The sequence below is a fragment of the Marinospirillum alkalitolerans genome, from assembly GCF_045055655.1.
Classification (GTDB): Bacteria; Pseudomonadota; Gammaproteobacteria; order Pseudomonadales; family Halomonadaceae; genus Marinospirillum; species Marinospirillum alkalitolerans.
On sequence record NZ_JBANFI010000007.1, the window covers coordinates 1 to 55,088 of the forward strand.

General features: G+C 51.3%; 63 protein-coding genes and 4 tRNA genes (1 of these 67 running past the window's edge). 57 read left to right on the plus strand and 10 right to left on the minus strand.

What is annotated here, in order from left to right; all coding sequences use genetic code 11:
- The first annotated feature begins 267 nt into the window (after nt 1-267).
- The 46 genes from V6U78_RS10895 (at nt 268) to rplQ (ending at nt 32,699) form a co-directional block, all read left to right on the plus strand.
- Complete coding sequence (locus tag V6U78_RS10895) at nt 268-1,257, plus strand: biotin--[acetyl-CoA-carboxylase] ligase (protein ID WP_405340569.1); 990 nt, start codon at nt 268-270, stop codon at nt 1,255-1,257.
- A complete protein-coding gene (locus V6U78_RS10900) occupies nt 1,241-2,053 on the plus strand; it encodes a type III pantothenate kinase (RefSeq protein WP_405340572.1) in 813 nt (270 codons plus the stop codon). The genes V6U78_RS10895 and V6U78_RS10900 overlap by 17 nt, the downstream gene beginning before the upstream one ends.
- 108 nt (nt 2,054-2,161) lie before the next feature.
- A tRNA-Tyr gene (locus V6U78_RS10905) sits at nt 2,162-2,245 on the plus strand.
- Nucleotides 2,246-2,261: 16 nt separating this feature from the next.
- Nucleotides 2,262-2,335: transfer RNA gene (locus V6U78_RS10910), tRNA-Gly, on the plus strand.
- 6 nt (nt 2,336-2,341) lie between these two features.
- Nucleotides 2,342-2,416, plus strand: a tRNA-Thr gene (locus V6U78_RS10915).
- A 6-nt stretch (nt 2,417-2,422) separates the two neighbouring features.
- A tRNA-Trp gene (locus tag V6U78_RS10920) sits at nt 2,423-2,498 on the plus strand.
- 64 nt (nt 2,499-2,562) lie between these two features.
- A complete protein-coding gene (gene secE / locus V6U78_RS10925) occupies nt 2,563-2,931 on the plus strand; it encodes a preprotein translocase subunit SecE (protein ID WP_405340575.1) in 369 nt (122 codons plus the stop codon).
- 9 nt (nt 2,932-2,940) lie between these two features.
- Complete coding sequence (gene nusG / locus V6U78_RS10930; RefSeq protein WP_405340578.1) at nt 2,941-3,474, plus strand: transcription termination/antitermination protein NusG; 534 nt, start codon at nt 2,941-2,943, stop codon at nt 3,472-3,474.
- 66 nt (nt 3,475-3,540) lie between these two features.
- On the plus strand, nt 3,541-3,972 hold the full coding sequence (gene rplK / locus V6U78_RS10935) for a 50S ribosomal protein L11 (RefSeq protein WP_405340581.1): 432 nt from the start codon (nt 3,541-3,543) through the stop codon (nt 3,970-3,972).
- Between the two features lies 1 nt (nt 3,973).
- Complete coding sequence (gene rplA, locus V6U78_RS10940) at nt 3,974-4,669, plus strand: 50S ribosomal protein L1 (protein ID WP_405340584.1); 696 nt, start codon at nt 3,974-3,976, stop codon at nt 4,667-4,669.
- Nucleotides 4,670-4,897: 228 nt separating this feature from the next.
- Nucleotides 4,898-5,401: a 50S ribosomal protein L10 gene (gene rplJ / locus V6U78_RS10945; RefSeq protein ID WP_405340587.1), complete on the plus strand. Its 504-nt coding sequence runs from the start codon at nt 4,898-4,900 to the stop codon at nt 5,399-5,401.
- A 54-nt stretch (nt 5,402-5,455) separates the two neighbouring features.
- Nucleotides 5,456-5,827: a 50S ribosomal protein L7/L12 gene (gene rplL / locus V6U78_RS10950; protein ID WP_405340590.1), complete on the plus strand. Its 372-nt coding sequence runs from the start codon at nt 5,456-5,458 to the stop codon at nt 5,825-5,827.
- Nucleotides 5,828-6,035: 208 nt separating this feature from the next.
- Nucleotides 6,036-10,118, plus strand: a complete 4,083-nt coding sequence (rpoB, locus tag V6U78_RS10955; protein WP_405340593.1) for a DNA-directed RNA polymerase subunit beta — start codon at nt 6,036-6,038, stop codon at nt 10,116-10,118.
- 99 nt (nt 10,119-10,217) lie between these two features.
- A complete protein-coding gene (rpoC, locus tag V6U78_RS10960) occupies nt 10,218-14,432 on the plus strand; it encodes a DNA-directed RNA polymerase subunit beta' (protein WP_405340596.1) in 4,215 nt (1,404 codons plus the stop codon).
- Nucleotides 14,433-14,610: 178 nt separating this feature from the next.
- Entirely contained in the window at nt 14,611-14,982 is a 372-nt protein-coding gene (gene rpsL / locus V6U78_RS10965; RefSeq protein ID WP_405340599.1) for a 30S ribosomal protein S12, read from the plus strand.
- Nucleotides 14,983-15,078: 96 nt separating this feature from the next.
- Complete coding sequence (gene rpsG, locus V6U78_RS10970) at nt 15,079-15,549, plus strand: 30S ribosomal protein S7 (protein ID WP_405340602.1); 471 nt, start codon at nt 15,079-15,081, stop codon at nt 15,547-15,549.
- Between the two features lie 15 nt (nt 15,550-15,564).
- Nucleotides 15,565-17,670 (plus strand): elongation factor G, encoded by a 2,106-nt coding sequence (gene fusA, locus V6U78_RS10975; protein WP_405340605.1) that lies wholly within the window; start codon nt 15,565-15,567, stop codon nt 17,668-17,670.
- 34 nt (nt 17,671-17,704) lie between these two features.
- Nucleotides 17,705-18,898, plus strand: coding sequence for an elongation factor Tu (gene tuf, locus V6U78_RS10980; protein ID WP_405340608.1), 1,194 nt, complete (start codon nt 17,705-17,707; stop codon nt 18,896-18,898).
- 171 nt (nt 18,899-19,069) lie between these two features.
- On the plus strand, nt 19,070-19,381 hold the full coding sequence (gene rpsJ, locus V6U78_RS10985; RefSeq protein ID WP_072326854.1) for a 30S ribosomal protein S10: 312 nt from the start codon (nt 19,070-19,072) through the stop codon (nt 19,379-19,381).
- A 118-nt stretch (nt 19,382-19,499) separates the two neighbouring features.
- Complete coding sequence (gene rplC, locus V6U78_RS10990) at nt 19,500-20,141, plus strand: 50S ribosomal protein L3 (RefSeq protein ID WP_405340611.1); 642 nt, start codon at nt 19,500-19,502, stop codon at nt 20,139-20,141.
- 12 nt (nt 20,142-20,153) lie between these two features.
- On the plus strand, nt 20,154-20,759 hold the full coding sequence (rplD, locus tag V6U78_RS10995; protein ID WP_405340614.1) for a 50S ribosomal protein L4: 606 nt from the start codon (nt 20,154-20,156) through the stop codon (nt 20,757-20,759).
- Nucleotides 20,756-21,052: a 50S ribosomal protein L23 gene (gene rplW, locus V6U78_RS11000; protein ID WP_405340617.1), complete on the plus strand. Its 297-nt coding sequence runs from the start codon at nt 20,756-20,758 to the stop codon at nt 21,050-21,052. The genes rplD and rplW overlap by 4 nt, the downstream gene beginning before the upstream one ends.
- A 16-nt stretch (nt 21,053-21,068) precedes the next feature.
- Nucleotides 21,069-21,893, plus strand: coding sequence for a 50S ribosomal protein L2 (gene rplB, locus V6U78_RS11005; protein ID WP_405340620.1), 825 nt, complete (start codon nt 21,069-21,071; stop codon nt 21,891-21,893).
- Between the two features lie 18 nt (nt 21,894-21,911).
- Complete coding sequence (rpsS, locus tag V6U78_RS11010; protein WP_405340623.1) at nt 21,912-22,187, plus strand: 30S ribosomal protein S19; 276 nt, start codon at nt 21,912-21,914, stop codon at nt 22,185-22,187.
- Between the two features lie 14 nt (nt 22,188-22,201).
- Entirely contained in the window at nt 22,202-22,534 is a 333-nt protein-coding gene (gene rplV / locus V6U78_RS11015; RefSeq protein ID WP_405340626.1) for a 50S ribosomal protein L22, read from the plus strand.
- Nucleotides 22,535-22,545: 11 nt separating this feature from the next.
- Nucleotides 22,546-23,244, plus strand: a complete 699-nt coding sequence (gene rpsC, locus V6U78_RS11020; protein ID WP_405340629.1) for a 30S ribosomal protein S3 — start codon at nt 22,546-22,548, stop codon at nt 23,242-23,244.
- Between the two features lie 11 nt (nt 23,245-23,255).
- Nucleotides 23,256-23,669, plus strand: a complete 414-nt coding sequence (gene rplP / locus V6U78_RS11025) for a 50S ribosomal protein L16 (protein ID WP_405340632.1) — start codon at nt 23,256-23,258, stop codon at nt 23,667-23,669.
- Nucleotides 23,669-23,863 (plus strand): 50S ribosomal protein L29, encoded by a 195-nt coding sequence (gene rpmC, locus V6U78_RS11030; RefSeq protein ID WP_405340635.1) that lies wholly within the window; start codon nt 23,669-23,671, stop codon nt 23,861-23,863. Before rplP ends, rpmC begins: the two co-directional genes overlap by 1 nt.
- Nucleotides 23,863-24,129 carry a 30S ribosomal protein S17 gene (gene rpsQ / locus V6U78_RS11035; protein WP_405340638.1) on the plus strand — a complete coding sequence of 89 codons (267 nt, stop codon included), beginning with the start codon at nt 23,863-23,865 and terminating at the stop codon, nt 24,127-24,129. Before rpmC ends, rpsQ begins: the two co-directional genes overlap by 1 nt.
- A gap of 40 nt (nt 24,130-24,169) precedes the next feature.
- Entirely contained in the window at nt 24,170-24,538 is a 369-nt protein-coding gene (gene rplN / locus V6U78_RS11040; protein ID WP_072326865.1) for a 50S ribosomal protein L14, read from the plus strand.
- A gap of 15 nt (nt 24,539-24,553) precedes the next feature.
- On the plus strand, nt 24,554-24,871 hold the full coding sequence (gene rplX, locus V6U78_RS11045; protein WP_405340642.1) for a 50S ribosomal protein L24: 318 nt from the start codon (nt 24,554-24,556) through the stop codon (nt 24,869-24,871).
- Between the two features lie 17 nt (nt 24,872-24,888).
- Nucleotides 24,889-25,428, plus strand: a complete 540-nt coding sequence (rplE, locus tag V6U78_RS11050; RefSeq protein ID WP_405340645.1) for a 50S ribosomal protein L5 — start codon at nt 24,889-24,891, stop codon at nt 25,426-25,428.
- Between the two features lie 10 nt (nt 25,429-25,438).
- Nucleotides 25,439-25,744, plus strand: coding sequence for a 30S ribosomal protein S14 (gene rpsN / locus V6U78_RS11055; RefSeq protein ID WP_405340648.1), 306 nt, complete (start codon nt 25,439-25,441; stop codon nt 25,742-25,744).
- 24 nt (nt 25,745-25,768) lie between these two features.
- Nucleotides 25,769-26,161 carry a 30S ribosomal protein S8 gene (gene rpsH / locus V6U78_RS11060; RefSeq protein ID WP_405340651.1) on the plus strand — a complete coding sequence of 131 codons (393 nt, stop codon included), beginning with the start codon at nt 25,769-25,771 and terminating at the stop codon, nt 26,159-26,161.
- A gap of 11 nt (nt 26,162-26,172) precedes the next feature.
- On the plus strand, nt 26,173-26,709 hold the full coding sequence (gene rplF, locus V6U78_RS11065) for a 50S ribosomal protein L6 (RefSeq protein ID WP_405340654.1): 537 nt from the start codon (nt 26,173-26,175) through the stop codon (nt 26,707-26,709).
- Nucleotides 26,710-26,718: 9 nt separating this feature from the next.
- Nucleotides 26,719-27,069: a 50S ribosomal protein L18 gene (gene rplR, locus V6U78_RS11070; RefSeq protein ID WP_405340657.1), complete on the plus strand. Its 351-nt coding sequence runs from the start codon at nt 26,719-26,721 to the stop codon at nt 27,067-27,069.
- Between the two features lie 11 nt (nt 27,070-27,080).
- Entirely contained in the window at nt 27,081-27,581 is a 501-nt protein-coding gene (rpsE, locus tag V6U78_RS11075; RefSeq protein WP_405340925.1) for a 30S ribosomal protein S5, read from the plus strand.
- 4 nt (nt 27,582-27,585) lie between these two features.
- Nucleotides 27,586-27,765 carry a 50S ribosomal protein L30 gene (gene rpmD / locus V6U78_RS11080; protein ID WP_405340660.1) on the plus strand — a complete coding sequence of 60 codons (180 nt, stop codon included), beginning with the start codon at nt 27,586-27,588 and terminating at the stop codon, nt 27,763-27,765.
- A 2-nt stretch (nt 27,766-27,767) separates the two neighbouring features.
- Nucleotides 27,768-28,202: a 50S ribosomal protein L15 gene (gene rplO / locus V6U78_RS11085; protein ID WP_405340663.1), complete on the plus strand. Its 435-nt coding sequence runs from the start codon at nt 27,768-27,770 to the stop codon at nt 28,200-28,202.
- A gap of 17 nt (nt 28,203-28,219) precedes the next feature.
- Nucleotides 28,220-29,548: a preprotein translocase subunit SecY gene (secY, locus tag V6U78_RS11090; protein WP_405340667.1), complete on the plus strand. Its 1,329-nt coding sequence runs from the start codon at nt 28,220-28,222 to the stop codon at nt 29,546-29,548.
- A 30-nt stretch (nt 29,549-29,578) separates the two neighbouring features.
- Nucleotides 29,579-29,692, plus strand: a complete 114-nt coding sequence (gene rpmJ, locus V6U78_RS11095) for a 50S ribosomal protein L36 (RefSeq protein WP_072326876.1) — start codon at nt 29,579-29,581, stop codon at nt 29,690-29,692.
- Nucleotides 29,693-29,820: 128 nt separating this feature from the next.
- Nucleotides 29,821-30,177: a 30S ribosomal protein S13 gene (rpsM, locus tag V6U78_RS11100; protein ID WP_405340671.1), complete on the plus strand. Its 357-nt coding sequence runs from the start codon at nt 29,821-29,823 to the stop codon at nt 30,175-30,177.
- A gap of 49 nt (nt 30,178-30,226) precedes the next feature.
- Nucleotides 30,227-30,610: a 30S ribosomal protein S11 gene (gene rpsK, locus V6U78_RS11105; protein ID WP_405340674.1), complete on the plus strand. Its 384-nt coding sequence runs from the start codon at nt 30,227-30,229 to the stop codon at nt 30,608-30,610.
- 12 nt (nt 30,611-30,622) lie between these two features.
- Nucleotides 30,623-31,243 (plus strand): 30S ribosomal protein S4, encoded by a 621-nt coding sequence (gene rpsD / locus V6U78_RS11110; protein ID WP_405340677.1) that lies wholly within the window; start codon nt 30,623-30,625, stop codon nt 31,241-31,243.
- 36 nt (nt 31,244-31,279) lie between these two features.
- The gene (locus tag V6U78_RS11115) at nt 31,280-32,281 is read left to right on the plus strand and encodes a DNA-directed RNA polymerase subunit alpha (RefSeq protein WP_405340680.1); all 1,002 of its coding nucleotides are present in this window, start codon (nt 31,280-31,282) and stop codon (nt 32,279-32,281) included.
- Between the two features lie 40 nt (nt 32,282-32,321).
- On the plus strand, nt 32,322-32,699 hold the full coding sequence (gene rplQ / locus V6U78_RS11120; protein WP_405340683.1) for a 50S ribosomal protein L17: 378 nt from the start codon (nt 32,322-32,324) through the stop codon (nt 32,697-32,699).
- A gap of 138 nt (nt 32,700-32,837) precedes the next feature.
- Here rplQ and lpxL read toward each other — a convergent pair whose 3' ends face one another.
- Nucleotides 32,838-33,776: an LpxL/LpxP family Kdo(2)-lipid IV(A) lauroyl/palmitoleoyl acyltransferase gene (lpxL, locus tag V6U78_RS11125; protein ID WP_405340686.1), complete on the minus strand. Its 939-nt coding sequence runs from the start codon at nt 33,774-33,776 to the stop codon at nt 32,838-32,840.
- A 6-nt stretch (nt 33,777-33,782) separates the two neighbouring features.
- The gene (locus tag V6U78_RS11130; RefSeq protein ID WP_405340689.1) at nt 33,783-35,084 is read right to left on the minus strand and encodes a TolC family outer membrane protein; all 1,302 of its coding nucleotides are present in this window, start codon (nt 35,082-35,084) and stop codon (nt 33,783-33,785) included.
- Between the two features lie 310 nt (nt 35,085-35,394).
- Between V6U78_RS11130 and V6U78_RS11135 the strand changes: the two genes are divergently transcribed.
- Nucleotides 35,395-35,928, plus strand: coding sequence for a hypothetical protein (locus tag V6U78_RS11135; protein WP_405340692.1), 534 nt, complete (start codon nt 35,395-35,397; stop codon nt 35,926-35,928).
- A gap of 6 nt (nt 35,929-35,934) precedes the next feature.
- Here the strand turns inward: V6U78_RS11135 and V6U78_RS11140 are convergent, their stop codons facing one another.
- The 3 genes from V6U78_RS11140 to V6U78_RS11150 all read right to left on the minus strand — a co-directional run bounded on the left by V6U78_RS11140 (nt 35,935) and on the right by V6U78_RS11150 (nt 39,194).
- On the minus strand, nt 35,935-36,426 hold the full coding sequence (locus V6U78_RS11140; protein ID WP_405340695.1) for a cyclic nucleotide-binding domain-containing protein: 492 nt from the start codon (nt 36,424-36,426) through the stop codon (nt 35,935-35,937).
- Between the two features lie 80 nt (nt 36,427-36,506).
- A complete protein-coding gene (locus tag V6U78_RS11145) occupies nt 36,507-38,819 on the minus strand; it encodes a putative bifunctional diguanylate cyclase/phosphodiesterase (protein ID WP_405340698.1) in 2,313 nt (770 codons plus the stop codon).
- Nucleotides 38,820-39,194: an SUI1 family translation initiation factor gene (locus tag V6U78_RS11150; protein ID WP_405340701.1), complete on the minus strand. Its 375-nt coding sequence runs from the start codon at nt 39,192-39,194 to the stop codon at nt 38,820-38,822.
- 93 nt (nt 39,195-39,287) lie between these two features.
- Here V6U78_RS11150 and V6U78_RS11155 point away from each other — a divergent pair, with 93 nt between their 5' ends.
- From V6U78_RS11155 to V6U78_RS11165, 3 genes are read left to right on the plus strand one after another with little or no spacing between them, the layout of a single operon-like run.
- Complete coding sequence (locus tag V6U78_RS11155) at nt 39,288-40,190, plus strand: acyltransferase (RefSeq protein WP_405340704.1); 903 nt, start codon at nt 39,288-39,290, stop codon at nt 40,188-40,190.
- A gap of 9 nt (nt 40,191-40,199) precedes the next feature.
- Nucleotides 40,200-41,954 (plus strand): putative bifunctional diguanylate cyclase/phosphodiesterase, encoded by a 1,755-nt coding sequence (locus tag V6U78_RS11160; protein ID WP_405340707.1) that lies wholly within the window; start codon nt 40,200-40,202, stop codon nt 41,952-41,954.
- Nucleotides 41,935-42,366 (plus strand): group II truncated hemoglobin, encoded by a 432-nt coding sequence (locus V6U78_RS11165; protein WP_405340710.1) that lies wholly within the window; start codon nt 41,935-41,937, stop codon nt 42,364-42,366. The genes V6U78_RS11160 and V6U78_RS11165 overlap by 20 nt, the downstream gene beginning before the upstream one ends.
- A 98-nt stretch (nt 42,367-42,464) precedes the next feature.
- Here V6U78_RS11165 and fba read toward each other — a convergent pair whose 3' ends face one another.
- The 3 genes from fba to V6U78_RS11180 are packed head-to-tail and all read right to left on the minus strand — an operon-like array spanning nt 42,465 to nt 45,827.
- A complete protein-coding gene (gene fba / locus V6U78_RS11170; RefSeq protein ID WP_405340713.1) occupies nt 42,465-43,529 on the minus strand; it encodes a class II fructose-bisphosphate aldolase in 1,065 nt (354 codons plus the stop codon).
- Nucleotides 43,530-43,568: 39 nt separating this feature from the next.
- A complete protein-coding gene (locus V6U78_RS11175; RefSeq protein ID WP_405340716.1) occupies nt 43,569-44,735 on the minus strand; it encodes a phosphoglycerate kinase in 1,167 nt (388 codons plus the stop codon).
- Between the two features lie 51 nt (nt 44,736-44,786).
- Entirely contained in the window at nt 44,787-45,827 is a 1,041-nt protein-coding gene (locus V6U78_RS11180; RefSeq protein ID WP_405340719.1) for a type I glyceraldehyde-3-phosphate dehydrogenase, read from the minus strand.
- A gap of 222 nt (nt 45,828-46,049) precedes the next feature.
- Here V6U78_RS11180 and V6U78_RS11185 point away from each other — a divergent pair, with 222 nt between their 5' ends.
- The 3 genes from V6U78_RS11185 to V6U78_RS11195 all read left to right on the plus strand — a co-directional run bounded on the left by V6U78_RS11185 (nt 46,050) and on the right by V6U78_RS11195 (nt 47,170).
- The gene (locus V6U78_RS11185; RefSeq protein ID WP_405340722.1) at nt 46,050-46,400 is read left to right on the plus strand and encodes a type II toxin-antitoxin system MqsR family toxin; all 351 of its coding nucleotides are present in this window, start codon (nt 46,050-46,052) and stop codon (nt 46,398-46,400) included.
- Between the two features lie 16 nt (nt 46,401-46,416).
- A complete protein-coding gene (locus V6U78_RS11190) occupies nt 46,417-46,872 on the plus strand; it encodes a type II toxin-antitoxin system MqsA family antitoxin (RefSeq protein ID WP_405340928.1) in 456 nt (151 codons plus the stop codon).
- 100 nt (nt 46,873-46,972) lie between these two features.
- Nucleotides 46,973-47,170, plus strand: coding sequence for a hypothetical protein (locus V6U78_RS11195; RefSeq protein ID WP_405340725.1), 198 nt, complete (start codon nt 46,973-46,975; stop codon nt 47,168-47,170).
- 277 nt (nt 47,171-47,447) lie between these two features.
- Here the strand turns inward: V6U78_RS11195 and V6U78_RS11200 are convergent, their stop codons facing one another.
- Nucleotides 47,448-47,555 (minus strand): helix-turn-helix domain-containing protein, encoded by a 108-nt coding sequence (locus tag V6U78_RS11200; RefSeq protein WP_405340727.1) that lies wholly within the window; start codon nt 47,553-47,555, stop codon nt 47,448-47,450.
- A 230-nt stretch (nt 47,556-47,785) separates the two neighbouring features.
- Here V6U78_RS11200 and V6U78_RS11205 point away from each other — a divergent pair, with 230 nt between their 5' ends.
- A complete protein-coding gene (locus V6U78_RS11205) occupies nt 47,786-48,316 on the plus strand; it encodes a hypothetical protein (RefSeq protein ID WP_405340730.1) in 531 nt (176 codons plus the stop codon).
- A gap of 168 nt (nt 48,317-48,484) precedes the next feature.
- On the opposite strand, the gene tkt is transcribed toward V6U78_RS11205, so the two are convergent.
- Nucleotides 48,485-50,491, minus strand: a complete 2,007-nt coding sequence (tkt, locus tag V6U78_RS11210) for a transketolase (RefSeq protein WP_405340733.1) — start codon at nt 50,489-50,491, stop codon at nt 48,485-48,487.
- Nucleotides 50,492-50,781: 290 nt separating this feature from the next.
- On the opposite strand from tkt, the gene metK reads away from it, so the two are divergent.
- The 3 genes from metK to V6U78_RS11225 all read left to right on the plus strand — a co-directional run.
- The gene (gene metK, locus V6U78_RS11215; protein WP_405340736.1) at nt 50,782-52,008 is read left to right on the plus strand and encodes a methionine adenosyltransferase; all 1,227 of its coding nucleotides are present in this window, start codon (nt 50,782-50,784) and stop codon (nt 52,006-52,008) included.
- 102 nt (nt 52,009-52,110) lie between these two features.
- Entirely contained in the window at nt 52,111-54,240 is a 2,130-nt protein-coding gene (locus V6U78_RS11220; protein WP_405340739.1) for a hypothetical protein, read from the plus strand.
- 44 nt (nt 54,241-54,284) lie between these two features.
- On the plus strand, nt 54,285-55,088 hold the 5' portion of the coding sequence (locus tag V6U78_RS11225; protein ID WP_405340742.1) for a D-2-hydroxyacid dehydrogenase. 144 nt of this gene lie beyond the right edge of the window; the window shows 804 of its 948 coding nt (coding positions 1-804); its start codon is at nt 54,285-54,287; its stop codon lies beyond the right edge, outside the window.

The window sequence follows — 55,088 nt, forward strand, 5'->3', positions numbered from 1 at the left end:
AAACCGTGAAAATAGCCCTAGCGTATCCATCCTCGGCTAATATGGCGGAAGGTCTCTGTTCCAGACTTTTCGAGCCACTCAAAATGGCAGCTGGATATCAACATTCCTGTTATCAAGGGCAGCTAGCAAGAATAGCGACCATCTATACGGTTCAATGATCTTAGTTTTATGACTTCTTTACTTGAATCAGTCCCCCTAGACCTTAGCGGTAAGAGGCTTGCGATAGAGAGATAAAGCGCGTTTAATAGCGATTTATCTGAGCAGCCTATGAATCTTTACCCTCTTCTTCATCTACTCAATTCATCACGCTTTGTTTCTGGTACCGAGCTCGGTCGTCAGTTGGCCTTGTCACGTGCTGCGATTTGGAAGCAGATCAAGCAGCTCGAGCAGCTTGGTCTTGAGATAGAGACACATCGCCAGCAGGGGTATCGTCTTAGCCAGGCTTACCGGTTCTTTGAACCTGCGCTGCTGAGTGCGGCATTAAAAGCGCAGACAGCACCTGTTGCCCATCTAGAAGTCTATCCTAGCTGCGCCTCGACTAATCTGCTCCTGCATGAGCGTCTGCAACAAGGCCAGACTATTCATCAGGCCATGATTGTGACTGACCTGCAAACAGCTGGCCGTGGTCGTCGTGGTCGTGCCTGGATCAGTCCTTTGGGCAGTTCGATCTGTCTCTCCTGGGGCTGGCGTTTTGAAGGCTCTGCACAGCAGCTCGAAGGTTTGAGTTTGGCTGTTGGTGTTGTGCTGGTGCAAGTGCTGCAAGAACTGGGTATTGAAGGTGTGGGCCTAAAGTGGCCGAATGATCTTTATACAGCTGAAGGTAAGCTTGGCGGCATCCTGATCGAGCTAGCCGGCGATCTTGCTGGCCCTTGTGAGTTGATCCTCGGTGTAGGCCTTAACGATACCCGGCCTCAACAGCAGGCTGAAATTGACCAACCTCTCGCATATCTAAGTGACTATACAAAGACACTGCCAGATAAGAACCAGCTAGCAGCGCTGCTGACACAAGCTGTATTTACACTATTGGCTAGCTACTTAGAGCAAGGATTTGCTGCTTACACCGAGAAGTGGAATGAGCTGCATTTATGGCGGGATCGACAAGTAAGAGTCTTAGCGCACGGACAGCAGGAGCAGGTGCGCCTTGGTGGTGTGAACCAGCGCGGTGAGCTTGAAGTTTTTAATCATGCCGGTGCTTCACGCTTTCTATCTGGTGGAGAAATCTCAGTGAGAGTAGAAAAAGATGATTCTGGATCTTGATATCGGCAACACGCTTTCTAAATGGCGCTTGAAGAGCATGGAGCAGGATAGAATCATCGAGAGGGGTTCGGTGTGGACTCGGGACCGCTGGGATGGATCGCAAGAGTTGCCTGATTTTCGTGATCTGAAGGCGATCCGCATTTCTAACGTTGCCGGAAAGGACATTTTGCGCAAGGTTGAGCGTCTTGCTAAGCGTTACCGCGTGAAGCTCTACGTAGCACGCTCATGCGAAGAATCCGCCGGCGTCAGAAACGGCTATCAAAAGCCGGAAGCGTTGGGTGTCGATCGCTGGATGGGTGTGCTGGCTGGTTATCATGCGTTGGGTGGCTGCTGCGTGATTGACTGCGGTAGCGCGATTACGATGGATTTTGTGCTGCCTGATGGTCAGCATCTAGGCGGATTTATTACCCCTGGAATGCGTCTGATGAAAGAAAGTTTGAAGCTTGGGACAAGCAACGTGCCATTTCAGCAGGATGATACCTATCAAGGATTAACTGTACCAGGCACAAGCACGCAGGAGGCGGTCACACATGGGATTTTTCTTGCAGCTGTAGGGCAAATTGCCCTCGCCTACGATCAGTTCTGCCAAAGTCAGAAACAAAAGTTGCCCGTTATTCTGACAGGTGGCGATGCAGAACTCATTCATCGAGGACTCAGTATTCATGCTTATATGTGGCCAGATATGGTCTATGCAGGACTTGAGCTGATCTTTCCTTTAACTGAGCAAGAGTTACAAGGGCAACTCTATGGGGCGCCGGTGCGTGCCAAAATCATAGAAAAAGTTGTTTTTGCTTAAAAAAAGCTTGCTGTTCTTTGTGTGAGCTGTTAAAGTTGCGCCCGTTGTTGAGACAGGCAGCTGATTTCTTGACAGTAAGCGTCAAGCCTATATAATAGGCGACCCTATGGAGGGATTCCCGAGTGGCCAAAGGGAGCAGACTGTAAATCTGCCGCGCGAGCTTCGAAGGTTCGAATCCTTCTCCCTCCACCATTTATTCCCAGGGCATGCGGGCATAGTTTAATGGTAGAACCTCAGCCTTCCAAGCTGATGACGCGGGTTCGATTCCCGCTGCCCGCTCCAGGTTTTGCTCATGTAGCTCAGGGGTAGAGCACACCCTTGGTAAGGGTGAGGTCGACGGTTCAAATCCGTCCATGAGCTCCATTGTTAAGGCCAGTAGCTCAATTGGCAGAGCAGCGGTCTCCAAAACCGCAGGTTGGGGGTTCGATTCCCTCCTGGCCTGCCAATCTTCCCCAGATTGGTATTCCATCCCCACAATTTTGATCTACCGCAAGGAGTTTGAGTTTCTAATGAAAGCTAAAGCTGAGGCTCAGCCGGCTAAACTAGATGGATTCAAATGGTTGCTGGTCGTTCTCCTGATTGTTGCGGCTGTTGTTGGCAATATGTTTTTCTCTGATCTCCCGCTCTTGTATCGGGTGGTCGGCGTCGTTGTGCTTTCCGCTGCGGCCTTCCTGCTCTTTGTCAGTACTGAGAAGGGCCAGAAGTTCTTGGTTATGGCAAAAGAAGCACGCACAGAAATCCGTAAGGTGATCTGGCCGACGCGTCAAGAGACAACGCAAACAACTTTGATCGTTTTAGCCGCTGTCGCGATCGTTGCATTGCTCTTATGGCTCATAGATATGCTTGTGAGCTCAGCAATTAAATTTCTGATCTACTAGGAAATCGTTATGGCAAAGCGCTGGTACGTCGTGCATGCCTATTCAGGCTTCGAGAAACAAGTGATGCGTTCATTAATTGAGCGCGTGAAGCTGAAGGCCATGGAAGATCACTTCGGACAAATTTTAGTGCCAACTGAAGAAGTGGTTGAGATGCGCGATGGTAAAAAGCGTCGCAGCGAGCGCAAGTTCTATCCTGGCTATGTTTTGGTCGAAATGGATATGAATGACGCAAGCTGGCACTTAGTCAAAGAAACACCCAAGGTTTTAGGCTTTATTGGTGGTACGCCAGAGAAGCCAGCACCGATCACCCAGCGTGAAGCAGACGCGATTCTGCAGCGTGTACAGGATGGCTCTGATAAGCCGCGTCCTCGTACTATGTTTGAGCCGGGTGAAGTGGTGCGTGTACTTGAAGGCCCCTTCGCTGACTTTAATGGTGTGGTTGAAGAGGTGAACTATGAGAAGAGCCGTCTGCATGTTTCTGTATTGATTTTTGGACGTGCAACACCTGTTGAACTCGAGTTCGGCCAGGTCGAAAAAGACTGATTTTTTTGGTGCCCGTCAGGGCAAATATTGGGAAGCCGTCAGGCGTTACTACCCTAGGAGAAGAGTGTGGCTAAGAAAGTACAAGCCTATATCAAGCTGCAAGTTGCAGCAGGCAAAGCGAACCCCAGTCCCCCCGTTGGTCCAGCTTTGGGTCAGCACGGCGTGAACATCATGGAGTTCTGTAAAGCGTTTAACGCACAGACTCAAGATGTTGAGCCAGGTCTGCCTATCCCCGTTGTGATCACTGTTTATAGCGATCGCAGCTTCACGTTCGTCACCAAGACACCTCCAGCGGCTGTTCTGTTGAAGAAGTCTCTGGGTCTGAAATCAGGTTCTGCTGTTCCTAACAAGAACAAAGTAGGCAAGATTACGCGTGAGCAATTAGAAGAAATTGCTAAGACCAAAGAGCCAGATCTGACTGCTGCCGATATGGACGCAGCTGTACGTACTATCGCAGGTACTGCGCGTAGTATGGGTATTGACGTGGAGGGCGTATAAGATGGCTAAGCTGACTAAGCGTCAAAAACTGATCGCAGAAAAAGTAGACGTTAACAAGTCTTACACAGTCGAAGAAGCGGTTGCTCTGCTCTCTTCACTGCCGCCTGTTAAGTTCAAAGAAACTGTTGAGCTGGCTGTGAATCTGGGTGTTGATCCACGTAAATCTGATCAGGTTGTTCGTGGTGCGACTGTTCTGCCCAATGGCACAGGTAACTCGGTTCGTGTTGCTGTGTTTGCTCAAGGTGCAGCTGCTGAAGCAGCTAAAGAAGCCGGCGCTGATCTGGTTGGTATGGATGATCTGGCTGAGCAAGTCAAGAAAGGCGAGATGAATTTTGATGTCGTTATCGCGGCTCCTGATGCGATGCGCGTTGTGGGTATGCTGGGTCAGATTCTTGGTCCACGTGGCTTAATGCCAAACCCCAAAGTTGGTACCGTTACGCCTGATGTTGCGACTGCGGTCAAGAATGCTAAAGCAGGTCAGGTGCGTTTCCGTACTGATAAGAACGGCATCATCCACGCTGGCGTTGGTAAAGTTGACTTTACTGCTGATGCAATCAAAGGCAACATTGAAGCGCTGTTGGCTGATCTGAAGAAGCTGAAGCCTTCTTCTTCAAAAGGCGTTTACATGAAGAAAGCGACCCTGTCGAGCACTATGGGTCCCGGCTTAACACTGGATCTTTCCAGCTTAAGCATCTAATGTAACTGGCCCTGCTGAATGCAGGGCTCAGTAAGACTTTGCGGTATCTGGTTTTGCCAGATCCCCTCAAAGACCGCAGGTGTCAATTCATGACTTAATTTCCTGCGCAGATGGAGATGACCGCCAGTATTTGTCGGTCCAACCATCATACCGACTCCGCATTGCGGAGGGTTGGAAACCGTAGAGTGAGACGACTAGGTCTTATCTCTAAAAGAGGAGCAAGTAATCGTGGCAATTGGTCTGAATGACAAAAAGGTGATCGTTGCTGAAGTCAACGAAGCCGCCAAAGCTGCTCTGTCCGTAGTCCTGGCTGATTCTCGTGGCGTGACCGTGAGTGCAATGACGAACCTGCGTAAGCAGGCTCGTGAAGCTCAGGTTGATTTGCGCGTTGTGCGCAACACCCTGGCTAAGCGCGCTTTCGAAGGTACTGCCTACGAGTGTCTGACTAACGAATTCGTTGGTCCTACTCTGATCGCTTTCTCTATGGAACATCCTGGCGCAGGCGCCCGTTTGTTCAAAGAGTTCGCAAAAAGCGAGAAAGAGTTTGAAGTCAAGGCAATGGCCTATGAGGGCGAGCTGATCCCAGCAAAAGACATCGATCGTCTGGCAACACTGCCAACTTACGACGAAGCGATCGCGAAGCTGATGGCAACTATGAAAGAAGCTGCTGCCGGCAAGCTGGTTCGTACTCTGGCTGCACTGCGTGACAAGAAGCAGGAAGAAGCTGCTTAAGCTTTTTCCATCAATAGATTTGAGTTTTAACTCACTAGATTTAGGTAAGCTAAAATGGCACTGAACAAAGAAGACATCCTCAACGCAGTTGCTGAAATGTCAGTAATGGAAGTTGTTGAACTGATCGAAGCAATGGAAGAAAAATTCGGCGTTTCTGCAGCTGCTGCAGTTGTCGCTGGTGGTCCTGCTGCTGGTGGCGAAGCTGCTGAAGAGCAAACTGAATTTGATATCGTTCTGGCCTCTGCTGGCGAGAAGAAAGTTAACGTTATCAAAGCAGTTCGCGAAATCACTGGTCTGGGCCTGAAAGAAGCTAAAGCCATGGTTGACGGTGCACCTGCAACTGTTAAAGAAGGCGCTTCTAAAGCTGATGCTGAAGCTGCAAAAGCAAAACTTGAAGAAGCCGGCGCAACGGTGGAACTCAAGTAATTTGCATGGCAGCCTAGGCTGCGATAGCACTCTGGCTGGTGGCGTAATCGCCGCCGGCCTTTTTCTGTTCAAGCTTAATGAATACCGATATTCTTAAGTTTTGCTACTGCAGGACTCGCCGATTCAACTGCCTAGGCAGACAGAGCACAGCTCTGAGGTGTGGTGACTACTTGCGGTCTGTTTCTGGTGAACAAGCTGGGGAAAACTGATGGCTTACTCGTACACTGAGAAAAAACGCATCCGCAAGGATTTCAGCAAACTACCACAGGTGATGGATGTACCCTACCTGCTGGCCATTCAGCTGGATTCCTATCGCCAGTTTTTGCAAGAAGACAAAACTGGTGACGCACGAACTGAAACAGGTCTCCATGCCGCCTTTCAGTCTGTGTTTCCAATCGAGAGCTACTCGGGCAATGCTGCCCTTGAGTATGTAAGCTATCGTCTGGGTACTCCGGCCTTTGATGTGAAAGAGTGCATCTTGCGTGGTGTCACCTACGCTGCACCCTTGCGCGTCAAAGTGCGCCTGGTGATCTACGATAAAGACTCACCGAACAAAGCCATCAAAGATATCAAGGAACAAGAAGTTTACATGGGAGAGATTCCTCTCATGACGCAAAACGGTACCTTCGTCATCAATGGTACTGAGCGTGTTATTGTTTCCCAGCTGCACCGCTCCCCCGGCGTTTTCTTTGACCATGACCGTGGTAAAACCCACTCTTCTGGTAAGCTGCTGTATTCTGCACGGATTATTCCTTACCGTGGCTCTTGGCTGGACTTTGAGTTCGACCCCAAGGATCTGGTGTTTGTTCGTATCGACCGTCGCCGCAAACTGCCCGCGACGATTCTGTTGCGTGCACTAGGTTATACAGCAGAAGAAATTCTGGCGAAGTTCTTTGAAACCAGCACCTTCTATCTAGAGGGCTTGGACGAGTATTCAATTGATCTCGTGCCCTCGCGCCTGCGTGGTGAGACCTCTTCCTTTGAGATCACTGATGCTGATGGCAAGGTTCTGGTAGAAAAAGATCGCCGTATCACGCAAAAGCATATCCGCCTGTTAGAAAAAGCGGGTATTCAGCGCCTGGCCGTCCCTGCTGAATATATGTTCGGTAAGGTGTTGGCGAAGGATATGATTGATCCTTCTACAGGTGAGTTGATCGCAGAATGTAACACTGAGATCAATCCTGAGCTGCTGGCCAAAATGAAGGCAGCTGGTATTCGCGAATTCGAAACCCTCTATACCAATGATCTGGACTGCGGTCCCTTCATGTCGGATACCTTGAAAGCTGACTCAACACGCTCTCAGCTCGAGGCTCTGGTTGAAATCTACCGCATGATGCGTCCTGGCGAGCCACCCACCAAAGAAGCAGCTGAGTCTCTGTTTGAGAACCTCTTCTTCTCTGAAGATCGTTATGATCTGTCGACTGTCGGTCGGATGAAGTTCAACCGCCGCCTGCGTCGCGATGAAGACACTGGCCCTGGCATCCTGACGCACGACGACATCATTGATGTGATGCGTGAAATGCTCAGCATTCGTAATGGTCAGGGTGAAGTCGATGATATCGATCACCTGGGTAACCGTCGCATTCGCTCAGTTGGCGAAATGGCCGAGAACCAATTCCGCGTTGGCTTGGTCCGTGTTGAGCGTGCTGTGAAAGAGCGCCTGTCTCTGGCAGAAAGCGAAGGCTTGATGCCGCAGGACTTAATCAATGCCAAGCCTGTTGCCGCGGCGGTCAAAGAGTTCTTTGGTTCGAGTCAGCTGTCTCAGTTTATGGATCAGAACAACCCTCTGTCAGAAGTCACGCACAAGCGTCGTGTTTCTGCACTCGGCCCAGGTGGTTTGACCCGTGAGCGCGCAGGCTTTGAAGTCCGTGACGTACACCCCACTCACTATGGTCGTGTCTGCCCCATCGAGACGCCTGAAGGTCCAAACATCGGTCTGATCAACTCTTTGGCGACCTATGCGCGGACTAACTCTTACGGCTTCCTTGAAACACCTTACCGTAAGGTACACGACAGCAAGGTCACCGATGAAGTGGTCTACTTGTCTGCCATTGAAGAAGGCCAGTTTGTTATTGCTCAGGCCTCAGCCAAGCTGAATGAGCAAGGTGAGCTGATTGATGAGTTGGTCCAGGTTCGTCATAAAGGCGATACCACCTTCGTGACACCGGATCAGGTTACCCTGATGGACGTGTCGCCACGTCAGGTTGTCTCGGTCGCTGCATCGATGATTCCTTTCCTTGAGCACGATGATGCTAACCGCGCTCTGATGGGTTCGAACATGCAGCGTCAGGCTGTGCCCACTTTGAAGGCCGATAAGCCACTGGTGGGAACGGGTATGGAACGTGCGGTTGCGCGTGACTCAGGCGTTTGTGCTGTGGCACTGCGTGGCGGTGTTGTTGATTCAGTTGATGCTTCACGTATTGTCGTGCGTATCAATGAAGAGGAATTGATCGGTGGCGAAGCCGGTATCGATATCTACAACCTGACCAAGTACACCCGTTCAAACCAGAACACCTGTATTAACCAGCGCCCAATCGTGCGTCCTGGTGATCGCGTGGTGCGTGGCGATATCCTTGCGGATGGCCCCTCGGTGGACATGGGTGAGCTGGCACTGGGTCAGAACATGCGTATCGCCTTCATGCCTTGGAACGGTTTTAACTTCGAGGATTCGATTCTGGTTTCAGAGCGCGTGGTGCAAGAAGACCGCTTTACCAGTATTCACATCCAAGAAATGACCTGTGTTGCGCGTGATACCAAACTGGGCGCAGAAGAAATCACTTCTGATATTCCCAACGTTGGTGAAGCTGCCCTTTCTAAGCTGGATGAGTCTGGCATCGTTTATATCGGTGCAGAAGTCGGTCCTGGCGACATTCTGGTAGGTAAGGTCACGCCAAAAGGTGAGACTCAGCTGACGCCAGAAGAAAAACTGTTGCGTGCGATCTTTGGTGAAAAAGCGTCGGATGTGAAGGATACCTCGCTGCGGGTTTCTACCGGCATGAAGGGCACCATCATTGACGTTCAGGTCTTCACACGCGATGGCGTTGAAAAAGACAAGCGTGCGATTGCCATTGAGCAGATGCAGCTTGATCAGGTGCGTAAGGATTTGAAAGAAGAATTCCGCATCGCTCAAGAAGCCACCTTTGCTCGTCTGCGCAATGCGCTGGCTGGTCAGAAGGTGAACGGCGGCCCTGATTTATCCAAGGGTGCAGAAATCACCGAAGGCTACCTGTCGGATCTGAAGCCGGATGAGTGGTTCAAAATCCGTATGCAGGATGAAGCCCTGAACGAACTTCTTGCGCAGGCCCAGCAGCAGCTGGAAGAGCGTCGTAAAGACATGGAAGAGAAGTTTGAAGACAAGAAGCGCAAGCTACAGCAGGGTGATGATCTCGCTCCAGGCGTTTTGAAGATCGTGAAGGTTTATGTGGCCGTGAAGCGTCGCATTCAGCCTGGTGACAAGATGGCTGGTCGTCACGGTAACAAGGGTGTTATCTCTGCCATTATGCCTGTCGAAGATATGCCTTATAACGAGCAGGGTGAGCCAGTTGATATCGTCCTCAACCCGCTGGGTGTACCTTCGCGGATGAACGTTGGACAGGTACTCGAGACCCACTTGGGTCTGGCTGCGAAAGGACTCGGTGAGCGTATTAGCGAACTGCTGGAGCAGGAGCGCAGCGCTCAGGTGAAGGAAATTCGCCAGTTCCTCGATCAGGTCTATAACCTGACTGGAGCCAAGCGCCACGAAGATCTCGATTCCTTCAGTGATGAAGAGATTATTCAGCTGGCGATGAACCTGAAGAAGGGTGTGCCTATGGCAACGCCTGTCTTTGATGGTGCAAAAGAAGAAGAGATCAAAGACCTTCTCGCGCTGGCTGGTTTGCCACGTAGCGGACAGATGGATCTCTATGATGGCCGTACCGGCGAGAAGTTTGATCGCCCAGTGACTGTTGGCTATATGTACATGCTCAAGCTCAACCACTTGGTGGATGACAAGATGCACGCACGTTCAACGGGTTCGTACAGCCTCGTCACGCAGCAGCCCTTGGGTGGTAAGGCCCAGTTTGGTGGTCAGCGCTTTGGTGAGATGGAAGTCTGGGCGTTGGAAGCCTATGGTGCCGCACATACCCTGCAGGAAATGTTGACGGTGAAATCGGACGATGTGAATGGCCGGACCAAAATGTACAAAAACATTGTGGATGGCAATCACAAGATGGAACCAGGCATGCCTGAGTCCTTCAACGTTCTGGTAAAAGAAATACGTTCTCTGGCGATTGATATCGATCTCGAATATTAATTGCCCTGGCCCAGAGGAATCTGGGCCAGCCCATCCAAGGGCTAGAAAGATTGCAATGGCGGGCGTTGCCCGCTGCTACTCCAACGGGAGCTGCGGCTGATGAAAGACCTGGTAAATGTATTGAAGACTCAGGGTCAACCTGAAGAATTTGAGTCACTCAAGATTTCTCTTGCTTCACCGGATATGATCCGTTCTTGGTCCTATGGTGAAGTCAAAAAACCTGAAACCATTAACTATCGTACCTTTAAACCCGAGCGGGATGGCCTCTTCTGCGCCAAGATCTTTGGTCCGGTCAAGGATTACGAGTGCTTGTGTGGTAAGTACAAGCGCATGAAGCATCGCGGGATCATCTGTGAGAAGTGTGGCGTTGAAGTCACCCAGGCCAAGGTGCGTCGTGATCGTATGGGTCACATCGAGCTGGCCTCACCTGTTGCTCACATTTGGTTCTTGAAGTCGCTGCCTTCTCGTATCGGCTTGATGCTGGATATGACGCTGCGTGATATCGAGCGCGTCCTTTATTTTGAAAGCTTTGTGGTGATCGAGCCTGGTTTAACCACGCTTGAAAAAGGCCAGCTGCTCAACGATGAGCAGTACTTTGATGCGCTGGAAGAATTTGGCGATGATTTTGATGCACGCATGGGTGCCGAAGCCATTCAGGCCCTGTTGCAAGATATCGATCTGAACGAAGAAATCGAACGCATTCGTGAAGAGATTCCTCAGACCTCTTCTGAGACGAAACTGAAGAAAATCTCGAAGCGCCTGAAAATTTTGGAAGCCTTCCGTGACTCCAGCAACCAGCCTGGTTGGATGGTGATGGAAGTGCTGCCTGTGCTGCCACCTGATTTGCGTCCTTTGGTTCCCTTGGACGGTGGCCGTTTTGCGACATCGGATCTAAACGATCTCTACCGCCGTGTGATTAACCGTAACAACCGTCTGAAGCGCCTGCTCGAGCTGAATGCGCCCGATATTATCGTGCGTAACGAAAAGCGGATGCTGCAAGAAGCGGTTGACGCGCTGCTGGATAACGGTCGTCGTGGTCGTGCGATCACCGGTAGCAACAAGCGTCCATTGAAGTCTCTGGCTGACATGATCAAGGGTAAGCAGGGTCGTTTCCGTCAGAACCTGCTCGGTAAGCGCGTTGACTACTCAGGTCGTTCGGTCATCACCGTGGGTCCAACACTGCGTCTGCATCAGTGTGGTCTGCCAAAGAAAATGGCTTTGGAACTCTTTAAGCCTTTTATCTTCGCCAAGTTGGAGTCCAAAGGCCTGGCGACGACCATCAAAGCAGCTAAGAAGATGGTTGAGCGTGAACTGCCCGAAGTCTGGGATATCCTCGCAGACGTGATTCGCCAGCACCCTGTACTGCTGAACCGTGCGCCGACTCTGCACCGTCTGGGCATTCAGGCTTTTGAGCCAGTTCTGATCGAAGGTAAGGCGATACAGCTGCACCCCTTGGTGTGTGCGGCCTATAACGCTGACTTTGACGGTGACCAGATGGCCGTTCACGTACCGCTGACGCTGGAAGCCCAGCTGGAAGCCCGTGCGCTGATGCTATCCACCAATAATGTGCTCTCGCCCTCGAATGGTGAGCCAATCATCGTGCCTTCTCAGGACGTTGTTCTCGGTCTCTACTACATGACACGCGAGAAGATTGGTGCGAAGGGTGATGGTCTGGTGCTGAGCAGCATCGATGAAGCCGAACGCGCTTATGCCACTGGTGCCGCCAGCCTCCATGCTCGCGTGAAAGTGCGTATTGAAGAAACAGCAAAAGAAATTGATTCTGAAGCTGAGACACGGACTTTTATTGCTGAGACGACCATCGGTCGTGCGCTGCTGTTCCGTGTACTGCCTAAGGGCTTGCCTTTTGAGCTGGTCAACCAGTCGCTGAGCAAAAAAGCGATCTCGCGCCTGATCAACGAAGCCTACCGCCGTGTGGGTCTGAAGGATGCAGTTATTTTTGCTGACCAGCTGATGTATACCGGCTTCCGTTACGCGACCTGGTCTGGCTGTTCGATCGGTGTGAACGACTTTGTTATTCCTGATGAAAAAGCAGGCATCATTGCTGAGGCTGAAGCCGAAGTGAAGCAGATCGAGCAGCAGTTTGCTTCGGGTCTGGTCACACAAGGCGAGAAGTACAACAAGGTGATCGATATCTGGTCAAAGGCCAACGATAAGGTCGCCAAGGCGATGATGGAAGGCATCTCAAAAGAGACAGTCACTGATGAAGCGGGGAATACGCATCAACAGGCCTCTTTTAACAGTGTCTTTATCATGGCTGACTCAGGTGCGCGGGGTTCGGCTGCACAGATACGTCAGCTAGCCGGTATGCGTGGTCTGATGGCTAAGCCAGATGGCTCGATCATCGAGACGCCGATTGTCGCCAACTTCCGTGAAGGTCTGAACGTACTCCAGTACTTCATCTCAACTCACGGTGCGCGTAAGGGTCTGGCGGATACCGCACTGAAAACAGCCAACTCGGGTTATCTCACACGCCGTCTGGTGGATGTGGCACAAGATTTGGTGGTCACTGAGCATGACTGTGGCACCGAGCAAGGTCTGACGATGCATCCTGTGATCGAGGGCGGCGATATTATCGTGCCTCTGTCTCAGCGTGTGCTGGGTCGTGTGGTTGCCCAGGATGTATTGAGCAACACGACGGGCGAACTGGTCATTCCAAAAGGCACCCTGCTTGATGAGAAGTGGTGTGATCGCCTCGATAGCCTGGGTGTGGACGAGATTATCGTTCGTTCTGCGATTACCTGTGATACACGCTTTGGCGTCTGCTCTCAGTGCTATGGCCGTGATCTGGCGCGTGGTCATCTGGCGAACGTGGGTGAGGCAGTGGGTGTTATCGCTGCTCAGTCGATCGGTGAGCCAGGTACTCAGTTAACGATGCGGACCTTCCACATCGGTGGTGCGGCCTCGCGGGCCTCAGCCATTGATAGTGTTCAGGTGAAGCATGGTGGCCATATCCGCTTCCACAACATCAAGTTCGTGGAGCGTGAAGACGGCAAGCTTGTCGCTGTATCGCGTTCTGGTGCGCTGGCAGTGGCAGATGCTCAGGGTCGTGAGCGTGAATACTATAAGCTGCCTTACGGTGCTGAAATCAGTGTTGCACATGGTGATGCTGTTGAAGCTGGTCAGGTCGTAGCGAAGTGGGATCCGCACACTCACCCCGTTGTGGCTGAGGTTGCAGGTCGTGTGCAGTTTGCTGATATGGAAGATGGAATCACCATCAACCGTAATATCGATGATCTCACGGGTCTTTCCTCGATCGAAATCATTGAAACCCAGCACCGTCCTGCCGCAGGTAAGGACAAGCGTCCGATGATGCTGCTGTTGGATAGCGAAGGTAAAGAAGTCACGCTGCCGGGCAGTCAGACACCCGTACAGTACATCCTGCCGGGCAAGGCTGTTGTCACCATTGAAGATGCTTCACAAGTGAAGGTCGGTCAGATTATTGCCCGTATCCCACAAGAAAGCAGTGGTAACAAGGATATCACCGGTGGTCTGCCACGCGTTGCTGACTTGTTTGAAGCGCGTCGTCCAAAAGAGCCTGCGATCCTGGCTGAATACGATGGTACTGTCTCGATGGGTAAAGAGACCAAAGGCAAGCAGCGCATCATCATTACACCGAATGATGGCGGCGACCCCTATGAGTTCTTGATCCCGAAATGGCGTAAAATCAACGTCTTTGAAGGTGAGACCGTTGAGCGCGGTGAAGTGATTTCGGATGGCCCGTCTAATCCGCACGACATCCTGCGTCTGCTGGGTGTCAGTGAGCTGGCCAAGTACATCACCACCGAAGTGCAGGATGTTTATCGCCTTCAGGGTGTTGGAATTAACGATAAGCATATTGAGGTTATCGTCCGTCAGATGCTGCGTAAGGTTGAAATCACTGAAGCGGGTGATTCAAGCTTTATCGCTGGCGAACAGGTCGAATACTTCAAAGTGATTGAAGAGAACGAGCAGCTTGAGAAGGCGAATAAGTTCCCAGCTAAGTATGAGCGTTTGCTGCTGGGTATTACCAAAGCCTCTCTGGCGACTGAATCCTTTATTTCAGCTGCATCGTTCCAAGAAACAACGCGCGTTCTGACAGAAGCCGCGGTCACAGGAAAGCGTGATCACCTGCGTGGTTTGAAAGAAAACGTGGTTGTTGGTCGTCTGATTCCTGCTGGAACAGGCTTGACCTACCATGCTCAGCGCAAAAAACGCCGCGAAGATCAACAAGTTGTTCTCAGTGGCCCAAGCGCGAGTGAAGTGGAAGCAGCGCTGACCAGTGAGCTGTCTGCACTGGAGCAGGATGAAGAGTAACAAGCTGCGGGGCCGTGAAAGCGGCCCTGCTACTTGACCTTGTGCCTCTTTAACTCGTAGAATGCGCTTCCTCAAAAGAGGGGATAGGTGCGTCTATCCATTTTGTTTGTATCCGAAATTTTAGTCAGATCTTGGTTTCAACAGGGTTTTAGACTGAAAAAAAGTGGAGTTTGCTTGCATGGCAACAATTAATCAGTTGGTTCGCAAGCCACGTAAACGTAAGGTAGCCAAGAGCGACGTTCCTGCGCTTCAGGCCTGCCCACAAAGACGTGGTGTTTGTACTCGTGTTTACACGACTACACCTAAGAAGCCTAACTCGGCATTACGTAAAGTATGTCGTGTGCGCTTAACAAACGGTTATGAAGTTTCTTCCTACATCGGTGGTGAAGGCCATAACCTGCAAGAGCACTCAGTTGTTCTGATCCGTGGTGGTCGAGTCAAAGACTTACCTGGTGTGCGCTATCACACAGTTCGCGGTGCGCTGGACACCTCTGGTGTACAAAACCGTAAGCAAGGCCGTTCTAAGTACGGTGCGAAGCGTCCTAAGTAATTTTAAATTAATAACCGTCTGATAAGAGTAAGGCTGGGCCGTTAGATATTTATTTGGTGTCCTAGAGTTACCTGAAGACCGTTTTGAGGGCTTATCATGCCAAGAAGAAGAGTTGCGGCGAAACGTGAAGTTCTGCCAGATCCTAAGTACGGAAATGAGCGTTTAGCTAAGTTTATTAACCATGTCATGGAAAGCGGCAAGAAATCCGTTGCCGAGCGTATCGTTTATGGCGCTCTGAGCAAAGTGGAAGAACGCACCAAGAAAGATCCTCTTGAGGTTTTTGAGAAAGCCCTTGAGTCGATCCAGCCGCTTGTCGAGGTTAAATCTCGCCGTGTTGGTGGCGCTACCTACCAAGTGCCTGTTGAAGTTCGTGCATCACGTCGTACCGCTCTGGCTATGCGCTGGTTGGTGGATTTCGCACGTAAGCGTGGCGAAAAGTCTATGGACCTCCGTCTGGCAGGTGAAATGCTGGATGCTGCAGAAGGTAAGGGTGCAGCGGTCAAGAAGCGTGAAGATGTGCATCGCATGGCAGAAGCAAACAAAGCCTTTTCACACTACCGCTTCTAAAAAAGGGGGCCCCAAGTGGCACGTAAGACTCCGATTAATCGCTACCGTAACATTGGTATTTGTGCGCACGTTGATGCAGGCAAAACCACCACGACTGAGCGTGTTCTCTACTATACCGGTGTAAACCACAAGTTAGGTGAGACGCACGATGGTGCATCCACAACTGACTGGATGGAGCAGGAGCAAGAGCGTGGTATTACTATCACCTCAGCTGCTGTGACCACCTTCTGGAAGGGGATGGATCACCAGTTTGAAGAGCACCGTATTAACGTTATCGATACTCCTGGGCACGTTGACTTCACGATCGAAGTTGAGCGTTCACTGCGTGTACTCGATGGCGCTGTCGTTGTGTTCTGTGGTTCTTCAGGTGTTGAGCCTCAGTCTGAAACTGTTTGGCGTCAAGCAAACAAATACGAAGTGCCGCGTCTTGTTTTCGTTAACAAGATGGACCGCTCTGGTGCTGATTTTGAGCGCGTTATTGGTCAGATCAAAGATCGCCTCGCGGCAACGCCAGTCGCTATTCAGCTGAATATTGGTGCTGAAGACGAGTTTGAAGGTGTGATCGATTTGATGCGCATGCAGGCCATCTACTGGAACGATGCTGACAACGGCATGACCTACGAGCTGCGTGATATACCTGCGCACCTGGTTGAGAAGGCCGAGAAGTACCGTGAAGAGATGATCGAAGCGGCCGCAGAAGCCAATGAAGAGCTGATGAACAAATACCTTGAAGAAGGTGAGCTCACCATTGAAGAAGTCAAAGCCGGTCTGCGTCAGCGCGTGATCAACAACGAAATCGTTCTGGCCATGTGTGGTTCTGCATTCAAGAACAAGGGTGTACAAGCTGTTCTAGATGCGGTTATCGAATACCTGCCTGCACCTGATGAAGTTGCGGCGATTGAAGGTGAGCTGGAAAACGGCGAAACCGGTACGCGTCCTGTTGATGACAAAGAGCCCTTTGCTGCTCTGGCGTTTAAGATCGCGACCGACCCCTTCGTTGGTACACTGACTTACATCCGCGTCTACTCGGGCGTTCTGGAAAGTGGTTCCGGTGTCTATAACTCCGTGAAGCAGAAGAAAGAGCGTGTTGGCCGTCTGGTGCAGATGCACGCCAACAACCGTGAAGAGATCAAAGAAGTGCGCGCTGGTGACATCGCGGCTTGTGTTGGTCTGAAAGATGTGACCACAGGTGATACCCTGTGCGACACCGATCACAAGATCGTTCTCGAGCGCATGGAATTCCCTGATCCAGTAATCTCGGTCGCCGTTGAGCCTAAGTCTAAGGCCGACCAAGAGAAAATGGGTATTGCGTTGGGCAAGCTGGCTCAAGAAGATCCATCTTTCCGCGTGAAGACTGACGAAGAATCAGGTCAGACGATTATTTCAGGTATGGGTGAACTGCACCTGGATATCATCATCGACCGTATGCGTCGTGAGTTTAAAGTTGAAGCGAATATCGGTAAGCCACAGGTTGCCTACCGCGAAACCATTCGTAAGAAGGTGGAGCAAGAAGGTAAGTTTGTGCGTCAGTCAGGTGGTCGTGGTCAGTATGGTCACGTTTGGCTGAAAATCGAGCCACTCACCGATAAAGGTGAAGATGGCGAGAAGACTTACGAATTCGTTAATGAAATCGTTGGTGGTGTAGTGCCACGTGAATACGTTCCTGCTGTAGATAAAGGCTGTTTTGAGCAGCTGCAAAACGGCGTATTGGCTGGCTACCCAATGATCGATGTTAAGGTAACCCTCTTTGACGGTTCTTACCACGACGTCGACTCTAACGAAATGGCCTTCAAAATTGCTGGTTCTATGGCAATCAAAGAAGGTGCTAAGAAAGCAGGTGCTGTGCTGCTTGAGCCAATAATGAAGGTTGAAGTGGTCACGCCTGAAGACTACATGGGCGACGTTATGGGCGATTTGAACCGCCGTCGTGGCCTTGTTCAGGGTATGGATGACATTCCAGCAGGACGTGTTATTCGTGCCAAGGTGCCGCTTGGCGAGATGTTCGGTTATGCAACCGACCTGCGCTCAGCGACCCAGGGTCGTGCCAGTTACTCCATGGAGTTTCTTGAGTACGCCGAGGCGCCGGCTAGCATTGTTGAAGCCGTAATTAAACAGAAGTAATTTAAATCTGCCGTTAACTGAAGAGGTTATCGTTGTGGCTAAAGAAAAATTTGAACGTAGTAAACCCCACGTCAACGTTGGTACGATCGGTCACGTTGACCATGGTAAAACCACTCTGACTGCTGCTCTGACTCGTGTTTGTGCAGAAGTCTTCGGCGGCACCGCTGTTGCATTCGACGGTATCGACAATGCGCCTGAAGAGCGTGAGCGCGGTATTACTATCGCTACTTCGCACGTAGAATACGAATCAACTATTCGTCACTACGCGCACGTCGACTGCCCAGGCCACGCTGACTATGTTAAGAACATGATCACTGGTGCGGCGCAGATGGATGGTGCAATCCTGGTTTGTTCCGCAGCTGACGGCCCCATGCCTCAGACGCGTGAGCACATCCTGCTGTCTCGTCAGGTTGGCGTTCCTTACATCGTTGTGTTCATGAACAAAGCGGACATGGTTGACGATGAAGAGCTGCTGGAACTGGTTGAGATGGAAATTCGTGACCTGCTGTCTATGTACGACTTCCCAGGCGACGACACTCCAATCATCATCGGTTCTGCTCTGATGGCTCTGAACGGCGAAGATACCAATGAAATGGGTACCACCGCTGTTAAGAAGCTGGTTGAAGCTCTGGATGCTTACATCCCTGAGCCTGAGCGTGCGATCGACAAGCCATTCCTGATGCCTATCGAAGACGTTTTCTCTATCTCTGGTCGTGGTACTGTTGTGACTGGTCGTGTAGAGCGCGGTATCGTTAAGACTGGCGAAGAAATCGAAATCGTTGGTATCGTTGACACAGTAAAAACCACCTGTACTGGTGTTGAAATGTTCCGTAAGCTGCTCGACGAAGGTCGTGCTGGTGAGAACATCGGTGCCCTGCTGCGTGGTACTAAGCGTGACGACGTACAGCGTGGTCAGGTTCTGGCCAAGCCAGGCTCAATCAAGCCGCACACCCAGTTTGAAGCAGAAGTTTACGTTCTGTCAAAAGACGAAGGTGGCCGTCACACGCCTTTCTTCAAGGGCTACCGTCCTCAGTTCTACTTCCGTACAACTGACGTAACGGGTTCTTGTGAACTGCCAGAAGGCGTAGAAATGGTTATGCCTGGTGACAACGTGAAGCTGGTTGTTACTCTGATTGCACCTATCGCTATGGAAGACGGTCTGCGTTTCGCAATTCGCGAAGGTGGTCGTACCGTTGGCGCCGGTGTTGTTGCCAAAATCATCGCTTAATTGTTGATGATTTAGAAAAAGAAGAGGGTCTCTGGTCAGAGGCCCTCTTGTTTTTATATAAACTTGCTGCCTAGGGTTTGACTTCTTCTGAATCCTGACACTATAATGCTGCTCCTTTTTTAAGGGCAGAAGTTGTCTGTACCTGGTAGTCCGTATCGGAGCATTGGAAAAATGCAAGACCAAAAAATCCGTATTCGGCTGAAATCGTTTGATCATCGTCTGATCGATCAGTCTGCGCTCGAAATTGTTGAAACTGCGAAGCGTACTGGTGCTCAGGTGAAGGGTCCGATCCCTCTGCCGACTCGTAATGAAAAGTTTACTGTGCTGATCTCTCCGCACGTAAACAAAGATGCACGTGATCAGTACGAAATTCGTACCCACAAGCGCGTTCTCGACATCGTTGAGCCAACAGAAAAAACTGTTGATGCACTGATGAAGCTTGAACTGGCTGCTGGTGTTGACGTGCAAATCAGCCTGGGTTAATCCAGCTGGTCTATTGAGCGTTTCGCGTCGAGAGGCGCTATACAATTGAGATAGTGGAATGCCCTGGAAAAGGCAGCCATAGCGGGTGATAGCCCCGTACACTAATAGGAGGCATGAAATGGCTCTTGGTTTAGTCGGTAAGAAAAGCGGCATGACCCGCATTTTCACCGAAGACGGTGTTTCTATACCTGTCACCGTGATTGAAGTCACTCCTAACCGTGTCACACAGCTGCGTTCACTTGAAGTGGATGGTTATGTTGCTGTGCAGGTTACTGCTGGAACACGCAAAGCCAAGCATTTGACTCAAGCGCAAGCCGGTCACTTTGCTAAAGCTGGCGTAGAAGCGGGCAGCATTGTTCGTGAGTTCCGTCTTGAAGACGGCCAGGACAGCCCAGAAGTTGGTGCTGAACTGTCTGTTGATCTCTTCGCTGCTGGTCAGCTGATTGATGTTACTGCCACATCTAAAGGTAAGGGTTTCCAAGGTGCTGTTAAGCGCTGGAACTTCCGTACCCAGGATGCGACTCACGGTAACTCTCTCTCCCACCGTGCACCTGGCTCTATCGGTCAAAACCAAACTCCTGGACGCGTGTTCAAGGGTAAGAAAATGGCCGGTCAGATGGGTAATGAGCGCGTCACTGTACAATCCTTGGAAATCGTTCGTGTAGATGGCGAGCGTAATCTGCTGCTGATTAAAGGCGCAGTTCCAGGTGCGACTGGCAGTGATGTGATTGTTCGTCCCGCCGTCAAAGCTCGCAGCTAAGAGGATAGACATATGAACCTGAATCTTGCCGGAGCTCAGGGTACTGTCGAAGTATCTGATGTGACCTTTGGAAAAGAATTCAATGAAGCACTGGTGCACCAGGTTGTTACAGCCTACCTGTCAGGTGCCCGTCAGGGTAGCCGTGCGCAAAAAACCCGTGCTGAAGTTGCTGGCGGTGGTAAAAAGCCTTGGCGTCAAAAAGGAACTGGTCGTGCGCGTTCTGGTACAGCCACTTCTCCAATCTGGCGTAAGGGTGGCGTGACCTTTGCTGCGCGTCCACAAGACCACAGTCAGAAAGTCAACAAGAAGATGTATCGCGCGGCGATGCGCTCTATTCTGTCAGAATTAGCGCGCCAAGACCGTCTGATCGCTGTTGAAGACTTTGCTGTTGATGCACCTAAGACTAAGTTGTTAGCGAACAAGCTGGCTGAAATGCAGCTGGAAAAAGTTTTGATCGTCACTGCTGAGTTGAATAGCAACCTGTATCTGGCTGCTCGCAACCTGCCTCATGTTGACGTGATCGAAGCCAGTGCCGCTGACCCTGTAGCTCTGATTGCCTACGAAAAAGTGTTGGTCACTGTGCCAGCTCTGCGTCAATTCGAGGAGAAATTAGGATGAATCAGGAGCGCGTATTTCAGGTATTGCTCGGTCCACACATGACCGAGAAAGCTGCCATCCTTGCTGATAACAAAAATCAGTTTGTATTTAAGGTAGCTCAAGATGCGACCAAGCCTGAAGTCAAAAAAGCAGTAGAACAGCTTTTTGATGTCAAGGTTGAGTCTGTGCGCGTGGTCAATGCCCGCGGCAAAACTCGCCGTACACTGCACGGCATCGGTCGACGCAAAGGTGTTCGCAAGGCCTATGTAAGCCTCGCGGAAGGTCAATCGATCGATTTCGCTGACGCGGAATAAGGCAAGAGGTTGAATCATGGCAGTTATAAAAGCTAAGCCAACATCAGCCGGTCGTCGTCACCTCGTTAAAGTGGTGAACAAGGATCTGCACAAGGGTGCGCCTTACGCACCATTGGTAGAGACTCTGCGTAAGTCTGGCGGCCGCAATAATATGGGACGTATTACTACTCGTCATATCGGCGGTGGTCATCGTCAGCATTACCGTATTATCGATTTTAAGCGTAACAAAGACAGCGTTGTCGGCATCATTGAGCGTTTGGAATATGATCCCAATCGTTCAGCTAACATCGCTCTGGTGAAATACCTGGATGGTGAGCGTCGTTACATCATTGCCCCTAAAGGCGTGAGTGCAGGCGATCAAATCCAGTCAGGTGTTGATGCACCAATCAAGCCAGGTAATACCCTGCCACTGCGCAACATGCCTATGGGTGCCACAGTTCATTGTATCGAACTGAAGCCAGGTAAGGGTGCTCAGATGGCGCGTTCAGCTGGTGCCTCAGCTCAGCTGGTCGCTCGTGAAGGTGCTTATGCCACTTTACGTCTGCGTTCAGGTGAGACGCGCAAAGTGCTGGTAGACTGCCGCGCCACTTTAGGCGAAGTCAGTAACTCAGAGCACAGCTTGCGTGTATTGGGTAAAGCTGGTGCAAGCCGCTGGCGTGGTGTTCGCCCAACGGTTCGTGGTACAGCGATGAACCCAGTGGATCACCCTCATGGTGGTGGTGAAGGCCGCAACATGGGTAAGCATCCAACTACGCCTTGGGGTGTGCCAACCAAGGGTTACAAAACTCGCAAAAACAAGCGTACGAACAATCTTATCGTTCGTCGTCGTAAAGCGAAATAACGTTAAGGGGATACCGCTGTGCCTCGTTCACTGAAGAAAGGTCCTTTCATTGACCTTCATCTGCTGAAAAAAGTGGAAGTTGCGGTCGCAGGTAACGACAAAAAGCCAATTAAAACTTGGTCGCGTCGTTCAATGATCATTCCAGATATGATCGGCCTGACAATTGCAGTCCACAATGGTCGCCAGCATGTACCGGTTTACATCACTGAAGAGATGGTCGGTCACAAGCTGGGTGAATTTGCTGCTACGCGTACCTATAAGGGACATGTAGCTGATAAGAAAGCCAAGCGCTAATCTAGGAGGTTATGATGGAAGTCGCCGCAAAAATGCGTGGTGCCCGTCTGTCCGCACAGAAGGCCCGCTTGGTTGCTGATCAGGTGCGTGGAAAGAAGGTTGCCGATGCACTGAATCTGTTAAGCTTCAGCCCTAAAAAAGCAGCCACGCTGGTAAAAAAGGTTCTTGAGTCTGCGATTGCTAATGCAGAGCACAACAACGGTGCAGATATTGATGAGCTGCGTGTCTCAACCATTATGGTTGATGAAGGCATGACAATGAAGCGCATTAAGCCACGTGCCAAAGGTCGTGCTGATCGTATTCTTAAGCGCACTTGCCATATCACCGTTAAGGTAGCAGACCGGTAAGGAGTCACCCTATGGGTCAGAAAGTCAATCCAACTGGAATACGCTTAGGTATTGTCAAAGATCATACCTCGACTTGGTATGCTGAAGGTCAAGCCTATGCTGACAAGCTGAACAATGACTTGGAAGTACGCAGCTTCTTAGAAGAGCGTCTTAAGCAAGCCGCTGTTAGCCGTATCCAGATCGAGCGTCCAGCTAATAACGCTCGTGTCACCATTCACACTGCGCGTCCTGGCATTGTGATTGGTAAGAAAGGCGAAGACGTTGAGCGTCTGCGCAAAGATGTATCTGATATGATGGGCGTGCCTGTTCATATCAATATTGAAGAAGTTCGTAAGCCTGAACTGGATGCCGGTCTTGTTGCGCAAAGCGTAGCTGGACAGCTTGAGCGCCGCGTCATGTTCCGTCGTGCTATGAAGCGCGCGGTACAGAACGCCATGCGTCTCGGTGCCAAGGGTATTAAAATCCAGGTCGGTGGTCGCCTTGGTGGTGCAGAGATTGCTCGCTCTGAGTGGTATCGTGAAGGTCGTGTACCTTTGCACACTCTGCGCGCAGACATCGACTACGCCACTGCTGAAGCCCACACCACTTACGGGGTGATTGGTGTGAAGGTATGGATCTTCAAAGGTGAGATCCTAGGCGGGATCGAAGAGGTGCGTGCGAATGCTGCAAAACAGCAACAGCCTGCACCCAAGAAGAAAGGTTCCAAGTAAGGGGATAGTCGATGTTACAGCCCAAGCGTACAAAATTTCGCAAGATGCACACCGGCCGCAACCGTGGTCTGGCATTGCGCGGAAACAAGGTTAGCTTTGGTGAATTCGGTCTAAAAGCTACCGGTCGTGGTCGTTTGACTGCGCGCCAGATTGAGGCGGCACGTCGTACTATGACTCGCCACATCAAACGTGGTGGTAAAATTTGGATTCGCGTTTTCCCAGACAAACCGATTACTGAAAAACCATTAGAAGTTCGTATGGGTAAAGGTAAGGGTAATGTGGAGTATTGGGTTGCCCTGATCCAGCCTGGAAAGGTTCTCTACGAAGTAGAAGGCGTTTCTGAAGAGCTGGCTCGTCAGGCATTTGCTCTTGCAGCCGCCAAACTTCCCATTCCGACAACTTTTGTTAAACGGACGGTGATGTAATGAAAGCTCAAGAACTGCGTGAGAAATCCGCTGACGAGCTCAAGGAACAGCTGCACAGTCTGTTGCGTGAGCAGTTTCAGCTGCGCATGCGCAAAGTGACAGGCCAACTTGGTCAGACTCACTTGCTCAAGCAGCTGCGTCGCGACGTAGCACGGGTTAAAACCGTGCTCAACGATAAGGCAGGTAATGAATAATGGCCGAAGTCGAAAAGAAAGCCAGAACAGTCACCGGTAAAGTGGTGAGCGATAAAATGGACAAGTCCATTACTGTAAGTATTGAGCGCAGTGTGGCTCACCCACTTTATGGTAAGTACGTCCGCCGCTCGACGAAGCTTCATGCTCATGATGAAGTGAACGATGCTCGCATCGGTGACACCGTAACCATTCAAGAAACTCGTCCTCTTTCAAAGACGAAATCTTGGAAACTGGTTGAGATTGTTGAGCGGGCTAAAGAAGTCTGATGATCAGACTTCTGAGCTGCTTAAAGTTTGGAGATAACTCATGATTCAGACGCAATCAATGCTGGATGTTGCCGATAACAGCGGCGCGCGTCGAGTAATGTGCATTAAAGTCCTCGGTGGTTCACACCGTCGCTATGCACGTGTTGGTGACATTATTAAAGTTACCGTTAAAGATGCTATCCCGCGTGGTAAGGTGAAAAAAGGTCAGGTTCTTAAGGCTGTGGTTGTCCGCACCAAGGCACCGGTACGTCGTCCCGATGGCTCCGCAATCCGTTTTGATGGCAATGCTGCCGTTATTCTGGATAACAAGGATGCCCCAATGGGGACCCGTATTTTCGGGCCAGTGACACGTGAGCTGCGTGGCGACAAGTTCATGAAGATCATTTCCTTGGCACCTGAAGTGCTGTAAGGAGCGAGGCCGGTTATGCGCAAAATCAAACGTGACGATGAAGTCATCGTCATAGCAGGCAAAGACAAGGGTAAGCGTGGCACTGTAAAGCGTGTATTGAAAAATGATCGCTTTATTGTATCAGGTGTGAATATGATCAAGCGCCACACGCGCCCAAACCCCTATGCCAATCAGCCTGGCGGCATTATTGAGCGCGAAGCGCCCATTCATGCTTCCAACGTTGCCATTTTCAATAATGAAACGGGTAAAGCTGATCGAGTAGGGTTCAAGGTCCTGGACGATGGTTCCAAGGTACGTATTTTCAAGTCGACTCAAGCTGAGATCGGCGCCTAATCAAGTCAGGTATCAGCATGGCTAGATTGAAAAAGCTTTACCAAGAAGAAGTAGCAGCCAAACTGAAGCAAGAGCTTGGCTTAAAAAATGTAATGGAAGTGCCACGGATCACCAAGATCACCCTGAATATGGGTGTCGGCGAAGCCCTTAACGATAAAAAGTTAATGGAAAACGCTGTGGCTGATCTCGAAAAACTTAGTGGACAAAAGCCAATCGTGACTAAAGCACGCAAATCAATTGCAGGCTTTAAAGTTCGCGAAGGCTGGCCAATCGGTTGCAAAGTGACTCTGCGTGCCGAGCGCATGTGGGAGTTCTTAGATCGCCTGGTCGACATTTCAATTCCGCGTATTCGTGACTTCCGCGGTTTGAATCCTAAGTCTTTCGACGGTCGTGGTAACTATAGTATGGGTGTGCGTGAGCAGATCATCTTCCCCGAAATCGATTACGACAAGGTGGATAAGGTACGCGGTCTGGATATCACGATCACGACAACCGCCCGTAATAACGACGAAGGCCGTGCGCTGCTAACCGCGCTGGGCTTCCCGTTCAAGAAGTAAGGGGATAGACATGGCTAAGGTTTCCATGCTTCAGCGTGAGCTCAAACGTGCTAAGCTGGTCGAGAAGTACGCAGCCAAGCGCGCTGAGCTGAAGGCAATCATTGCTAATCCACAGACCTCGGAAGAGGACCAGTGGGCAGCATTGCAGCAACTTCAGAAGCTGCCACGCGATTCTAGTCCTTCACGTCAGCGTAATCGCTGCCGTGCAACAGGACGTCCGCATGGTTTTTATAACAAGTTTGGCCTGGGCCGTAACGCGCTGCGTAAAGCAGCTATGCGTGGCGATGTTCCCGGTCTGCGCAAGTCCAGCTGGTAAGCAGGATCCAGGAGTGCAAAGCGAATGAGCATGCAAGACACCCTGGCGGATATGGTTACCCGTATTCGCAATGCACAAATGGCAACTAAACAGACGGTCACCATGCCGTCTTCCAAGATGAAAGTGGAAGTTGCCCGGGTGCTGAAAGAAGAAGGTTACATTGCTGACTACCAAGTCTCTGGCGATGTTAAGCCTGAATTGACTGTCACTTTGAAGTACTTTGAAGGTAAAGCGGTCATCGAGAAGATCGAACGTGTGAGCAAGCCAAGTCTGCGTCAGTACAAAGGCAAGAGCAATCTGCCTAGCGTTGCTGGTGGCCTGGGTGTCGCGATTGTTTCCACCTCTAAAGGTGTGATGACTGATCGTGCAGCACGTGCGGCCGGTGTCGGTGGCGAAGTCATCTGCACCGTGTTCTAAGGGAGAGTATAATGTCCCGTGTAGCAAAGCAAACGATTGAACTGCCAGCTGGTGTTGATCTTCAGATCAAAGACGGCACGCTGACTGTAAAAGGCAGCAATGGCACACTTGAGCTTTCCTTGCACAAGCAAGTTGATGTTCAAGTCGAAGATAAAACTGTGAAGGTCGCTGCGGCGAACCCTAACAGCAAAGCCGCCTGGGCTCATGCCGGAACTACCCGTGCACTAGTCAACAATATGGTGACTGGTGTTTCTCAAGGCTTTACTCGTACGCTTGAGATCAATGGTGTTGGTTATCGTGCACAAGCCAAAGGGCAAACCATTAATTTAACCTTGGGCTTCTCCCATCCTGTGGAGTATGCGCTGCCGGCTGCTGTTACTGCTGAAACCCCAAGCAACACGCAAATCGTTCTGAAAAGTGCTGATAAGCAGCTTTTAGGACAGGTTGCTTCAGAAATTCGTAGTTTCCGCCGCCCTGAGCCTTATAAAGGCAAGGGTATCCGCTATAGCGATGAGCAGGTTCGTCGTAAAGAAGCCAAGAAGAAGTAAGGCAGGGTTATGAACGCGAAGAAAGAATCTCGTTTACGTCGTGCCCGCCGTGCCCGCGCCAAAATACGCGAGCTGGGTGCGATCCGGTTGTGCGTCAATCGCACGCCGCGGCATATTTATGCACAGATTATTTCCGCCGATGGCGGTCAGGTTTTGGCCAGCGCCTCAACTCTGGATTCTAGTCTGCGTAGCGGTGCGACCGGCAACATCGATGCGGCCACACAAGTCGGCAAGTTAATTGCTCAACGTGCAAAAGCGGCAGGTATTTCCGCCGTTGCTTTTGACCGTGGCGGTTTTAAATATCATGGTCGCGTAAAAGCCCTCGCTGATGCGGCTCGTGAAGGCGGCCTGGAATTCTAAAGGGTGTGACAATGGCAAATATCGAAAAAAATGCCGGTGACCTCCAGGAAAAACTGGTACAAGTCAACCGTGTTGCCAAGGTAGTGAAGGGCGGTCGAATCTTCGGCTTCACCGCACTCACTGTTGTAGGCGACGGCAAAGGCCGTGTGGGTTTTGGTCGTGGTAAGGCGCGTGAAGTGCCAGTCGCTATTCAAAAGGCGATGGAACAGGCGCGTCGTAACATGGTTAACGTCCAGCTGGATGGTACAACCCTACAGTATCCTGTACGTGCTGCGCATGGCGCTTCTAAAGTGTTCATGCAGCCCGCTTCAGAAGGTACGGGTATCATTGCCGGTGGTGCTATGCGCTCTGTGCTGGAATTAGCTGGCGTCCAGAACGTTTTGGCCAAATGCTATGGTTCGACTAACCCGGTCAACGTTGTCCGTGCAACAGTGAAAGGTCTGGCTGCGATGCATGCACCAGAAGATATCGCTGCTAAGCGTGGCAAGACCGTAGAAGACATTCTGGGGTAATACCATGGAGAAATTAAAAGTCACTCTGGTGCGCAGCCCTATCGGTGTTTTGCCGAAGCATAAGCTGTGCGTCAAAGGTTTGGGCTTACGCCGGATCGGCCATCAAGTCGAGCTGGAAGACACTCCCGCAGTACGTGGCATGATCAATAAGGTCAACTATCTGCTGCGCGTTGAAGGAGCTTAACCATGTATCTGAATGATTTGAGCCCAGCACCTGGTTCTAAGCCAGCTGCGAAGCGTGTCGGTCGTGGTATCGGTAGCGGCTTGGGTAAGACAGGTGGCCGTGGTCACAAAGGTCAGAAGTCACGCTCAGGTGGTAAGGTTTCACCAGGTTTTGAAGGCGGTCAAATGCCTTTGCAGCGCCGTTTGCCTAAGTTTGGTTTCACTTCACACAAGGCGCCTCTTAGCGCTGAAGTGCGTTTGCATGAAATCGCTCAGGTAGAAGGTGATCTGGTCACTCTGGAAACCCTGAAAGCTGCTGATCTCATTAAAGAATCTACTCAGTTTGTTAAAGTGATTCTTTCTGGTGAAATCACTCGCCCTGTCACTCTGAAAGGCATCAAAGCCACTAAGGGTGCTCGTGCAGCGATTGAAGCGGCTGGCGGTAAAGTCGAAGACTAAAAAGAATCGAGGATGAAATGGCGAAATCCGGAAGTTTACCAGGTCAGCAAAGTGGGTTGAGTGAAGTTTGGGCCCGCCTCAGGTTCGTGGTGCTTGCGATCCTAGTTTATCGCATAGGTGCGCATGTTCCTGTTCCTGGTATTAATCCTGATCAGCTTGCTGCCATCTTCGAGCAAAACCGAGGCACCATCTTGGACATGTTTAACATGTTCTCGGGTGGTGCTTTGGAAAACATGAGTATCTTAGCACTGGGTATCATGCCCTATATTTCTGCTTCGATTATCATGCAGTTGCTGACAGCAGTGATGCCTAAGCTGGAAGCACTGAAAAAAGAAGGTGAAGCCGGTCGCCGCAAGATTAACCAATACACCCGCTACGGCACGGTGTTTTTGGCGTTTATCCAGGCGATAGGTATGTCAGTAGGTCTGGCAGGGCAAAGCGGTGTTGTTTACCTGGCTGACTTTAGTTTCTTCTTTGTCGCCGTCACAACGCTGGTCTGTGGTGCTGTCTTCCTGATGTGGTTAGGTGAGCAGATTACAGAGCGCGGTATAGGGAATGGTATTTCCTTGCTGATCTTTGCAGGTATTGTTGCAGGTTTGCCAGGTGCGATCGCCGGCTCGCTTGAGATAGCACGCAGTGAAGGTAGCTGGAATTTGATCCCCTTGCTGATCATTGGCCTGCTTGGTATTGCTACTGTCGCCTTCGTGGTGTTTATTGAGCGTGGACAGCGCCGTATTACTGTCAACTACGCTAAACGCCAGGTGGGTAACCAGGTTTATGCAGCTCAGTCTAACCATCTTCCTCTGAAGGTGAATATGGCGGGTGTCATTCCTCCCATTTTTGCTTCCAGTATTCTGCTGATGCCGGCCTCGATAGGTCAGTGGTTTGGCAGTGTAGAAGGTTGGTCGATTTTGCAGGATCTGGCACAGTTGCTCGCCCCTGGTGCGCCACTGTACATCTTGCTTTTTGCGCTGAGTGTTGTATTCTTCTGCTTCTTTTATACAGCCCTCATGTTCAACCCCAAAGAAATTGCTGAAAACCTGAAAAAATCAGGCGCTTTTCTTCCCGGGATCCGTCCTGGTGAACAAACAGCCAAGTATATTGATGGGGTGGTCACTCGCCTGACTCTCTTTGGCGCACTGTATATTACGGCTGTTTCTTTGATGCCTCAGTTTTTGCAGGTAGCCTGGAATATTCCCTTCTACGTTGGCGGCACATCTTTATTGATTGTTGTTGTCGTAGTGATGGATTTTATGGCGCAGCTGCAATCTCACCTGATGTCGCATCAGTACCAGAATCAGTCTTTGCTTAAAAAAGCTAACCTCAAGGGTTATGGCCGTCGCTAGATGGTGATCTCTCAGGGTATGGAGTGAAAGATGAAAGTTCGTGCATCTGTTAAGAAGATCTGTCGTAACTGTAAGATCATTCGTCGTCGTGGTTCTGTTCGCGTTATCTGCATTGAGCCACGTCACAAACAGCGCCAGGGTTAATCCTGGACAGGACCACTAGGTGCAACTACCCCTTGAACATTTTCTTGTCAGGGGGTATCCTTTTTCGCCCTTTGTGGACATAAAAACTGGAACCGATCTTTAGTCGGTTTGGAATCGGAGTAAATTGAATGGCACGTATTGCTGGTGTCAACATCCCCGATCACAAACACACTGTGATCTCGTTAACCTATATCTTTGGTATCGGTAAAACGCGTGCGCAGAAGGTTTGTGCTGAGGCTGGAATTCTACCCACTCGTAAAATCAGTGATTTATCGACTGAAGAGCTGGATAACCTGCGTAACGTTGTTGGTCAGTTCACTGTTGAAGGTGACCTGCGCCGTGAAGTTACACTGAACATTAAGCGTCTGATGGATCTGGGCTGTAACCGTGGTATTCGCCACCGTCGCAATCTGCCTGTTCGTGGTCAGCGCACCAAAACTAATGCGCGCACTCGTAAAGGTCCGCGTAAACCTATTCGTAAATAAGCAGTAGCGAGTTTTCTCGCGCTGCCATTATTCAGGAATGTTAAATACTATGGCTAACCCGCGCACTCGTAAAAAAGTTAAAAAGCAGGTAGTGGATGGTATCGCCCATATCCACGCCTCTTTTAACAATACGATCATTACGATCACTGATCGCCAAGGTAACACCCTTTCATGGGCTACTGCTGGTGGTTCGGGTTTTCGTGGTTCTCGTAAGAGCACCCCGTTCGCAGCTCAGGTAGCAAGCGAACGTGCCGCTAATGCGGCAGCCGAGTATGGTCTGAAGAACGTTGATGTCATGGTTAAGGGACCTGGTCCTGGCCGTGAGTCTGCTGTTCGTGCCCTGAACGCTGCTGGTTTCAAGGTCACCAACATCACCGATGTGACCCCGATTCCACACAACGGTTGTCGTCCACCGAAGAAACGCCGCGTATAAGGAGGCAGATCCATGGCTCGTTACTTAGGTCCAAAGTGCAAGCTCTCACGTCGTGAGGGTACTGATTTGCTTCTTAAGAGTGGCGTCGTCCCTTTTGAGAAGAAGTGTAAACATGAAACTGTACCTGGTCAGCATGGCCAGCGTCGTGGTCGTCTTTCTGACTACGGTTTGCAGCTTCGTGAAAAGCAAAAAGTTCGTCGTATGTACGGTGTGCTGGAAAAGCAATTCCGTAACTACTACAAAGCAGCTGCTCGCATGAAAGGTGCGACAGGTGAGAACCTGCTGCAACTGCTTGAGTCGCGTTTAGACAATGTTGTTTACCGCATGGGCTTCGGCTCCACGCGTGCCGAAGCACGTCAGTTGGTCAGCCACAAGTCTCTGACTGTGAATGGCAAGACTGTCAATGTCGCGTCTTTCCAAGTTAAGCCTGGTGATGTTGTTGCTGTGCGTGAAAAAGCAAAACAGCAGTTGCGTATCAAAAGCGCATTGCAAATTGCTGCACAGCGTGGCGATGTCTCCTGGATTGAGGTTGATGCAAACAAGATGGAAGGCACGTTCAAGTCTACGCCTGAACGCACTGACCTCTCAGCAGAAATCAACGAAAACCTCATCGTCGAGCTCTACTCTAAGTAATTTGGGTAGCCGTCTGGCAGTCTAACAGGTGTTTCTATGCAGCGTTCAGTGACAGAGTTTCTTCGTCCCCGTGATATCAAGGTGGAAACCTTGTCTCCGACTCGGGCTAAAATCATTCTTGAGCCTTTTGAAAGAGGTTTTGGGCATACTTTGGGTAATGCCCTGCGCCGTATCCTTCTTTCTTCTATGCCTGGCTGCGCGATTGTCGAGGCAGAGATTGAAGGCGTTGAGCATGAATATAGTGCCCTAGAGGGTGTTCAAGAAGATATCATTGAGATTCTTCTTAACCTCAAGCAAGTGGCTGTCAAGATGTTCACTCGTGACGATACTGTCGTGACGCTGAGTAAAACAGGTCCTGCGGTTGTCACGGCGGGTGATATTCAGGGTGATCATGACATCGAGATCGTCAATCCTGACTTGGTTATCGCACATTTGAACGAAGGCGCGCAGCTTAATATGAAGCTGCGTGTTCAGACTGGACGTGGTTACGTTCCAGCTGATGCCCGTCTTTCAGATGAAGACGAGACACGTCCAATTGGCCGTTTGGCCTTGGATGCCACGTTTAGTCCTGTTCTGCGTGTCGCTTATGCTGTTGAGGCTGCGCGTGTTGAGCAACGGACAAACCTGGATAAGTTAGTGATCGATTTAGAGACAGATGGCACTTTAGACCCTGAAGAGTCTATTCGCCGTGCAGCAACTCTGCTCCAAGAGCAGCTCGCTGCCTTCGTCGATCTGGAAACAGATAAACAACAAGAGCCGGAAGTAGAAGAAGACCAGATAGATCCAGTCTTGCTGCGTCCGGTGGATGATTTGGAGCTGACCGTTCGTTCTGCGAACTGCCTAAAAGCTGAGAACATCTATTACATCGGTGACCTCATCCAGCGCACTGAAGTCGAGTTGCTGAAGACCCCTAACCTGGGTAAAAAGTCACTGACAGAAATTAAAGATGTACTGGCTACTCGGGGCTTATCTTTGGGAATGCGTCTTGAGAACTGGCCACCTGCTAGTTTAAAGGGCGATGACAAAGTCAGCGCTTAAGGTAACTTCAAGTCTTCACGGTTTGAAAGGATAAACGACAATGCGTCATCGTAAGAGTGGTCGTAAACTCAATAGAAATAGTGCACACCGTAAGGCCATGTTCAAAAACATGAGCATTTCTCTGGTTGAGCACGAATTCATCAAAACAACTCTGCCAAAAGCAAAAGAGCTGCGTGGTGTGATTGAGCCTTTAATCACCCTAGCTAAAGTGGATAGCGTTGCAAATCGCCGTCTTGCTTTTGCTCGCACAGGTTCTAAAGAAGCTGTTGGTAAGTTGTTTAACGATCTGGGCAAGCGCTTCGCTAACCGTCCAGGTGGTTATGTTCGTATCTTAAAGTGCGGCAATCGTACTGGTGACAACGCGCCTATGGCTTACGTTGAGCTGGTTGATCGTGCACCAGCGGCTGATGCTGAATAAGTAGCAGTCGTTCCAAAAGCCAGCTTATGCTGGCTTTTTTTATGCCTGGATTTTACGGCAGGCCATTGATGGTGACAGGTTTGATAGTCGCTTTCTAACAGGCACAAGACCAGCGCCAGCATCCGTGCTGTGCGGGCTTTAAAGGCGCGATGAGCGGTGTTTATAGGGAGAGGCTAGGCTGGGGTCAGCCTGGGTCTTAAAGCGCCTGTGCATCCATAAATACTGCTCTGGATGAAGACGAATCATTTGCTCCAGCACTTGATTGACGCGAGTAGCATCTTGCAGTGCATCGTCACTCGGAAAGTTTTCGAGCGGAGGCAGATACTCCAGCGTATAGCTACGTTGATCTGGATTGCGATGCATCCGCAAAGGCAGTACAGGTGCGCCGGTCATCTTGGCAATGCGCGCGGTCATGGTGACACTGGCCGCAGTGACGCCAAAGAAGGGAGCAAAAACACTGACCTTGCGCCCAAAATCTTGATCAGGTGAGTACCAGACAGCCTTGCCTTGGCGTATACGCCTGACCAGCGCCTTTAAATCCTTCTGCGGCACCATTTGCTCATAGTGTTTTAAGCGACCTTGCTGAATAAAGGCATCCATCACTGGGTTCTTGTGCGGCTTGTAGATGGCATCACCAGGGTAGAAGAGGGTATGCAGCGCTCCACCTAGATCCAGCATGGAGAAATGCGCGCCAAGTACGAGTACGCCCTTGCCTTGTGCGAGTGCCTTGTCCATATGCTCGCGGCCAAGAAAGGTCACGCGTTCTTTGAGCTCGCTGACATCGCGCACCAGACAGGTGGCGACTTCGACCAAGCCGATTCCATTTGAGATAAAGCTTTCTTTTACCAGCTCGCGTTGTTGTTGGGGTGTTTTCTCAGGAAAGCACAGCGCAATATTGATCTCGGTGTAATGCCGCCGTTGACGTGCAAAAAGATAGGCCAAGCGGCCTATCATGCGTCCTGTGCTGATTTTGAGTGGCCAAGGCAGCCATGCCAGCAGCTTAAGTAGCAAGATGACGGCATGGGTGGGCCAGTAGCGAGGGTGCCAGGTGTGAGTGGGATAGACGCGTTTTGCCATGGATGCTTAGTTCTGTCCCGAGGTTTCGGCAATCAGCCAGCGGTTTAAATCCTGCAAATCTTGCCGATTGAGTGATCCGGCAGCACGCTTGAGGCGCAGTTGATTGACCAAATAGTTATAGCGCGCAGCATCATAGTCACGCTGCTTGGCCCACACAGCTCGTTCAGCATTTAACACATCCACGATATTGCGTGTACCCACTTCATAGCCTATCCGTGTCGCTTCAAGGGCGCTCTCTGCTGAGCGTATGGCTTGGGCCTGGGCTTGTACAGTGAGTACATCAGTATTGACCTGAGTAAAGAGGCTGCGTGTTTGCTGGAGAACCTGGCGTCGAGCGAGTTCTTCAGAGAAGCCAGCTTCTTCAAGACCTGAACTGCTGGCTGCGATTTGTGCACTGGTCCGACCACCGCCATAGAGTTCTAGTTGCGCGCGGACGCCAACCACCGTGGTGGTGTCAACGCCTTGTGGGGTGGCTTCTGAATTATTGCGATGCGAGGCATAGAGCGCGACGCTGGGAAGATGGCCTGAGCGTTCAGCGCGCAGTGCTTCTTGGGCCGTGCGTACACCAGCGGCGGCACTTTGCAGGGCTAGGTTATTATTGAGCGCCATCTCGATCCAGCTTTCACGGGTATTCGGCGTGGGTGGTGTCACTGGCGTATGATCGACCAGCACATGCAGCTGGGGGTAGCTCTGGCCGGTGAGTTGTTCTAGCGCTTCATAGCTGATCAGCAAACTGCCCTCTGCACCAATGCGCGCAGCATGGACGCCATCATAGGCTGCCTGGGCCTCAAGGACATCGGTGATGGCAATCAAGCCAACTTCATACTGCTCTCGCACCTGATCAAGCTGGCGTTGGATGGCCTGCTCTTCAGCCTGGAGGGCGCTGAGGTTGTCTTCTGCTCTGAGGACGTTGAAATAGGCTTCCGCTGTACGGAGCAGCAGGTTTTGCTCGGCATCGCGGAACTGAGCTTCCGCCAGAGCAAAGGCTTGTTGTGCGGCGCTACGTGCATACCAAGCTGGGCCGCTGAACAATACCTGCTCGGCGCTCAGGCTTAATGCCAGATTATTGGTGTCATCATTCACATTGTCAGAAGTATTCGACCAATCCGCTGTCGCGTTGATCGAGGGCAGTAAGCGAGAGGTGGCTTCACTGACGCGAGCTTGGGCCTGATCAAGACGCGTGCGCTCAATGGCGAGTTCTGGGTCTTGCTGTACGGCGTCCTGGTAGACCTGCCAAAGATCTGCGGCCAAGGTCGAGGTGGAAAGGGTCATCGCCATAATGGCGGCAGCGAGAGCTTGACGGCGCATAAGAAAGAGTTCCTTTAGGCTTAAATGGTGAGCTAGTCTAGCGAATTTAGACTTATCAGTCTACTTGGGGGCTGAAGATTTTCTGGGCTGAGTTCATAGAGGAACAGCCTGTTTGTGATGCATCTTCTGGTGATCTTGCATGATGATTCACCTGCTTATGGGGCCTGTGACAGTGGATGGTCTATTTTGGCATCGCAGCAAAAGTGATCCACAAAAAACGACGCAGATAAATAGATATAAAAGCAGTCTATAGAAAGCTTGATTGACGCCACAACTTGCATTAGTTTTAGCACTTTATGGAGGAGAATGCATGGACCGTCAATTTATGACACTCGGCTTCTATGCGGGTTTCGATCAATTTTTTAAGCCAACCTATGACATTCTGAATTACGAAAAAGAAAAAGTCTTTGGTGATACAAAGCTGATCAAGCAGTTGCTGAGTGATAAGGTCATGAAAAGTGAGAATGACCTTGAAAATCTTGCGCTCTACTTACAAGAGCAGCAGGTTTTGCATCCTTCAGGACATCTGATCGCCGGCATCGTTTTTGATCGTGCTTTGCGAGAAAAGGTATTGATTGAAATTCCTGTGCGCGAGGATGAAAAACGCTTTGCGCTGGCGTGGAGCACGGTACACAAGCTAGAAACCGTCAAGGGTGGGCTCAAGCGCACAGTGAAGCTACCCATCGGTGTTTTTGATGCAGGGACGCCGTTGCGCACGATTATTCTGGGCCTGATCCCCGCCTTTCCGCAGTTTGATATTGAGCTGGCCTTGCAAGAAGGCGTGAACAAGATGCTGGTGATGCGCCGTGAGCAGCAGCTCAAGGATGCGGCCCCGAGCGCCTAGCCTTCTCTAGCTGGTTTGAGGCTGTGGCGATACCAGCTGGTTCTCACTAAGTTTCAGATTCTGTTCTTGGATACGTTGGATCAGCTTATCTATCAGCTGGTCTTTGAGCTTTTCACGCGTGATTGGCGATAAGTTCTTCAGTGCCTGACGGCTGCAACGAAACAGAATGCTTTGCTCTAATACGACAACACTGCTGGTGCGCGGCATCTCTTTAAGAAAGCCCATTTCACCAATAATCTCCCCTGCGTGTAGCTGGGCCAAGGCCACTTGCTCTCCAGCTTCATTACGTCGTCTGACTTCCAGCAGGCCGCTTAAGGGCACATAGAGTGTGGTGTCGAGGGTGTCTTGTTGAATGATGGTTTCGCCAGGTTCGGCTATCACCAGCATGCCTTTGCCTTCAACTAATAGCAGCTTTTCATTGGCATCAAAACCGTCAAAAAATGCTACGCGATCAAGCAGCTGGATCATTTTATGGCGCAGAGTCGCAATTTGTTTCATATCACTGTCCTCCCATGAGTTCTTTCATCCTAGCAGCAGAGAAGAGATCGAGGGTCTTTTTATAGGCCCTGTGACGCCATTCACTGTTGATCGGTTTGATATCGATCCAAAAAGACCTGCGCAGGCTGAGGTTGTCCATACAAGTAACCCTGATGGTGGGTGCAGCCGACGCTGAGCAGGAATTCCCTTTGTTCGGGAGTTTCCACCCCTTCGGCGACCACCTGGAGTTCGAGATGCTGGGCCACGGCCATCATGGTTTCGACTAGCAGGGCATCGCTCGAATCCTGCGGCAGGCCGCGCACGAAGGAGCGATCAATTTTCAGCTCATTAATTGGTAGCTTCTTCAAATAAGAAAGAGAGGAATAGCCTGTGCCAAAGTCATCGATCGAGAAGCGGATGCCAAGCTTTTGCAGCTCCAGCATGCGCTCTGATGATTGCTGGAAATCGGTAATCAGCAAACCCTCTGTGACTTCTAGAGTGAGGCGCTCGGGATTGGCTTGAGACGCCGCCAGTCTGGATTGAATTCGCGCGACAAAATCTGGGTTACGGAATTCACGTGGGCTGATGTTAACGGCAAACTCCAACTCTGGATAGCGCACAGCCAGCGCAAGTGTTTGCTGGAGTACCCAATCGCCGAGCTGAAGGATCAGCCCGGTTTCTTCGGCCAGCGGAATGAAGACATCGGGTGGAATCAGCCCCTTCTCGGGATGCGCCCAACGCAGCAAGGATTCGCAGCCATAGATCTGCCCTTGTGCGTTATTTTTAGGTTGCAGATAAAGGCGCAGCTGGTCGAGTTCGAGCGCCTTGCGTAGCTCACCCTCAAGCAAAAAGCGATCTTCAACCTGATGCTGCATGCTGGGATGGAAGCGCTTCCACAGGCCGCGCCCTGCTTCTTTAGCCGCGTAGAGAGCAATGTCAGCCTCTTTGATCAGTTCATTCAGGCCGCGATCAAATGCTGAGCATAGCGTTAGCCCTAGGCTGTTACCAATCAGATATTCGGCCTGATCAATAATAAAGGGGCGTTCCAGTTCTCGATGCAGGTGCTCAATGCGTTGTTCAAGCTGTGGCCGGGCTGTTTCCTCTGGGCCATCCTCTGTCAGCAAAAGAACATATTCATCGCCACCAAAACGAGCGAGCCGATCGCGCGATTGAAGCTGGGCCTGTAAGCGTTCGGCCACGGCGATCAGCAGTCGATCGCCATGTGTATGCCCTAAGGCATCGTTGATATTCTTGAAGTGATCCAGATCGATAATCGCCAGCCCAAGCAGGCTTTGCTGTGGAGGCAGCTGTTGGCAGAGCTGGATAAACTGCTCATGCAGCAAGAAACGATTTGGCAAATGAGTCAGTGGATCATAATAGGCCAGTTGGCGAATGCGTTCTTCATGGGCGTGGCGCTCGGTCAAATCACGACTGATACCCAGAACACCGACAAAATCCTCTCCTTGGCTGATCAGGGGCGCTTTAATCTTATCTAAGAGTTTGCGCTGCCCATTAGGGAAGCGAGTCCATTCTTCATGACGCAGTGGGCGCTGGTTGGCAAGCACTTGCAGGTCAGAAAGATGGAATGCCTTCGCTTGCTGAGCATCAAAAAGCTCAAAATCGGTGCTCCCCACTATGTCCTTGGCAGGCTTGCCGACAAACTCTGCAAAGCGGGCATTGGCGCCAAGATAAACACCCGCTTTGTTTTTGAAGAAAATCAAATCAGGAATTGAATTCAGTAGCCCTTCAAGAATGGCGGTTTTTTCTTGCAACTTCTTTTGTGCGCGGCGTCTTTGACTGATGTTCCATACCAGCAGTGCAATCACCAGCAGCTGGATCGCAAAGGCCAGCCACATCAGCTGCAGATGCTGCTGTTTACTGCTCAATAGATGTTGATAGCGCTGCTCTGCCAAGGTCTCCAAACGACTGGTGTAATCTAACAGCTGGGCATCAACCAGTTGACGACCACTGATGTCGATAATGACGGAAAACAAGAGCTGTTCGCCGTCATCGCTGAGGAGCGGCCAAGAGTAGACTTCGACGGTGCGAATCTCACCCGAGCTGAGTCGATGGGGAAAGATAAAGTAATTGCGGTTTTCTGTTCGAGCCAGTTCACGCTCGATATCGACATCGGCTGGATCCAGTGCATTGATCTGCTGGATACGCATCTGCTGGAGCTGCTCAACAGAATAGCCATAAAAACGGGCGGCCGCACGGTTCGCTGCGCGTATCTCTCCGCTGGCTGGATCGATGACCAGCATCACTGCACCGTATTCTTCAAAGAAGCGCTCTGGCAATTGAGAGGCAAAGCTAAAACTAGCAGCCTGCACCCATAACCCAAGAGAAAAAAGGCAAGCAGCAATCAGCAACCAAGGGGCAAGAGGACGGCGCGACCAGCGCTGAAATAGACGCATCTAGCCTCCGACGCGCTTGATACGATAGCCTTTCTTTTCTAGATAGGCTTGGAGCTTATCGCGCTGATCGCCTTGAATCTCGATAGCGCGTTCTTTGATGGCACCACCTGTGCCACAAAATTTCTTCAATTCAGCCGCGAGCTTCTTTAATTCCTCCAAGGGAAGGGGAATGTCATAGAGTGCGGTGACGCCCTTGCCCTTGCGGCCTGCCGTTTCCTTACGCATACGGATGGTGCCAGAGAGTCCTGCCAAATAGGCTGCTTCTTCTTGTGTGGCACATTGGCAAGCTTGAAGAGCTTGTGTGCACTCAGGGCATACTTGACCTTGGTCTGTGGAGTACACCAGACGACTGAGTTGATCTTGCAGAGACGGCATAAAAAAGGAAACCTCAAAAAGCTGGCTTAATGCGCCATAAAAAAATAACATTTCGTTGCAAGGGTTTTCTATCATAACTTTGAGAGAGAGAAGATGCGACATCTAGTTATTGGCCTCGCCACCACGAGCCTACTGTTGTTGAATACGCTGGTGGGGATTCTGCCAATGATGGTTTTTGCTTTGTGTAAGCTGTTGATTCCTATCAAGCCAGTGCAGCACTTTTGTTTTGAAGCTGTGCGTTGGATTGCCAGCAACTGGGCCAGTATCAATGCGTTGATTTTTGGCTGGCTGACCCCTGTGCAATGGGAGGTCCGTGGCCAGCAGGATTTGCGCCGCGATCACTCCTTACTGGTGGTCTCGAATCATCAATCCTGGGTGGATATTCCGGCATTGATGGCCGCGATTCATGGTAAAGCGCCATTTTTCACCTTCTTTTTAAAGCGTGAACTGATTTGGGTGCCACTGTTGGGCTTGGCCTGGTGGGCGCTGGAATACCCCTTTATGCGCCGCTTTAGTGCCGAGCAGCTGCGTCGTCGCCCAGAGTTAAAAGGCAAGGATTTAGAGATCACCCAAAAAGCCTGCCAGCGTTTGCAGGGGCGGCCTGTTTCTCTAGTGAACTATCTTGAAGGCACACGCTTTACACCAGCTAAAAAAGAACAGCAGGGCTCTCCCTACCGTTATCTGCTCAAACCCAAATCAGGCGGCATGGCATTTACCTTAAAGGCGATGGGGCGTCAGCTCACTCGTTTGCTTGATGTCACCGTCGTCTATACCAGTGCCACGCCGCCGACTTTTTGGGCCTTGCTCAGTGGTCAGGTAAAGCGGGTGATCATAGATTTGCGTGAGCGGGATATTCCACAGCAGTGGTTAGAGGGAGACTATCAACAAGATCCGCAGTTTCGTGCTGATTTTCAAGCCTGGGTGAATCAACTCTGGGCCGATAAAGATCAGCTCATTGCACAGATTCGTGAACAGGAGGGCTGTGACTCAGCCTAGGTGAAGAAAATGGACTTACAGACACAGGCGGTCAGCGCATTGAGCCGATTGAACGGCCCTTTGCTGGCCCCCTTGATGAGAAGGATACGCCATGCGCTGGTGGTGATGAACGACCAGCGCGAAGTCTTGTATGTCAATCCAGCTTATGAGCGGCTGACTGGCCAGACGCTACAGCAGCTAGGTGGTACGCCTTTTTCGCTGAATCTACAGGCTAAGAACAATCTACGCCTTCAGCAGCAGATAGAAGAAGCGCTGGCGCAGTATGGAACTTGGGAAGGTAAGGTCTGGGATTATCGCCGCGATGGCACCGCCTACCTGCAGCAGGTGAGTATCGAGGCCGTGTACGATGATCAGGGCGCACTGATGAACTATTTGTTCTTATTCAGTGATCTGAATGAACAAGGTATCGCGACTGCTGAATTAGAGCGCCTGACCCACTATGATCCGCTCACTGAATTGCCGAATCGCATGTTGTTTCGTAATCGGCTTGGTCATGAGTTTAATATCTCCAATCGTCATCAGACCCGTACTGGTTTGATTTTGCTGAATCTGGATCGCTTTAAAGTGATCAATGATGCCTTTGGTTTTGCAGCGGGTGATCAGTTGTTGATCGAAATTGCCCAGCGCTTACAAGGAGGTATCCGCCGCACAGATTTGCTGGCGCGTCAGGAACAGCGTCAAGAACGCGATGCGGATTTAATCTCGCGTATGGGCGGGGATGATTTCTCTTTTGTATTAAGTGAGCTGCGTAAACCGGATGACGCGGCCATCGTCGCAGAGCGTTTATTGGGTACGCTTGAAGCCCCCTTTTATATTGGCGATGAAGAGATCTATGTCTCAGCCAGTTTGGGTTTGGCTGTCTATCCAGACAATGCCCATACAGAAGATGGCTTGTTGCAGTGTGCAGAAACTGCTTTAAAGCGTGTTAAGCGTGAAGGCCGAGGTGGCTATCGCTTCTTCTCCGAGGATTTGAATATCGCCAGCGCCAAGCGGGTACGCCTAGAAGCCAAGATGCGCCATGCCATTTTGCATCAGGAGTTCCAGCTGTATTATCAGGCCAAGCAGGATCTGCAAACAGGTCAGCTGGTCGGCGTGGAGGCCTTGATTCGCTGGCCGACTCCCGAGGGCATGATTTTACCGCAGGAGTTTATTCCTCTGGCTGAGGATACAGGGCTTATCAATCCGATTGGGCGCTGGATTTTATTTCAAGCGCTCAAGGATAGCGTCAAGATGAGCCAGGCCTTAGGCTATCCGCTCACCATCGCTGTCAATCTCTCGATGCGCCAGTTTCAGCGCCCAGGGCTGGTGGAGCTGGTGGCCGAGGCTTTACAGGTCACAGGGATCGATCCCCAGCTGGTGGAGCTTGAAATCACCGAAAGCATGGTCGTCGACAAGGTCGATGAGGCCATAGCGACCATGCAGGCCTTGCGTGATCTGGGCGTGGAGCTGGCTATTGATGACTTTGGCACTGGCTATTCTTCGATGGCCTATTTGAAGAACTTCCCCGTCAATACGTTAAAAATCGATCAGTCTTTTGTGCGTGATCTGCACGGCGAGGCCTGCAATACCAGTATTATTACTGCGGTGATTGGCTTGGGGCGGGGCTTGGGGATGCAGGTGGTGGCCGAAGGCGTTGAAAACCAGCAGCAAAGAGACCTGTTGCAACAGGTAGGCTGTCATCTGGGTCAAGGCTATTTTATCGGCTACCCCTTGCCTTTAAAGATTTTATTGGAGCAATGGCAGCATGCAGAATCCACCGATTAAAGATCCGCTCAGTGGTCGCTTTTTTGGCGAAGAAGACACTTCCTATCAGGCCGCAGGTGGACAAGAAGGCCTTGCGCGTCTTTGTGCTGCTTTTTATCGGGTGATGGAGACAGATCCCCAGGCTGCCACGATTCGTGCCATGCATCGTGAGGATTTGAGTGAATCCATTGATAAGCTCACTTGGTTCCTCTGCGGCTGGTTAGGCGGCCCGATAAGTTATCGTGATCGCTATGGACCGATTAACATCCCCAAGGCGCATGCTCATTTGGATATAGGGCCTGCCGAGCGGGATGCCTGGCTCAGCTGTATGCAGCAGGCTTTGGATCAGCAGGATTACACCCCGGAGTTCAAACGCTATCTGATGGCGAGCCTATGGCGGCCTGCTGATTTTAGCCGAACGCGCGATGCTTGATCTTCGTATCAGAACAGCCTGAACGGGGCGAGATGTATGGCCCATAATAAAAAAGCCGACGCACTATAAAACTATGCGTCGGCTTTTTGCATTCCAGCTTACTGGACTTGAGGGACCAGCTCACCACGCAGATAACGCTCTGCCATGTCATCCAGGCTGAGCGCACGGATTTTGCTGGCATGGCCTGCGGTGCCAAAAGCTTCATAGCGGGCAATACAAATATCGGTCATGGCTTTTTGTGAGGCCTTCAGGTATTTGCGTGGGTCAAATTCACTGGGGTTTTGTGCCAGGAACTGACGCACAGCACCGGTGGAAGCAAGGCGTAAGTCTGTATCGATATTGACTTTGCGCACACCATACTTGATGCCTTCCACGATCTCTTCTACAGGCACGCCATAGGTTTCTGGCATCTGGCCGCCAAACTGGTTGATCACTTCAAGCCACTCCTGCGGCACAGAAGAAGAACCATGCATGACTAAGTGGGTGTTGGGGATGCGCGCATGGATCGCCTTGATCTGGCTGATGGCCAGAATATCGCCAGTGGGTGGCTTGGTGAACTTGTAAGCACCGTGGCTGGTACCGATCGCAATCGCCAGCGCATCAACACCTGTTTTCTTCACAAAGTCAGCGGCTTCTTCTGGATCGGTCAGCATCTGGTCGTGTGACAGGATGCCTTCGGCCCCGATACCATCTTCTTCACCCGCTTGGCCGGTTTCTAGGCTACCTAGGCAGCCCAGTTCACCCTCGACCGAGACACCACAGGCATGCGCCATTTCAACCGTGCGGCGGGTGACTTCGACATTGTAGTCGTAGTCGGCTGGGGTTTTGCCGTCTTCACGCAAGGAGCCATCCATCATCACCGAGCTGAAACCCAGTTGGATCGAGCGTTGGCAGACGCTGGGGCTGGTGCCATGATCCTGGTGCATACACACAGGAATATGAGGAAACTCTTCAATCGCGGCCAGAATCAGGTGGCGCAAGAAGGGCGCACCGGCATACTTGCGCGCACCGGCTGAGGCTTGCACGATCACGGGGGAGTCAGTGCGATTGGCGGCTTCCATAATAGCGCGCATTTGTTCGAGGTTGTTGACGTTAAACGCCGGCACGCCATAGCCGTATTCGGCAGCATGGTCGAGCATCTGGCGCAGAGTGATTAAAGCCATAAAAATATTCCTTTCTTAGAGGGCAGACTGCCCGAGCCGTTAAGATTGAGTCGCTGCGGCTTCAAGAGCGGCAACAGCGGGGAGTTTTTTGCCTTCGACATACTCAAGGAAGGCACCGCCTCCAGTCGAAATATAAGAGACCTGTTCAGCTATGCCATATTGGTCAATCGCGGCAAGGGTATCACCACCACCGGCAATCGAAAAGGCAGGACTCTGGGCGATAGCGCGCGATAAGACCTCGGTACCACTACTGAACTGCTGGATTTCAAACACACCTACAGGGCCATTCCACAAAATGGTCTGAGCTTCTTTGAGCAGCAGAGACAGCGCCGCAGCAGAATCTGGACCAATATCCAGGATCATATCGTCTTCGGCGACGTCTTCAACGGCCTTGATGCTGGCCTCAGCTTGATCTGAAAATTCTTTGGCGACCACGACATCGCTAGGCAGAGGAATATTGACCTTCTCCATCAGAGCGCGGGCTTGATCGAGCAGCTCAGGCTCATAGAGGGAGCGACCGACAGGAAAGCCTGCTGCCGCAAGGAAGGTATTGGCAATACCGCCGCCGGTAATGATTTGATCGCACTGCTCTGCCAAGGCATTCAGCACTTCCAGCTTGGTCGAGACCTTGGAGCCACCAACGATGGCCAGCATCGGGCGTGCAGGTTGTGCGAGGGCTTTTTCTAAAGCGTCCAGCTCAGCGGCGAGCAGTGGGCCAGCACAGGCGACAGGCGCAAAGCGGGCGACACCATGCGTCGAGGCCTGAGCGCGATGCGCTGTACCAAAGGCATCCATCACAAAGATATCGCACAGGGCGGCATAGCGTTGGGCCAGCGCGTCAGCGTCTTTTTTCTCACCGAGGTTAAAGCGCACATTTTCTAGCAGCACCACTTCACCGGCGGCCACTTCGACGCCATCCAGATAGTCCTTGATCAGACGCACTGGCTGACCAAGTAGATCGCTCAGATGCTCAGCGACGGGCGCTAAGGAGTTCTTTTCATCGGCCTGGCCTTCTTCTGGGCGACCCAGATGCGACATCAGCATCACCTTGGCTCCAGCCTGTTGTGCGGCCTGGATCGTTGGTAGGCTGGCGCGAATACGCGCATCGGAGCTGACTTTGCCATCTTTAATCGGTACATTCAGATCTTCACGGATCAGCACGCGCTGGCCGGCCAGATCGAGATCGGTCATTTTAATGACTTGCATGGTCTCTCCTCTTGATAAGCTTAATCGGTTTATTCAATGCATCAGTGCAATCTATTGGGGTGAAGCAGGAACAGCAGGTTGAGCTTGCCAGTGCAGCGCGATATCCAGCATCCGATTGGCAAAGCCCCACTCATTATCAAACCAGCATAACAGCTTGAGCAGATGACGCCCTGCCACCCGTGTCTGCGTGGCGTCCACTATGGCAGAGCGCGGATCATGGTTGAAATCGATGGAGGCATGGGGTTCTTCTGTATAGCCTAAAATGCCACTTAAAGCGCCTTGGCTGGCCTCAAGCAAAAGCTGGTTGACCTCGGTGACACCAACAGGCTGATCCAGCCACAGGCTGATATCCATGGCAGAGACATTCAGGGTGGGCACGCGCAGATGTAGGCTTTCTATGCGCCCATCGAGATGAGGCAGCAGACGGCTGATGCCCTTGGCGAGCCCAGTATCGACTGGAATAATCGAGGCCAGGGCTGAGCGGGTCAAGCGCAGATCCTGATGATGATAGGCATCGCTGACGGGCTGATCATTCATCACCGAATGCAGCGTTGTGGTGCTGCCTGCAGCGATACCATAGGCTTCATCGAGCAATTTCAACACAGGAATCAAGCAGTTGGTGGTGCAGGAACCGGCTGAAATAATGCGCTGTTGCGCCTTGAGCTGCTGATGGTTGACGCCATAGATGATGGTGGCATCAACATCCGCTTCAGCTGGTTGTGAAAAAATCAGCCTTTGCGCCCCAGCCTGAAGATGAATCTCTGCCGTGGCGCGATCTTTAAAACTGCCGGTGCACTCTAACAGCAGATCGATGCCCAGCTCCTGCCACGGCAGATCCGCTGCCTTTTGATGGCGTAGCACTTGAAGGGGCTGATCATTAATCCATAACTGGCCGTCAGCGGCACGCACACGGCCAGGAAAGCGACCGTGAATGGTGTCATAGCGCGTAAGGTAAGCCAGGGTTTCAAGGTCGGCCAGTTCGTTCAGGGCCACCAGTTGCAGCGCACGACAATCTTCCCGCTCGACAAGGGCGCGCAGAATACATTGACCAATGCGGCCGTAACCGTTAATAGCAAGGCGTGAAGGTTGCACTATTCAAAGAACCTGACTCAAGAACCGAAATGAAGTCGCCTATTTTCACGCATCGCGCGCATCAGCGCAAACTTGTTTCTCGCGCCCTAATTAAGTGACTGAACTCAGCGCTTTTGCCCAAAGGGTAATAAATCATTACGATGAAACGGTAAAGTAGAGTTTACCTGTGTGAACTCTTTGTGCTAATCTCAACTAACCATTATGGTTACATGGAGTGTTTTCTTGGCTGACCATAATCCACAACAGCCATTCTTCGACCTGAAGCTTGTCAAAGAAGCGGCGGCTAGAGAGGACATCGAATATGAACGCAAAGTTCGCAAAGACATTGCCAATTTGGGCTATGAGCTATCTGATGTCATTTTATGCCTTCAAGGTCTGAAACCAGACCATTTCCACAAGTCCCATGCTTACAATGACCAAGGCTACCCGCTGCGAATGGATGCCTACGTGTACACCTACACCTGGTTTGACAAAAACGAAGATGAAGAAAAGCAAGATAAGCTCTATATCAAGTTTTCATTAGTGAATGGGAAGCTGTTGATTAACCTAGCTTCTTTCCATCTGAGTTCTTAGCGTAGAGAGAAAAATGATGAGCACCTGCAACCTGTGCGGATCAGCATCAGTGAGCACACATCAAGAAAATGAAACCATCAAGTACAAGAGTGGTTTTATCACTCCACTTCTGCCTTACTCAGTCTGTGATGACTGTGGTTATGAGTTTGTTTCTACTGAACAAATCAAAGCGGGTGATGCGTTAATTCGTGAAGCCAAAAAAGACTATGACGGCTTGTACACCAGTGAAGAAATCAAGGCTGCCCGAGAAGAACTGGGCTTAAGCCAGGCTGAAGCCGCTGAACTTTTTGGTGGTGGTCGTAACGCTTTTTCTAAATATGAGCGCGGTGAAGTAGCACAAAGCGTTGCTATGGATCGGTTGATTAAACTCTGCGTAAAAAGCGAAGAAACCTTTGAACACTTAAAGCAGATTGCATACGGCAAAGCAGGCATAGTGGCAGCGACAAAACGCAACAGCCGCAAAGTCGTTTAATTTACAGACCATTTTGAATAACTGCTGGATGACGATCAGTTCACAGCTGATTTTAGTCGATCTTTTGGCATGGGCTATTGCTCGGAAAGGGTAACGATTCATGGATAAAAAACTGCTCAGTGAGGCTAGTGCTGAAATTGAGTTGATTGATATTCATCTATTTATTTGCAACCTACAGCGCTGGGATGAAGAGATTGATGCCTTCAGCATTAAAAAGTCTCAGAAAAACACAGTGGAAGTAACGGGTGAGTTTTATGAGGGACTATGCAAGGTTAACGGATATTGTGGCTTGAGCTGAAAAAAGCCCCTGCATTGCTGTCAAGACTCTATCAAGGGTGTTGTTGGACATGCCGCTAATCTCTCAAGTATATCAACTCACAACGAGGCCGAGTGTTGTTTAACAACAGGTTCTGCTCGTTAAAATCCTTAGCCCGCAGCCTTTGTAGGCTGATCACGTCACTCTCCACTGCTGATTCATCTTCACATTCACCAATAATCAAGGTATCCAGCGAGCACCCCAGCGCTTCTTTTAATAATGCCAGTGATCGGAAGCTGGGCGTCTCACGGCCATTTTCCTAGGCTGATACGGATGATTTTGTCACCTCCACCGCGAACCCCAGCTGCTCCTGCGTCAGGCCGGCGGCCAAACGCAACTGGCGTAATCGGACGGGAAATCGAGACATCGGTAAGCTCCAGCAAATGATCAGGTTTGTTGGAACTAAAGTATAGGGTTTGCTTGAATCTGCTGTATGGTATAGTTGATAATTATTTTTCAGCATATCTTGTTTGTCAGGGTTTTAGATAGGCAGAAATATAAAAACCTTATGTTGTCTTGGCTCTTAATCATATCTTCACTCATTTGATATTTGTGGTGCGATTTTTATTTTTAGTTAAAAAATATATGGAGTTGAAAATGGAGTTGATATTTTTTATTTGGGTTTTGTGTGGTGTGGTTGCAGCTTTTATTGCTAGCTTAAAAGGGGTTAGTATTCTCGGATGGTTTTTTCTAGGGGTTTTGTTTGGGCCTTTATCATGGTTATTTTTGGCTGTGAAAACCTCCGAAGAAAAACCTGATAACATGATAGATGAAAGAACAAGGATTTGCCCATATTGTGCTGAATCAGTAAAGAAGGATGCAAAGGTTTGTAGATATTGTAGTAGGGACTTACCGGATAGAATAATGGGTCTTCATGTTGATGCTGTACGTGAAGGTGAGGCTAAAATAAAAGGTGTGCGTGTTGGTGATGTCATTTATAAAATCGCCGATAAATATGTTATTGATAATAGTGTGTTGAAGCAGTGTATGAATGATCTTGAAGGGCAGGAAGTGAATCTCTTAATTGCTCGTGATAGCCATGTTGTTAATATTTTTATTAAGGCAGGGCCTCTTGGTGTTTCATGTAGTGAGTTAGAGATAGATAAACCATTCGGGTCTGATAATTGAAGTTGTATTTTTTATGGCTGAAATTATGCCGGTCCCTTAGATTTTCTTCTTAAGAAGCTCTTGAGGAATTTTTTGACTGAAAGACTTATCTCGCGCCCTGCGCTCAAGCCTCGCCCAATAAAAAAACGGAGCCAAGAGTGGCTCCGTTGGGCTGATCAAACGTGACGATTAATCGTCCAGACCTTCGAGCAGTTCTTCGACAGTGGCGACCACATTTTCAACGGTGAAGCCAAACTCGGCAAAGAGCTGATCTGCTGGCGCGGATTCACCAAAGGTTTCCATGCCGATAATCGCGCCTTCCAGACCGGCATACTTGTACCACCAGTCTTTGTGTGAGGCTTCGATGACGACGCGGGCACCCACTTCTGCAGGCAGAACGGCCTGACGATAAGCGGCATCCTGCTGCTCGAATACATCAGTAGAAGGCAGGCTGACCACGCGAATCTGCTTGCCTTGTGCGCTCAGCTGCTCAGCGGCTTGCATCGCGAGGCCCACTTCTGAGCCAGTCGCGATCAGAAGGGCTTCAGGCTCACCAGTGCAATCACGCAGGATGTAACCGCCACGGGCGATATTGGCCAGTTGAGCGGCATCGCGCTGCTGATGGGGCAGGTTCTGACGCGAGAAGATCAGTGCGGTGGGGCCGTCTTTACGCTCCAGAGCGGATTTCCAGGCTACAGCGGTTTCCACAGCATCGGCAGGACGCCAAACACTCATATTCGGCGTGCCGCGCAGGCTGGCGAGCTGTTCAATCGGCTGGTGGGTGGGGCCATCTTCGCCCAAGCCAATCGAGTCATGAGTAAAGACCTCAATATGCTGCTTCTTCATCAGCGCGGCCATACGCAGGGCATTACGCGCATATTCCATAAAGATCAGGAAGGTCGCACCATAGGGGATAAAACCACCGTGCAGGCTGATGCCGTTGATGATCGCCGCCATACCGAACTCGCGCACACCATAGTGGACGTAGTTACCCGAGGCATCTTCACGCGTGATGGCCTTGGCACCCTTCCAGAAGGTCAGGTTGGAGGGGGCGAGGTCAGCAGAGCCGCCGAGCAGCTCAGGCAGCTGAGGGGCAAGGGTATTGAGCACATTCTGGCTGGCTTTGCGACTGGCGATGGTTTCGCCTGCGGCTTGCAGCTGCGCGATGTAGGCTTCGAGGTTGGCTTGGAAATCCTGCGGCAGATCACCTTGCATCCGGCGCGTATATTCAGCCGCCAGTTCTGGGTGGGCCTGCTGGTAGGCAGCGAACTTCTGCTCCCAACTGGCTTCAGCCGCTGCGCCTTTTTGCTGGGCATTCCACGCTGCGGCGATGTCTTCAGGAATCACAAACGGCGCATGCGGCCAGCCGAGTTGCTCACGCGTGAGGGCGATTTCATCCTCACCCAGCGGGGCACCGTGGCAGTCTTCTTTACCGCCCTTATTAGGCGAGCCAAAACCTATCACGGTTTTGCAGATAATCAGGGTGGGGCGCTCATCATCTTGGCGCGCGGTTTCAATCGCGGCCTTGATTTCTTCTGGCTGATGACCATCGACGCGCAGAACCTGCCAGCCGTAAGCTTCAAAGCGTTGTGCGGTGTTGTCGGTAAACCAGCCTTCCACTTCGCCATCAATTGAGATGCCATTGTCATCATAGAAGGCGATCAGCTTGCCCAGACCCAGTGTACCGGCAAGTGAACAAACTTCATGTGAAATGCCTTCCATCAAACAGCCATCACCAAGGAAGCAGTAGGTAAAGTGGTCAACGATGGCATGCTGAGGGCGGTTGAACTGAGCCGCGAGGGTTTTTTCTGCCAGCGCCATGCCCACGGCATTGGCGATGCCTTGGCCGAGTGGGCCAGTGGTGGTTTCAACGCCAGGGGTATAGCCATATTCTGGATGGCCAGGTGTTTTGCTGTGCAGTTGGCGGAAGTTTTGCAGATCTTCTAGCGTCACATCATAGCCAGAAAGATGCAGCAGGGCATAAATCAGCATCGAGCCGTGGCCGTTGGAGAGCACAAAGCGATCACGATCTGTCCAGTTGGGGTTGCCTGGGTTGTGCTTGAAATAATCGTTCCACAGCACTTCGGCGATGTCTGCCATGCCCATCGGCGCGCCTGGGTGCCCGGACTTGGCCTTTTGGACGGCATCCATCGCCAGGGCGCGTATTGCATTGGCGCGGTCGAAACGTGAAGTCATGGGTCGTGCTCTCCTCACCTAAGGTGTGTTATCAAAAATAAAGCGCGCCGAATCAGGCGCTGCAAAAAGCTATTTTCTCGCATCTTGCCAAGCGTGGCAAATCCCGCGCCCTGTCAGTGCTGGTTCAACTTGAGCGGCGTTCATCTCAAGCGGGGGCTTTTTCAAGTGCAAGCACTGCGATAGCTGGTTAGAATGCATAGAGAACAGCAAGGTGCCGTTGAAAGTCAGCATCAAAGCGCACTGATTTTGAGGTTATTTCCTTTTTTATCAACAGGAGCATAAAGCCAGCTATGAGCGAATATTCCATTTTTACTTCTGAGTCTGTCTCTGAGGGCCATCCTGATAAACTGGCTGATCAAATCTCCGATGCCGTCCTCGATGCATTGCTGGCGCGTGATAAGCAGGCGCGTGTGGCTTGTGAAACCATGGTCAAAACGGGCGTGGCGATTGTTGGCGGCGAGATTTCAACCAATGCTTGGGTGGATCTAGAAGATCTGGTGCGCAATGTGATCAAGGACATCGGCTACACCTCCTCTGAGGTGGGTTATGATGCCGATACCTGTGGTGTGATCAATATTATTGGCAAGCAATCTGTTGATATTGCTCAGGGTGTGGATCGTCAAAAGCCAGAAGATCAAGGCGCAGGCGATCAGGGCTTGATGTTTGGCTATGCCTCGAATGAAACCGATGTGTTGATGCCCGCCCCGATTACCTGGGCGCATCGCTTGGTAGAGCGCCAAGCCGAAGTGCGCAAAACCGGCCTGTTGAACTGGCTGCGCCCAGATGCCAAGAGCCAAGTCACCTGCCGCTATGACCAGGGCAAGGTGGTGGGTATTGATGCGGTGGTGTTATCGACTCAGCATCATCCCGACGTATCACAAAAAGATCTGCAAGAAGCCGTGATGGAGCTGATCATCAAGCAAGTGCTGCCAGCTGAGCTGCTGCATGCAGGAACCCAGTTTCATATCAACCCCACGGGTAAGTTTGTTATCGGCGGCCCCGTTGGTGACTGTGGTTTGACGGGCCGCAAAATCATTGTCGATACCTATGGTGGGATGGCGCGCCATGGCGGTGGTGCCTTCTCAGGCAAAGATCCTTCTAAAGTCGATCGCTCTGCGGCCTATGCTGGGCGCTATGTGGCGAAGAATCTGGTCGCTGCTGGCTTGGCCGAGCGTTGTGAGATACAGGTCTCCTACGCAATTGGTGTGGCTGAACCCACCTCGGTTTCGATCAACACCTTTGGTACTGGCAAGATCAGTGATGCCCGTTTGATTGAGCTGGTGCGCGCGCATTTTGATCTGCGTCCTTATGCGATTACCAAGATGCTGGATCTGCTGCATCCGATGTATCGCCTGACTGCCGCCTATGGTCACTTTGGTCGTCACCCATTTGAAACCAGCTATCAGTGGAAGAATGATGCGGGCGTGGTGCAGGAAGAGTCCTTCCTCGCCTTCCCGTGGGAGAAGACAGATAAAGCCGAAGCGCTGCGTGCAGCGGCTGGCCTGAGCGCCGAGTAAGACCGAGGTTGGTCATCAAACCCTAAAGCTTGCTTTGGGGTTTTTTTATATCTCGATCAGTCGTCTGAGCTGGCTGATCCGTCTGTTCAAGGAGATATCCCTATGCCACAAGTGGATCTATCCGCTGCGCCGCAGCTCGATCCTGTCCTGAGTGTTGTGGTGGCTGGACACCGTCAGGTCCGGTTGGAAGCCGGGGCGCGTGATGCAGAGCAGCATCAGCAACGAGAAGTCGCCTTGCGTGAGGCCATGCGTCAGGTCTTCATCCGTTTGCGTGAACAGGCCAGCCAAGCCTTTGCCAGTGTCGATCAGGTGTATAGCGCGCGCGCGCCCTTGTTTCGTTTGATTACTGGCTCTGCCACAGGTGCGGATGCGCTGGCCGCCAGTTTGGCGGCAGAAACAGGCTATCAGCTGGATTATCTCCTTCCCCGGGCCAGCCAGCAGGATATCGAAGGCGCACCAGGGGTGGCGATGCAAATGCGCCCCCCAGAAGGTGGTGTGGATTTAACCGAAGAGCAGTATCGGTTGCGCGATCATCTGGCGCTGAGTTTTGCTGATCTGCTGGTCGCAGTCTGGGATGGAGAAGAGTCGCATCTCAGCAGTGGTACAGCCTTGATGATTAAAGAGGCGCTATTGCGTCGTGCGCCGGTCTGCATTCTTTATTTGCCTGCGCAGGCCAGTGAGGTGCAGCTTTTATGGCTGGATTTGCAGGCCCTGACAGACACTTGGATGACTGAGGCAAAGGTGCTGGGGTGTCGTGCGCCCTTGCTGCTGCATGCTTTTGATCCGCTTGCTTTGGACAGTCCAGCACTGGCGCAGCGCTTACATCAGTGGATGGAGATCCTGCTGACGCCCTTTCGTCCTGCGTTAGAAGAAAACAATAGCGAAACCCAGCTGGTGAAGCGGATTGAACAACAACATGCGGTGACACGCTATGCTTGGCAATGGCTGGCTTGGTGGTTGGCGCAACGGGGCTGGCGTCAGCGTGCCAGTCCGCGTCCCTTGCCTTTTTGGGAGTGGGCTCAGGGCAGTTGGCTGTGGCTGAATATCATGCTCAATCCACCGCAAAAAAGTCAGCCACTGCGGGTGATCGAGATCCTCCACACCCAGGCTCGCGGCTATACGCGTGAAGAAAGATTCGTCAATCGCGCTCACGGGTTCTTCTCGAATCTGGCCAAGTTAGATCTGGGTTCCGCCATTCGGGCCTTGATCCACCCCCCCTATACCCAAGGCTATGCCAGCCTGAATGCGGATGCGATGGATGATGTGCCCAATCCGATTCGCGAACCTCGCCTTGAGCCATTTTTTAACTGGTCTGATGCGCAGGCGCGTGTCTTCTCAACCCGTTATCGTGATGACACTTGGCTGATCTACTATGCCGCTGCCTTTGCGGTGTTTTGTGCTGTGGCGGGTGCGATTCACCTCTGGCCTGCACCCGCGCATGGCGTGCCATTTATCTGGGTGTTGCTTGAATTTATCCTGCTGCATTTTATTGTGCGGCGGGTTTTACAATCGCGCTTTCGTAACTATCACGGCCACTGGTTGAGCTTTCGTTTTATTGCCGAACAGCTGCGCTATCTGCGCCTTGGCTATCCCTTGTTGGTCTTACCGCAAAGCTTTTCGACCCCAGTCTGGGAGCCTTATACCGAGCGTGGCCGCCGCGGAATCCGGCTGAAATCCGCTGAAGCCTGGATCTTGCAGCGGATACTGATCGCCGAAGGCTTGCCACGCAGTGCAGCGGCCCAAACGCCGATTTATAAAATGAGTGAGCACAACAGCGAGATGCTCCAGTATGTGCGCGCGGTGTTGGAAGAACATCGTCACTACTATCGCCAGAGCTATCAGCGCTTGCATAAGGACCACACTTATTTGCACCGCTTAGCTTTTGCCTTGTTTACGCTGACCTTTGTGGCGGTGACCGTGCATTTCTTTTTAACCCTGCCCGCGATTTTGATTTTTACGGCCTTCTTTCCTGCTTGGGGTGCGGCCATTCATGGTATTTTGAGCCAGAACGAGGTGGTGCGTGTCTCCTCGATGGCAGCTCAGGTGTGGCGCGATTTAACGATCCTAAAAGAAGCCTTTGAGTTGCATGAGCAGCTGGCCGGGCCAGAAAGCGACTGGCATAAAACGGCTCAGTTACGTGAGCTGGTGGGCGCGGCCACGGATATTCTTTCTAACCAGAACTACTACTGGCGTTCACTCTTTCAGCACAATCATCCAGACCTACCGGCATGATGGCGACTGAAGAGCGCTGAATCCCAGAGTGATAAGGAGTGAAGATGCGGGGTGTTTTTCTTGATGCCGCCAGTCTTGGCGAAGATGTTGACCTGCAGCCTGTTGTGCAGCAGCTCAGTGAAGTCAGTATTTGGCCGCAGACTAAGCCAGAGCAGGTTGTTGAGCGCATTGCAGCGGCGCAGGTGGTGCTGGTGAACAAGGTGCGCCTGGGTGAGGCAGAGTTGGCTCAGGCCCGCCATTTGAAATTGATTTGTGTGCTGGCAACGGGCATGAACAACATCGATCTAGAGGCTGCCGCACGACTGGGTATCTCAGTCCACAATGTGCGTGGCTATGGAACTGAAAGCGTGGCCCAGCATAGCCTGATGCTGTTGCTGGCCTTGGCCACCCGCTTGCCGCTTTATCAAAAATCGCTGCTCGCTGGTGACTGGCAAAAGAGCGCGCAGTTTTGCCTGATGCAGCACAAGACAACCCAGTTAGCCGGTAAAACTCTGCTGCTGGTCGGGCGTGGTGAGCTGGGTCAGCGTGTGGCCGAGCTGGCCCAAGCCTTAGGGATGCAGGTGATGTTTGCGGCACGAACGGATGATCCGCATGCTGGTGATGCCTCTTTTCAGGCGCTCTTGCCTCAAGCGGATGCCGTGAGCTTTCATTGTCCGCTCACGCCTGCCACGACCCACCTTTTGGACGCTGCCTTGTTAGCCCAAGCCAAGCCTTCGTTATTAATCGTCAACACAGCCCGTGGCGGCATAGTGGATGAGCAGGCCGCGCTGAACGCACTGCGTCGAGGACAGATTGCGGGCTTGGCGATGGATGTGCTGACAACAGAGCCGCCAGTGCAGGGACATCCG

Excerpts from the sequence above, each read along its gene's own strand:
- rpoC (WP_405340596.1), top strand. The coding sequence starts at position 10,218 with ATGAAAGACCTGGTAAATGTATTGAAGACTCAGGGTCAACCTGAAGAA.
- nusG (WP_405340578.1), top strand. The coding sequence starts at position 2,941 with ATGGCAAAGCGCTGGTACGTCGTGCATGCCTATTCAGGCTTCGAGAAA.
- rplW (WP_405340617.1), top strand. The coding sequence starts at position 20,756 with ATGAATCAGGAGCGCGTATTTCAGGTATTGCTCGGTCCACACATGACC.
- rpoB (WP_405340593.1), top strand. The coding sequence starts at position 6,036 with ATGGCTTACTCGTACACTGAGAAAAAACGCATCCGCAAGGATTTCAGC.
- rplO (WP_405340663.1), top strand. The coding sequence starts at position 27,768 with ATGTATCTGAATGATTTGAGCCCAGCACCTGGTTCTAAGCCAGCTGCG.
- rplL (WP_405340590.1), top strand. The coding sequence starts at position 5,456 with ATGGCACTGAACAAAGAAGACATCCTCAACGCAGTTGCTGAAATGTCA.
- rpmC (WP_405340635.1), top strand. The coding sequence starts at position 23,669 with ATGAAAGCTCAAGAACTGCGTGAGAAATCCGCTGACGAGCTCAAGGAA.
- V6U78_RS11190 (WP_405340928.1), top strand. The coding sequence starts at position 46,417 with ATGAGCACCTGCAACCTGTGCGGATCAGCATCAGTGAGCACACATCAA.
- rpsL (WP_405340599.1), top strand. The coding sequence starts at position 14,611 with ATGGCAACAATTAATCAGTTGGTTCGCAAGCCACGTAAACGTAAGGTA.
- V6U78_RS11165 (WP_405340710.1), top strand. The coding sequence starts at position 41,935 with ATGCAGAATCCACCGATTAAAGATCCGCTCAGTGGTCGCTTTTTTGGC.
- rplE (WP_405340645.1), top strand. The coding sequence starts at position 24,889 with ATGGCTAGATTGAAAAAGCTTTACCAAGAAGAAGTAGCAGCCAAACTG.
- rpsJ (WP_072326854.1), top strand. The coding sequence starts at position 19,070 with ATGCAAGACCAAAAAATCCGTATTCGGCTGAAATCGTTTGATCATCGT.
- V6U78_RS11140 (WP_405340695.1), bottom strand. The coding sequence starts at position 36,426 with ATGAAACAAATTGCGACTCTGCGCCATAAAATGATCCAGCTGCTTGAT.
- rplP (WP_405340632.1), top strand. The coding sequence starts at position 23,256 with ATGTTACAGCCCAAGCGTACAAAATTTCGCAAGATGCACACCGGCCGC.
- V6U78_RS11155 (WP_405340704.1), top strand. The coding sequence starts at position 39,288 with ATGCGACATCTAGTTATTGGCCTCGCCACCACGAGCCTACTGTTGTTG.
- V6U78_RS11220 (WP_405340739.1), top strand. The coding sequence starts at position 52,111 with ATGCCACAAGTGGATCTATCCGCTGCGCCGCAGCTCGATCCTGTCCTG.
- rplX (WP_405340642.1), top strand. The coding sequence starts at position 24,554 with ATGCGCAAAATCAAACGTGACGATGAAGTCATCGTCATAGCAGGCAAA.
- rplV (WP_405340626.1), top strand. The coding sequence starts at position 22,202 with ATGGAAGTCGCCGCAAAAATGCGTGGTGCCCGTCTGTCCGCACAGAAG.
- V6U78_RS11175 (WP_405340716.1), bottom strand. The coding sequence starts at position 44,735 with ATGCAAGTCATTAAAATGACCGATCTCGATCTGGCCGGCCAGCGCGTG.
- V6U78_RS11135 (WP_405340692.1), top strand. The coding sequence starts at position 35,395 with ATGGACCGTCAATTTATGACACTCGGCTTCTATGCGGGTTTCGATCAA.
- lpxL (WP_405340686.1), bottom strand. The coding sequence starts at position 33,776 with ATGGCAAAACGCGTCTATCCCACTCACACCTGGCACCCTCGCTACTGG.
- V6U78_RS10900 (WP_405340572.1), top strand. The coding sequence starts at position 1,241 with ATGATTCTGGATCTTGATATCGGCAACACGCTTTCTAAATGGCGCTTG.
- rpsD (WP_405340677.1), top strand. The coding sequence starts at position 30,623 with ATGGCTCGTTACTTAGGTCCAAAGTGCAAGCTCTCACGTCGTGAGGGT.
- rpsG (WP_405340602.1), top strand. The coding sequence starts at position 15,079 with ATGCCAAGAAGAAGAGTTGCGGCGAAACGTGAAGTTCTGCCAGATCCT.
- V6U78_RS11200 (WP_405340727.1), bottom strand. The coding sequence starts at position 47,555 with ATGTCTCGATTTCCCGTCCGATTACGCCAGTTGCGTTTGGCCGCCGGC.
- rpmD (WP_405340660.1), top strand. The coding sequence starts at position 27,586 with ATGGAGAAATTAAAAGTCACTCTGGTGCGCAGCCCTATCGGTGTTTTG.
- V6U78_RS11160 (WP_405340707.1), top strand. The coding sequence starts at position 40,200 with ATGGACTTACAGACACAGGCGGTCAGCGCATTGAGCCGATTGAACGGC.
- V6U78_RS11130 (WP_405340689.1), bottom strand. The coding sequence starts at position 35,084 with ATGCGCCGTCAAGCTCTCGCTGCCGCCATTATGGCGATGACCCTTTCC.
- V6U78_RS11115 (WP_405340680.1), top strand. The coding sequence starts at position 31,280 with ATGCAGCGTTCAGTGACAGAGTTTCTTCGTCCCCGTGATATCAAGGTG.
- rplA (WP_405340584.1), top strand. The coding sequence starts at position 3,974 with ATGGCTAAGCTGACTAAGCGTCAAAAACTGATCGCAGAAAAAGTAGAC.
- rpsH (WP_405340651.1), top strand. The coding sequence starts at position 25,769 with ATGAGCATGCAAGACACCCTGGCGGATATGGTTACCCGTATTCGCAAT.
- V6U78_RS10895 (WP_405340569.1), top strand. The coding sequence starts at position 268 with ATGAATCTTTACCCTCTTCTTCATCTACTCAATTCATCACGCTTTGTT.
- rplC (WP_405340611.1), top strand. The coding sequence starts at position 19,500 with ATGGCTCTTGGTTTAGTCGGTAAGAAAAGCGGCATGACCCGCATTTTC.
- rpsQ (WP_405340638.1), top strand. The coding sequence starts at position 23,863 with ATGGCCGAAGTCGAAAAGAAAGCCAGAACAGTCACCGGTAAAGTGGTG.
- V6U78_RS11145 (WP_405340698.1), bottom strand. The coding sequence starts at position 38,819 with ATGCGTCTATTTCAGCGCTGGTCGCGCCGTCCTCTTGCCCCTTGGTTG.
- V6U78_RS11150 (WP_405340701.1), bottom strand. The coding sequence starts at position 39,194 with ATGCCGTCTCTGCAAGATCAACTCAGTCGTCTGGTGTACTCCACAGAC.
- rpmJ (WP_072326876.1), top strand. The coding sequence starts at position 29,579 with ATGAAAGTTCGTGCATCTGTTAAGAAGATCTGTCGTAACTGTAAGATC.
- rplN (WP_072326865.1), top strand. The coding sequence starts at position 24,170 with ATGATTCAGACGCAATCAATGCTGGATGTTGCCGATAACAGCGGCGCG.
- rpsE (WP_405340925.1), top strand. The coding sequence starts at position 27,081 with ATGGCAAATATCGAAAAAAATGCCGGTGACCTCCAGGAAAAACTGGTA.
- tkt (WP_405340733.1), bottom strand. The coding sequence starts at position 50,491 with ATGACTTCACGTTTCGACCGCGCCAATGCAATACGCGCCCTGGCGATG.
- secY (WP_405340667.1), top strand. The coding sequence starts at position 28,220 with ATGGCGAAATCCGGAAGTTTACCAGGTCAGCAAAGTGGGTTGAGTGAA.
- V6U78_RS11195 (WP_405340725.1), top strand. The coding sequence starts at position 46,973 with ATGGATAAAAAACTGCTCAGTGAGGCTAGTGCTGAAATTGAGTTGATT.
- rplF (WP_405340654.1), top strand. The coding sequence starts at position 26,173 with ATGTCCCGTGTAGCAAAGCAAACGATTGAACTGCCAGCTGGTGTTGAT.
- rpsN (WP_405340648.1), top strand. The coding sequence starts at position 25,439 with ATGGCTAAGGTTTCCATGCTTCAGCGTGAGCTCAAACGTGCTAAGCTG.
- rpsC (WP_405340629.1), top strand. The coding sequence starts at position 22,546 with ATGGGTCAGAAAGTCAATCCAACTGGAATACGCTTAGGTATTGTCAAA.
- rplR (WP_405340657.1), top strand. The coding sequence starts at position 26,719 with ATGAACGCGAAGAAAGAATCTCGTTTACGTCGTGCCCGCCGTGCCCGC.
- secE (WP_405340575.1), top strand. The coding sequence starts at position 2,563 with ATGAAAGCTAAAGCTGAGGCTCAGCCGGCTAAACTAGATGGATTCAAA.
- rpsK (WP_405340674.1), top strand. The coding sequence starts at position 30,227 with ATGGCTAACCCGCGCACTCGTAAAAAAGTTAAAAAGCAGGTAGTGGAT.
- rpsM (WP_405340671.1), top strand. The coding sequence starts at position 29,821 with ATGGCACGTATTGCTGGTGTCAACATCCCCGATCACAAACACACTGTG.
- rplD (WP_405340614.1), top strand. The coding sequence starts at position 20,154 with ATGAACCTGAATCTTGCCGGAGCTCAGGGTACTGTCGAAGTATCTGAT.
- rplQ (WP_405340683.1), top strand. The coding sequence starts at position 32,322 with ATGCGTCATCGTAAGAGTGGTCGTAAACTCAATAGAAATAGTGCACAC.
- V6U78_RS11205 (WP_405340730.1), top strand. The coding sequence starts at position 47,786 with ATGGAGTTGATATTTTTTATTTGGGTTTTGTGTGGTGTGGTTGCAGCT.
- fba (WP_405340713.1), bottom strand. The coding sequence starts at position 43,529 with ATGGCTTTAATCACTCTGCGCCAGATGCTCGACCATGCTGCCGAATAC.
- metK (WP_405340736.1), top strand. The coding sequence starts at position 50,782 with ATGAGCGAATATTCCATTTTTACTTCTGAGTCTGTCTCTGAGGGCCAT.
- rplB (WP_405340620.1), top strand. The coding sequence starts at position 21,069 with ATGGCAGTTATAAAAGCTAAGCCAACATCAGCCGGTCGTCGTCACCTC.